The sequence below is a fragment of the Streptomyces chattanoogensis genome (assembly GCF_001294335.1).
GTDB lineage: Bacteria > Actinomycetota > Actinomycetes > Streptomycetales > Streptomycetaceae > Streptomyces > Streptomyces chattanoogensis.
The window spans coordinates 1-55,902 of sequence record NZ_LGKG01000152.1 but is presented as its reverse complement, the minus strand read 5'-3'; the positions used below and the strand labels follow the sequence as shown (position 1 = coordinate 55,902).

The window sequence follows — 55,902 nt, the reverse complement described above, 5'->3', positions numbered from 1 at the left end:
AGCTCGGCGAGGTGGGCGGCAAGGACGGTGTGCACGCGCCCGGCGTCCGTACAAACCCGTCCGAGGCCCTGGCCTTCGTACGGGCAACGGGCGTGGATGCCCTCGCGGTTGCCGTCGGCTCGTCGCATGCCATGCACGAGCGCACGGCCGTGCTGGACAAGGACCTGATCGCGGAGCTGCGGACGGCGCTGCCCGTGCCCCTGGTACTGCACGGTTCCTCCGGAGTGCCGGATGACGAGCTCCGCCGCGCCATCGCGGCAGGAATGACAAAGATCAATATCTCCACCCATCTGGTGTCCGTCTTCACCCGCTCCATACGGCAGACCCTCGGTGCGAACCCGGCGCTCATCGACTCCCGCAAGTACGTCAAGCCGGCCCGGGAGGCGGTGGCCCAGGAGGCGGCGCGGCTGCTGGATGTGCTGACCGCTCCGGCGGCGGTGCCGGAGGAGCGCGCCGTCGGGGCCGCGGCCCCGGCCCCGGCCCCGGGGTGATGCCCGGCCGCACGGTGAGCGGTCGAAACGAATTAGGCTCGCGCCATGAAGCGCCATGAACGGATGAACGCACTGCTCGAGCTGCTCGGGGAGAGAGGCCGGGTGGACGTCGAGGAGGCGGCGACCGAGCTGGAGGTCTCGGCCGCCACGATGCGGCGCGACATGGATGTCCTCGCCGAGCAGCAGCTGCTGACCCGTACCCGGGGCGGGGCGGTGCTCAGCTCGGTGGCGTACGACCTGCCGATCCGGTACAAGCACGCCCATCGGTCCGAGGAGAAGGAGGCTGTGGCAAAGGCGGCGGCGAAACTGGTCGAGCGTGGGGACGTCGTCGGGCTGAGCGGTGGCACCACGACGACGGCGATCGCCCGGGTGCTGGCCACCCGGCCGGACTTCGCGGAGGCGGGTCCGCAGCCGCATCTGACGATCGTCACCAACTCGCTCAACATCGCCAATGAGCTGGCGGTGCGGCCGCAGATCAAGATCGTGCTCACCGGCGGGGTCGCGCACTCACGGTCGTTTGAACTGGTCGGCCCCTTCAGTGAGTTGGTACTGCAGCAGATCTCCATCGACATCGCCTTCATCGGGGCCAACGGCATGGATCCGGCGATGGGAGCCACGGTGCACGACGAGGCGGAGGCCCGAGTGAACCGCCTGATGGCGGAGCGGGCCCGGCGGGCCGTCGTCGTCGCGGACTCGTCGAAGATCGGCGAGCGCTGCTTCGCCCGGGTCGGCGACGCGGACGTCTTCGACACGTTCATCACGGACAACGGAGCCGAGGAGGCAACCCGCCGGGAGTTCACGGACCGGGGGCTGAAGGTCGTGACCGCGCGCCCGTCCGGCAGCGCCGGCTCCGGCACGGACACCGCACGCTGAGCCACGTGGGCGCACCGGCTCCATGTCGCGGTCGCGCCGCCCCCTCCGTTCTCGGCCGCCCCGTTCTCGGCCACCCCGTTCTCCGTCACCCTGTTCTCGGCCGTCCCGTTCCGGTTCCCGGAAAACGGACCCGGTCCGGTTCCGAAAGTGTCGCGCTTGTGCCTCCGTGCAGCGCCCAGGCTGAATTTCTTCTGGCCTGTATGGAGAATGGGGAATGAACGTGCGAAGGACGATCCCGCACAGCAAGCCTTCGCAGGGGTTTCCAACGGGGGAGAGACAGATGCGGAAGATCACCGCCATAGCCCTGGCAGCGGCGGCGGGAAGCGCCTCACTGACGCTGTCCACCGCCTCCGACGCGGCGGCGGCCGAGCGCCCGCCGCAGTGCGTCAAGGTACGGAAGCACCTGGTCAAGGGCCACTACCGCTATGTGAAGCTGACGAACCTGTGCAGCAAGCGCAAGGCGTGCTTCACGATCGTCATCCCGCACGCGAAGGACCCGAGCGGCAGCCTCCGCAAGGGCGAGACCAAGTACGTCCGCTACGGGACGACCTCGGTGCCGCGGGCGCTCTTCGTCCGGAACGACAACTGCTGAGCAGGAAGAACATGGCCCGCCGGCCTTCGCGGCGGCATGCGGGCGTAGTGGCGTAAGGACGTAACGGCAGGACGGCACCGGGCAAGCGGTGCCGCGGATCATCCCCGTACGGCAATGCCGTCCAGCACCATCGAGACGTACTGCCGCGCGATCTCCTCGGGTCGGTGCCGGCCTTCCGGGCGGTACCAGCTCGCGGCGACCCAGACGGTGTCGCGGAGGAACCGGTAGGTGAGCCGGATGTCGAGGTCGGCACGGAAGGCGCCGTCGGTCACCCCGCGTTCCAGGGTGCCCAGCCAGGCCTTCTCGAACTTGCGCTGAGAGTCGGTGAGATAGCCGAAGCGGGGCTGGGCGGCGAGCTGCCTGGCTTCCTTCTGGTAGATGGCGACCGCGGCGCGGTGCCGGTCGATCTCGCGGAAGGACTCGGTGACCAGGGCCTCGATGGTTTCCCTCGGGCCGAGACCGGCGGCGAGCACGGCGTCGTAGCCATCCCAGAGCTCGGTCAGGAAGGTGGAGAGAATTTCGTCCACCATCGATTCCTTGGAATCGAAGTGGTAGTAGAGGCTGCCCGCGAGCATTCCGGCCTCGTCCGCGATACGGCGGACGGTGGTGGCGTTGTAACCCTGCGCGGCGAACACCTCTGCCGCGATGGCCAGCAGCTCGCGGCGGCGCTCCGGGGACGCGCTCGCGGTCGTCGCGTTCTTCTTGTTCTTCTTGGCGGTTGGCACGCGGACATTGTCGCCGTCGGGCCGGGCCGGGGACCCCACGGGAGCCGGACTCGGCCCGGGCGCATATTTCACCAGTAAAACACCTGCTAATGTTTTGCTCATGGGGAAGCACGCCAAGCCCGCCGGGAACACCGGAAAGAGATGGACCACCGCACCCGATGGCGGAGTGCGGGCCCGTCCGCTGCCCGTCAGGAGCACCGTCCGGCTGCGCCGCCCCGTCGACATCTGGCACAAGCCGGCGCTCAGCGCGGTGGTGGCCATGGCGGTCCCCGATATCACGCTCTACGCCCTCGGCCGGCTGGATCTGATCCTCTACACCTCGGCCGGGTCCCTGTGTGCCCTGTACGCGCACGGCCTGCCGTACGCCGCCCGCGCCCGCACGCTGCTGTGGGTGGTCCTGGGCATGGTCGCAAGCCTCGGCATCGCGCTGACCGCCGCGTCGCTGATCCCCTCGGCCGCCGTGCTCGTCGTCCTCGCCTCGCTGCTCGCCGCCGCGCACAAGATGGCGTGCGAGGCGACCCGCATCGGGCCGCCGGGGAATCTCATCCTGACCTTCGTCGCCGCCTCGGCGTTCTTTGTGCCGCAGCGCCTCGGGCAGGTTCCGGTGCACCTGGCCCTGGCGCTCGGCACCGGCGGTCTCGCCTGGCTGGTGTGCATGGCGCCGGGGCTGGTGCGCCCGCGGGGGCCGGAGCGGATCGCCGTCGCGCGCGCCCTGGAGGCGGCGGCCGCGCTGCTGCGCACGCGAGCGGGCGCCGGCGACACCGAAGCAGTGGCACACGCGCGGCATGCGACCGCGGCCGCCGTGAACGCCGCCTGGCACACCCTCTTCCTCGTCCCGGTGCGTACCCCGGCCCGGACCGCGGCGGGCGCCGGCCCGGAGCGGTTCCTCGTACGGGCGGAATCGGCGCTCGGCGGCGTGGACGGGGAAGCGCACCCGGAGGCCGAGGCCGAGCGGCTCCGCGGGTGGGCCCGTGAGCTGCGGCGGGGCGGACCGCTGCCCGAAACCGCGGCGGCCGGGGGCGAGTCGCTCCCCGGCCCTGATGAGGCGGCCCCACGGCATCCCGTACCCGGCCGTCCCGGCGGGTTGCGGGCGGTGCGGGCCCGGCTGGCGCCCGGATCGCCGTTGCTGCCGATAGGTGCGCGGGTCGCGGCGGGGTGTGTGCTGGCCGGCTGGGCCTCGATGGCGGTCGGTGTCGGGCACCCCTACTGGGCCGTGGTCACCGCGGCCTCCATCTACCAGGCCAACACCACCCTCTCCTGGCAGCGCGCCCTGCAGCGCACGGTCGGCAATCTGCTCGGTCTGCTGCTGTTCTCCGCGCTGCTGCCGCTGATCCGCACCGGGCCGCTCGCCATGATCGCGCTCGCGCTGGCCTTCCAGTTCGGCGCCGAGGCGTGCATCACGAGGAACTACTGGCTGGGTTCGGTCTGTGTCACGCCCATGGCACTTCTGCTCACCGGATTCGGCGCCCACCTGCCGGCGGCAACGCTGGTCGGCGACCGCTGGACCGACACCGTGGTGGGCGCGGCCGTGGGCCTGGCCTGCTGTGTGCTGGTCACCAACCGGCGCGCCGCCGACCGTATCGACATCGCTCTGGAGCGGGTGGCGGCCGCGGAGTCCGCGGCGCACCGGTTGCTGGCCGCGGCGCCCGCGCCCGGGCCGGAGGATGCGCGGGAGACCGGCTGGGCCCGCGACCGGCTCGTCGGCTGCCTGGTGGAGCTGCGGGAGGCGGTCGATGTCGCGGCCGGTGAGTGGTGGCAGCGGGCGCTTCCGGAGGAGCGGATCGCCCACGCCGAGCAGCGGGGCCATCGCGCCCTGGCCGGTCTCGTACAGCGGCACTCGGCGCCCGCGCTGGCGGCCTGACGGTCCGCCCGGCGGCCGACACCGCCCGGCGGCCACCGCCACCGCATGTCGGGCAGCCCGCGGCAGGCACAATTGGCCCCGTGAATGCCCGCTGTCGGGTCCGCGGTCGGAGCCGGGGCCCTGGCCGGGCCGTGGCAGGGGTCATCAGGGCCGTACGGGAAGCGGTACGGCAGGTCGAGAGGAGAGCGCGGGTGGCCGAGGACATCGTCGCGGGGGTGCTGCGCCAGTGGCAGCAGGTGCACCCCGGGCTGGACACCGGCCCGATGGCGGTGATCGGACGGCTCAACCGGTGTGCCGCGCTGTTGCAGCAGGCGGCCGACGCCCCGCTGCGGCGGGCCGGGCTCACCCGCCCCGAGTTCGACATCCTCGGCACGCTGCGCCGGATGGACCGCGAGCTGACCCCCGGCCGGATCGCCCGCGAGACCTTCGCCTCCGGGGCCGCCGTCACCAAACGCGTGCGCCAGCTGGAGGCACGCGGCCTGATCGCCCGCCGCCCCGACGACCGGGACCGCCGTGTCGCCCATCTCTCCCTGACCGACGAGGGCCGCGAGACCATCGACCGGCTGCTGCCCGAACAGCTGCGGTACGAGGCGGCTTTGCTGGCCGGCATCGGCGATGAGCGGCAGGAGGAACTCTCGTCGGCGCTGGGTGAGTTGCTGGTGGTGCTGGAGGGGCGGCTCGGCAGCCTGATGGAGTGAGGCCGCGGGCCGGATGCCTGGGCATGGCCCCGGGCCGACGCCCATGCGGCGGAGTCGGTCGCTTACTTCGGGAACGGCTCGTCGCTCCACCGGAACCACGCCGCATCGCCCTCGATATGCAGCAGGAATTCGGCCACCGGGCCGGCTCCCGGAGCCACCAGCCGTACGCCGTCGGAGGCCCGGCCATAGGCGTCTTCCCAGGCCGACAGGTCGTCGTCGAGGGTGTCGATGAGTTCCAGTTCGCGCGCGAAATGCGGCTGCAGCTCCGGGTAGGCGGGGCCGGGGGCGAACCGCCCGTTCAGCCAGGGGAAGTTGGCCTCCGTCACCGTGATCTCCCCGACCACTTCCGTCCCCCGCTCCACGCGCCACACCTCGCCGATGAACGGCATTGCCGCCTCCCCTTGGTCGTGCCCTTGGTCATGCGTGACACGCGCGGCGCGCCCCGCAGACGGCGCGGGGGTGCGCAGGACGCGTGACGGTCGGACGACAGGATCGCAGACCGGGCAGTCGCGGGCGGGCGGTTTCGGGCGGGCGGTTTCGGGCGGGCGGGTTTCGGGGCGGAGGCACGGAGGGCGGTTCCGGTCACGGCTCCAGACGCGCGATGCGGCCCTTTTCGCCGGCGGCCCAGCAGGCCAGGTCCGGGGCGCAGTCGACGGTGTCGTACGAGCCGCGGTCGAAGGTGTGCCAGGTGCGGCCGCCGTCGGCGGTGAGGTCGCTGCCGGACGGGCCGACCGCCAGGGCGGTGTGCCGGGAGTACGGCAGCCAGGCGGCGCCCGAACGGTAGGCCGCCGGGGGCGTGGCGGACGGGGCCCAGGTGGTGCCGCCGTCGGCACTGACCGCGGCGGCCCGCGGTGAGGTCTGGTCCGGGCGGTAGTCGCCGCCGACCGCGAGGCCGTGGGTGCGGTCGCGGAAGGCGAGGGCGAAGACGCCGCGGGCCGGATCGCCCGCCGGGACGGGAGTTTCGGCGGCCGTCCAGGTGCGGCCGCGGTCGGTGGTGTGCAGGACCCGGGCGCGGTCCGCGCCGCCGGTGGCGATCCAGGCGTCGCGGCGGCCGGCGGAGACCAGGCACTGACCGCTGGCGGCGAATGCGGCCTCGCCCTTGCGGGCCGGGGGCATTCCGCTCGACGGCAGCACCTGCCAGCTGCGGCCGCCGTCGGCGGTGGACAGGATGCGGTACTTGCCGTCGACGGGGTCGCCGAGCGCGAGGCCGTGGTGACGGTCGAAGAAGGTGAGGCAGTCGTAGAAGGCGCGCGGGTCGGTGTTGCGGAAGCTCTCGGTCCAGGTGGCGCCGGCGTCGTCGGTGCGCAGGACCCGGGAGGCCTCGCCCTCGCCGATCGCGAGGACGACGGCGCGGCGGGCGTCGAGCACCTCGATGTCGCGGAACTCCAGGGCCCCGGCGCCGCGCGGCGAGACATCGCTCCAGTGCCTGCCGCCGTCGCGGGTGCGCAGCACGGTGCCTCCGGTGCCCGCGACCCATGCGGTCGTACGGCTGACGGCCGCCAGTCCGCGGAACCGGGCGGTGGTGGTGCTGCTGGTGGCGTTCTTGAGGTTCCAGTGCCAGTGGGCGGCCGGTTCGCCGTCCCCCCGTGGGGGCGCAGCGGCGGCCGGGGCGGCGGTCGGCGCGGCGAGTGACGCTGCACCGGCCATCGCCGTCGCCACCCTCACGGCCCATCCCCAGGTGCCCCGTCCCCCGCTCTTCCCCCGCCATAAGCGCCCGGCACGCCGCATTCGCCCCACCCGTCCCGCTCGTATGCCCACGGATCCCAGGCCCTCCCGGCCTCATCGCGCTGGAAGCTAGCCCAGCACGAGAGCGCCGTCCAGGACCGGACCGCAACTCCGCCCGGAGAACGGCGGTTTACCACTGCGCGGATGCGCGCCCACAGGTTCGGACCTTCGCGGCAATGCTTGCATTTCACATGCGTAAAGCGGGCATATCCTCGCATTCAAAGCCTGGTGACGCAGGTCACGCAGGAATCCGATGCACGGCGGCGATGACCTGCGCGTCCTAGTGGTTGTACAGACAAGAAACCAGACCGAACGTAAGGGAGCCGGCGATGCCCACCGTCATCGAACAAGCCGTTCAGGCCCGTCTCATCGCGACCGCACCGCAGTCGCGCGTGATTCCGGCAACCCTTCGCTACGGGCACACCGACCCGTTCGCGGTGCACGTGGTGTTTCCGCCCGCCGCCTCGCTGGACGGTGTCGAGGTGGCATGGACCTTCGGGCGCGATCTGCTGGCGGAGGGCCTGCGGCGGGCATCCGGAGCCGGTGATGTGCACGTCTGGCCGTGTGGCATCGACGGCGTCGTGGTGGAGTTCCACACGGCCGACGGGATGGCGCTGGTGCAGTTCGAGGCGCGGGATCTTCGGCTCTTTCTCGCCCGGACGTATGCGGTGGTCGAGAAGGGCGACGAGGCACGGCATCTGGACGTCGACGCCGATCTCGCCGCCCTGTTGCGCGAGGCGTAGGAGCAGTACGGGCCCGAACTGCCGTCAGCGCAGGAGGACTTGGCACCCGTGCTGGTTCAGTGTCCCGATGGCCTCGGCGCAGAAGTCGTACGGTTCGCCGTCCGGGCTCAGGATCCGGCCCAGGTGGCGGCGGGCGACCTCGTGGTGGTGCCAGATGAGCGTGAAGGGGACGGCGGCCCCGAAGCCGCCGCACAGGCAGTCGGCCAGTGCGGCCGTGCAGCGGCCGAAGTACCCGCCGGGCCCGTTGACCGCCTCGCCGATGGCCAGGTAGAAGCCCGGCTCGTCGGTGATGTACCGGCCGTCGAGGTGGTACTCGCGGCCCGCCGGGGCGTCCCGGGCCGGGCGGCGGTGATACGCGGCCACCCGCTCCAGCCAGAGCTCGCGCCGCTCGGTGTCGTAGGCCGCCCAGAGGTTGGGGGCGGCGGGCGGGCCGTCGTACCAGCGCTGCCACAGGGGGCGGGCGGCGAGTGGGGGCGGCTCCCACAGGCCCTCGGCCAGGACGATGTCGAGCAGCCCGGCCCCGAGGGCGGACGGGCGCGACGATACGGCCTCCACCGGCACTCCCCAGCAGCTGACGGTCTCCCTGCCCTGCCGGTCCAGGATGTTCAGGTAGGCGCTGCCGAGGCGTCGCCGGCGGGGGCTTTCCGCCGCGAGGGCCGCGGTGAGGGCGGGGCCGGGCGCGCAGCCGAGCAGGGTGAAGGGGGCGGGGCCGGGTGCGTCCGCCGGGACGATTTCGGAGAAGTCCCGGGAACTTCCCAGCCAGGTGAGGCCGTTGTGTATGCGTACGCCGGACGCCAGATAGGGGTCGTCCGGGGTGAGGTAGTCGTCCTCGACCGCTTCGAGGACGACGTCGACGAGGGCGGGGTCGTAGCGGTCCGGGCGGTGGCCGATCACGCGGGCGTTGCGCAGGGGCCAGGCGTCGAGGCGCTCCGAGCCGGGTGGGCAGCCGTCGCCGGGGCGGGGCCGCACCCACAGGTCACCGAGGCGGGCGGCGGTCGCTCCGGCGGCGAGGGCGCGCAGGGCGGTGCGCAGCGGTCCCCGGGGCGCGCAGCCGAGCAGTTGGTACGTGGCGGGGCGCGGATCGGCGAAGAGGCCGGCGACCTCGGCGCTCACGCCCAGCACCTGGTCGTCCTCGTCCGCAACGAGCGCGAAGGCGGGCGGGCGGGGCTGCTTGATGCCGGCCGGCCAGGTGTGGGCCGGGAGGTCAGTGGTCAGGGTCCGTCTCCTTGCGGTCGAAGAGGTTGGCCAGCTGCAGATCCATCAGGCGCATGGCCTGCTCGGGGCCGTGGACGTCCAGGAGGACGTAGGTGGAGAGGCCGTCGGCCAGGCTGATCAGCAGCATTGCCTCGTCCTCGGTGGCCCGGCCGGGCGGGAGTTCGCCGCGCTCCTCGGCGCGGCGCAGCTGGTCGGCGAAGAAGGCGCGGAGCTTGGGGATGCCGTCCTTGGCCTCGGCGCGCAGGGTCTCGTCGTGGACGGCGCGGTGGAAGTAGGCCGCGCCGACGAGCGTGCCGGTGCGGCTCTCCGGGTCCAGCGGCAGCATCCCGGACAGACAGGCCCGCAGCACCTGGCGCGGTGTGGGCTCTCCCTCGAGCGCCTCGATGCGTGCGCGGATCCGCTGGTTGGCCAGGCGGTTGATGTGCTGGAGGGCGAAGGCGAGCATCTCGTCCTTGGTGCGGAAGTAGTGCTGCAGCCGACCGAGCGAGATGCCGGCCTCGGCGGCGACATCGCGCAGGCTCGCACCGTCCAGCCCCCGGGTACCGGCGATCCGCCAGAGCGCTTCGGAGATCTCCTGGCGTCTGGCTTCGTGGTCCACCTTCTTGGGCACGGACGGCCTCCCTTCCTCTCATACGCCGTCAGGGGCGCCCGGCCACGGCCGTTGACTTCGCTGTTCGTTTTGACAAGTCGCTTTTACAAGTCGCTTGTACCGTTATAACGTATCGCCACTCAATACAGTTGACTTGGAAACCGGGGGTCCCGCATGCCCGACCACACCACCCCGCTGCTCCGCCCGCCCCGCCATCGCGTCGATCCCCGAGCCCGCCGCTGGTGGACCGTGCAGGCGCTGCTCACGGTCAGCGGGCCGATGCTGCTCACCGCGCTCGTCCTGGCGGTGCTCAGCGTGCTGTTCTTCCCTGGCGCGCTGCCCTGGCTCGGGCCGCTGCTGCTGGTCGCGCTCGTCCTGCCGGCCCTCGGCTATCTCGTGGTCATGCCGCGGTGGCGGTATGCGGTGCACGCCTGGGAGCTGGGCGAGCGTGCGGTCTATGCGGCGGGCGGCTGGTTCTGGCAGAAGCGGCGGATCGCGCCGCTGTCGCGGGTGCAGACCGTGGACACCGTGCGCGGGCCCGTACAGCGGCGGTACGGGCTGGCGACGGTGACCGTCACCACCGCCTCCACCGCGGGCGACATCAAGATCGCGGGACTGTCGGACGCGAGGGCCGAGGAACTGTCGCGGCGGATCGGCGAAGTCGCCCAGACCGTACCGGGGGATGCCGCATGAACGGTCCCGACCCCTTCCCCTGGCGCCGCCTCGACCCCCGCACGCTGCTGGTGCACTGCGGCTGGATGGCCGCCCCGCTCGGCTCTCTGGCACTGACCGCGCTGGCCACCGGGGGCCGGATCACCACCGAGGCATGGATCACCCTGATCGCCCTCGGCGCCTCCTTCGCCGCGGTGACCCTGGCCGGTCTGGTCCGCTGGGCCCGTACCGACTTCCGGGTCACCGCAGACAGCTTCGAGGTGCGCAGCGGACTGCTGACCCGGCGGCTGCGCAGTGTGCCGCTGCACCGCATCCGCACCGTGGATCTGACGGCGACTCCGCTGCACCGGGTGCTGGGCGTCACCGTGCTGCGGGCCGGCACGGCGGGCTCGGGCGAGCGTGGCGGCGAGCTGTCGCTGGAGGCGCTCAGGGTCGCCGAGGCCGACCGACTGCGCGCCGAGCTGCTCGCCCGCGCCGGTGCCGGCGCCGGTACCGAGGACCCGGTGCTCGCCCGCATCAGCTGGCGCTGGCTGCGCTACGCGCCGCTGACCTTCTGGGTCGTCGGCGGGGTGTTCGTGGCGGCCGGATCCGCCTACCGGGCACTGGACGGTATCGGCATCGAGCCCTGGAAGATCGGCTTCGTCCAGCGGGCCTTCCTCGAATTCGGCGACAGCATGCTGTGGCTGACGATCCCGGCCGCACTGCTCGCGGTCCTGGCCCTCGGCTCGGTCGGCGCGATCATCCTCTACGTCGAGAACTGGTGGCAGTACTGCCTGGAATGGACCGACACACAGACGCTGCGGGTGCGCCGGGGACTGTTCACCACCCGCTCCGTCACCATCGAACGGGCCCGGCTGCGGGGCGTGCTGCTGCGGGAGCCGCTGCTGCTGCGCGCCGGTGGCGGCGCGCTGGTCCGCGCGGTGGCGGGCGGTCTCGGCAACCGCGAGGAGAACCGCCGCCGCAGCGCGCTGATGCCGCCGGCACCCCGACGGGATGCCCTACGGGTGGCGAGCGGCGTCCTGCGGACGCCTCAATCCCCTTTCGCCGCATCGGAGTTGACGCCCCATCCGCGGGTGGCCCTGCGCCGGCGGCGGGTGCGGGGGCTGCTCTTCGCGGTGCTCCCCGGCACCGTCGTCCTCGTCGTGCTCGGTGCCGTACTCCGGGGTGTTCTCGGGGACTCGGGCACGCGCGTCCTGCTGCACTGCGCGTGGATCTACGCCGTGGTCACCACGCTTGTCGTGCTGTGGCTGGCGCGGGACGCATACCGCAGTCTCGGCCACGGGATACACGGCCGCCATCTGGTCATCCGCTCCGGCACCTTCAGCCGCGACACCCTCGCCCTCCAGCGCGACGCGATCGCGGCCTGGACGTTCACGACCTCGCCGTTCACCCGGCGGGCCGGGCTTGTCACCCTGACCGCGGCGGTCTCGGCGGGCGAGGACGGCTACCGCCTCCCCGACCTCGCCGCCGGCACCGCCCCGGCCCTCGCCGCGGCGGCCGCCCCGGGGATCCTGGAGGAGTTCCTGGTGCAGCCCGGAGCGGTGCCGCCCGGGGAGGCGCCCCCCGGACGGCACCGGGCGGATCCGCTCAGATCTCGATGACCAGTTTGCCGCGCACATGCCCCGCCTCGCTCAGCTCCTGCGCCCTGGCGGCGTCGGCGAGCGGGAAGGTCCCGACGACCGGCACGGTCAGCCGGCCCTCGACGGCCAGGCGGGCCTGCGCGGCCAGCCAGGCACGGACCGTCTCCGGGGGCGTACCGCCCGCGGAGAACGGCACCCCGTGCTCGGCGGCGTGGGTATCGGCGATGGTGACGATGCGGTCGGCCGTCCCGCCGCGCAGCGCGATCGACGCCGGCAGCGCATCGTGGCCGGCCGCGTCGAAGACCGCGTCGATGCCCTGCGGCGCGGCCGCCCGCACCCGGTCGGCGAGACCGTCGCCGTACGCCACCGGTACCGCACCCAGCGCGCGCAGGAAGTCGTGATTGGCCGGGGACGCCGTACCGATCACGGTGGCGCCCAGGGCCACCGCGAGCTGTACAGCCACCTGCCCGACCGCGCCCGCCGCGCCGTGCAGGAGGAGCGTCTCGCCGTCCTTCAGGCCGAGCGCGTCGAGAACGCGCTGGGCGGTCTCACCGGCGACGGGCAGCGCCGCGGCGGCCGCGAAGGAGAGCTCGGCGGGCTTACGGACGATGTCCCCCGCGATGGCGTACTCCGCGTACGCCCCCGTGCTGGTCCAGCCGAAGACCTCGTCGCCGACGGCCAGATCACGGACGCCGTCGCCGAGCGCGTCCACCACCCCGGCGAACTCCAGGCCCGGGACGGCGGGGAACGTCGTCGGGTAGTACTGCTCCACCCATCCGTAACGCCGCTTGTAGTCAAGGGGGTTGACGCCGACCGTCACCACCTTGACCCGTACCTCGCCCGGCGCGGGCTCCGGCTTGCCGATGTGCCCGTAGGTCAGCACCTCCGCGCCGCCGAAGGTGTTGTAGGTGATCGCTCGCATGATGTTCTCCCCGTTCGATGCGTTGGAAACAGTTGGAAGCAGTTGGAAGCAATGGGATGGCGATGGGATGACGGTTTCAGCCTGGTCCGTACGCAGGGCCTCGGCGGCCGGTCATCGGGCCAGTCCCGCCTGTCCGAACGGCCAGCCAGCGCGCCGGGCCCCCTGGCTAGGCTGCACCGCATGGAGTTGACCGGACCCGGAGCAGTGCCCGCCCTCGCCGCCGCCTACGAAGTGATCCGCCGGCCGCTGGGCCGGATCCTGCCCCGGTTGTCCGAGGTCCTGGCCGGGCCGGTCCCGCACCTCGCGGCGGCCGAACTGTCCACGCACTGCGCGCACTCACCGTTCAAGACGCACGGCGACCCGGAGATCACCGGCCGTCTCGGCACCGCCGACCTGGCGCCGCTGCTCGCCTCGGGCACCCCGGGCCGGCCGTGGCAGGGCGTCCTCTCCGTCGCCGGAGCCGAGCGGCCGGTGCTCGCCGTGACCAGCGACGCGACGCCGCGGGGTGCGGTTCTGCTGCTCGTACGCGAGACCGGCGCCACCCCCGCCGACGCGTCGGCCGTCACCCTCGCACAGGCCCTGTGGGACGTGGTGACCAGCCATTTCGACCGGATGGCGACGGAGGCGCTGCCGGGTGCGCTGGCCCGTTCGCGGACCGCCGCCGGGACGCGGGCGCGGGTGATCGCCGAACTGGGCGAGACCTACTCGGCCGTGCTCACCGGGCTGCTGGGGGTGCTGCGCAGCCGGACGCTGGACGATGCGGCGGCCCGCGCCACCGCCACGGATCTGGCCGTCTCGGCGCTGGTGGAGCTGCGGGCGGATGCGGAGCGGGACCAGGCGATCGCCGAGGAGCCGGCCGGGCAGGCGTTCGCCCGGCTCGCCGACTCGCTGCGGCCGCTGGTGCGCTACAGCCCCGTACGGCTGGAGCTTGGCGCACCGGACACCGCGCGGACGCTGGCCGCCGATGTGGCACACACGGCGCGGGCCACGGTCCGGGCAGTGCTGCTGAAGGTACTGGAGCAGGAGGCGGTGAGCCGCGTCCACGTCGGCTGGCAGCTCACCGACGGGGAACTGCGGGCGACAGTGCGCGACGACGGGCCCGGCACCCTCACCGAGCGCGCCCTCTCCCCCGGTCTGCTCAGGGAACGGCTCGACGTCCTGAACGGTCGGCTCGACGTCGATGCGGTGCCCGGCTGGGGATCCACGGTGACCGCGGCCATCCCGCTGAGCGCCGCCCAGGACCCGGCGCCCGATCCGCTCACCGCCCTGGGCGAGCGGGAGTTGCAGGTGCTGGCGCGGCTGGCGCTCGGGCACCGTAACCGGGCGATCGCGGAGGAACTGCACATCAGCCAGTCGACGGTGAAGTTCCATGTCGCGAACATCCTGACAAAACTGGGGGTCGGGTCGCGGGGCGAGGCGGCGGCGCTGTTCCACACGGCGGCGTAGGGCATGGCGGCGCGGTGGCCCGGTGACACGACACGGGGAAACGTGACGTACCTCACACAGATCGCACCGCCGTCCCATGCACGGCCCTCGTCCGCCCGGCGTCCTACTGGTTGAGCCGTCTCGACGACCGCCCGCCGTGAGGGAGCAGCGCGATGCCCAGCGTCATCGACCAAGCCGTTCAGATCCGTCTCCTCGCGACCGCCTCCGGCCCGCACGCGGTGCCGGCCGTGCTGCACTACCGGCCCGCCGACCCGCTCGCCGTACGGATGTCGTTCCCGCCGGAGATCTCGCTGGACGGGGCGGCGGTGGACTGGGCGTTCGCGCGGGAGCTGCTGGCCGAGGGGCTGCGCGGGCCGGCCGGGCGGGGCGATGTGCGGGTGCGGCCGTCGGGGCCGGACCGCACGGTGATGGAGTTCCACGCGGACGAGGGCATCGCCATGGTGCAGCTGCGGACCGCGGACGTCCGGCTGTTCCTGGCGCGCTCCTACGAGGCCGTGCCCGCGGGCCGGGAACAGACGCAGCTCGCCGTCGAGCGCGGCCTGGCGGAGCTGTTCGGCGCGGCCTGAACGCGTGCGGCCGGGGGCTCCCGAAAGCCGCCCCCGGCCCGCACCATGACCGGTACCGCTACCGCTGCGGGAACCCGAACCCGTACCCGTCCTGCTTCATCCACGGCAGCAGCCGGTCCAGCGACTCGACCGTCAGGGCGCGGTTGCCGCCGCCGTCGTGGAAGAGCACGGTCGGCCCGTTGGACAGCTCCCCGCGCACCCGCAGTTCGATCGCCCCGACACTGCCGCTCTCGAAGTCCTTGCTGTCGACGTTCCAGCCCAGCGGGCGCATCCCGTGGTCCGCGGCGAGCTGCCGGCTGTACGGGGTGAAGGCGCCGCCGGGGGCGCGGTAGTACTCCACCTTGGCGCCGCCCGCCGCCTTCTCGATCATCTTCTGGGCCTCGAGTATCTCCTGGGACTGGTAGCTCTCGGGGCGGTGGTCCATACCGGTGTTGTGGCTCACGCTGTGGTCGCAGAGCTTGTGGCCGCCGGCCACCACCTGCTTGACGATGTCGGGGTGGGCCGCGGCCTGCGGGCCGATCATGCAGAAGGTGGCCTTGACGTCGTGCTTCTTCAGGACCTCCAGCACCTTCGGGGTCCAGACCGGGTCCGGGCCGTCGTCAATGGTGATGTTGAGACTGCGCCCGGGGCGGTCGGAGGCATGCACGATCGACGACTTCACCTTGACGGGACGGGCCGCCTGCCGGCCCTTGCCCGCGTCGACGGTGTCGGCGCTGGCCTGATCGGTGCCACCGAGCTGGGTGAACGCCACAATCCCCACGGCGGTCAGTGACACGGCCGCCGCCGCGACCACTCCGATGATCCCGCCCTCGATGCCGAAGCGCCGTGCCATGTGAATCCCGTCCCTCACCCGAAGCTCGTGTGCACAGCGATGTGTGCGTCACGATGCGTGCGTACCGATGGCGGTGGTGACGTCGCGCGCACCGCCCTGCATCAGGTCAGATGCACGGAACGGGTGGCAGGCTGCTCCTGTTACGAATCCATCAAGAAACTTATTGATACTGGTCCCATGCCACGTGTACTTCTGATCGAGGACGACGCCGCCGTACGGGACGGAGTGACCCTCGCACTACGGCGGCGCGGCCATGAGGTGGCGGCCGCGGCCAGCGGCGAAGAAGGGCTCGAGGTGCTGCCGGTCTTCCGCCCGGACATCGTCCTGCTGGATCTGATGCTGCCCGGCAAGGACGGGTTCGAGGTCTGCCGGCTGATCCGCGCCGAGCGGCAGCTGCCGATCATCATGCTCACCGCCCGCGGCGACGATCTGGACGTGGTGCTGGGGCTGGAGGCCGGTGCGGACGACTACATCGTCAAACCGGCCCGGGGCGAGGTACTCGAGGCGCGGATCCGGGCGGTGCTGCGCCGTACGGCGCTGCCCGCGGGCGGCGAACCGGCCACGGAGCCGGGCCCGGCGCCCGTCGAGACGTACGGGGAGCTGGCCATCGACCGGGCCGGTCTCGTCGTCGGCAAGGGCGGCCAGGATCTGGCGCTGGCCCCCTCGGAGATGAAGCTGCTGCTGTTCCTGTCGGCCACCCCGGGGCAGGTCTTCAGCCGCCAGCAGCTGCTGGAGCACGTCTGGGAGCACAGCTACCACGGCGATGCCCGGCTGGTGGACGCGTGTGTGATGCGGCTGCGGACGAAGATAGAGGACACCCCGCGCAGCCCCCGTTACGTCCAGACCGTGCGGGGCTTCGGTTACCGCTTCGGGCCGCTGTGAGCCGCCTGGGCTGGCTGGGCCGGCTGGTCCCCACCCGACTCGTGCCCACCCGGCTGCGCGGGCTGCGCGCCCGGCTCGTCGTCGCGTTTGTGCTGGTGGCCGCGGTGAGCGCGCTGACCACCGCGAGCCTGACCTACCGCGAGGCCCGTAACGCCATCCTGCAGCGCTCCCAGGACATCGCCGTCAACGACCTGCGGGCGCAGATCAATTCGCTGGCGCCGGAGCTCGCGGTCCCGCCGTCCCAGTCGGACCTGGACTTCTTCCGGGTGCAGCTGGAGCGCTCGGGCACCTCCCGGGACTGGGACATCTCCGTGCACTACAGCGGCGTCCCGGACAGCGAGGACAGCGCACTGCACGGCGGTGTGATGGTCCCGGCGGACCTGCGGGAGTCGGTGGAGAAGCGCCATGTGCCGGTGTTCCAGCGCATCATCCGCGCCGGCGACCCCTGGCTGCTGATCGGGATGCCGGTGCGGCAGGCGGACGGCAAGGCCTCCGCGCTGACCGTCTACGCCCAGCTGCCGCTGAGCGCCGAGGAGGCCAATGTCGAGGCGCTGGTGAGCGCGGCCCGCGGCGGTGCGCTGCCGGTGCTGGGGCTGGCCGTGATCCCGGCGCTGCTGGCCGCGCGCGGGGTGCTGCGGCCCGTACGGCGGCTGCGGCAGGCGGCCGGGCGGCTGGCCAAGGGCGAGCTGGACACCCGGCTGGAGGTCAAGGGCACCGACGAACTCGCCGATCTGTCCCGGAATTTCAACGACATGGCCGCCGAACTGGAGGAGAGCGTGGCGGAGCTGCGCCGGCTGGAGGCCAATGCCCGGCGGTTCGCCGCCGATGTCTCGCACGAGCTGCGCACGCCGCTGGCGGCGATGTCCGCGGTCACCGACGTCCTGGACGAGGACGCCGAATCCCTCGACCCCGACACCGCCGCCGCGGTCCGGCTGATCAGCCAGGAGACCGGCAAGCTGGCGCGGATGGTGGAGGACCTGATGGAGGTCTCGCGGTTCGACGCGGGGGCCGCGGCGCTGCATCTCGACGAGGTGGACGTCGCCGAGACCATCCGCAAGACGCTGCAGGCCAGGGCCTGGCAGCAGCGGGTGACGGCGGAGCTGCCTCAGGACGTACGGGCCCGGCTGGACCCCCGGCGGCTGGACGTGGTCGTCGCCAACCTGGTCGGCAACGCCCTGCACCACGGCGGCGAGCCGGTCCGTGTGCTGCTGCACGCTCCGGAGCCGGGCGCGGACCGGCTGCTGATCGAGATCGCCGACAGCGGCCCCGGTATCGACCCCGAGGTCCTGCCGCATGTCTTCGACCGCTTCTACAAGGCCGACTCGGCCCGCGCCCGGTCGGAGGGCAGCGGCCTGGGCCTGGCCATCGCGCTGGAGAACGTACGGCTGCACGGCGGCACCCTGCGCGCCGCCAACTGCCCCGAGGGCGGCGCCGTCTTCACCGTGGATCTGCCGCTGCGCCGGGCGCCGGAGCACACCACGGCGGACGACGGGCGGGACGCCGCCTGCCCCGGGACCGAGAAGGAGAACGACGCATGAAGGTCCCGAACGCCGTGACGACCGGCCTCGCGGGCGGCCTGGCGACCGGATTGCTGGCCGGCGTTCTGGCCTGTGCGCTGTCCGGCTGCGGGATCGCACCCACGGATGTCATCGACGCGGGTGAGCCCGCCGCCGGGGTGAAGTCGCCCGGCCAGCCCGCCGCCGATGTCCAGCTGTTCTTCTACGGACCGAGCGGGCTGCGCTCGGCGACCCGCCCGGCCAAGGCACCGGTGGACCCGCAGAACGCCATCGAGCTGCTGATGGACGGCCCCAACCACGCCGAACGGCAGCGCGGCCTCTCCAGCGTGCTGCCGAAGTTCCCGGGCCGGCTGCTCGCCACCACCGGCCGGGGCACCGTGCACCTCGCGCTGCCCATGAATGCGAAGCTGCTGGACTCCGCCTCGCTGAACCAGCTGGTGTGCACGGCGGCCAACGCCCGGGTCCCGGGCAACAAGCCGCCGGGCGAGGTCACCGTCACGGTGACGGGCCAGGGCGTCCGCGTCGGCCCCATGGTCTGCGGCGGCAACAACGCCTTCCCGGTGGTCCAGCCGAGCCCGGATGCGGCGGCGCACTGACCCCGCGCTGTCGGCGGGGCGCGTTACGGTGGCTGTATGACCGAGCGAAAACCGCCTGGCGTCGACTTCGAGAGCTGGGTGGACAAACAGATCCGGGAAGCGACCGAGCGCGGTGACTTCGCCCACCTGGCCGGCAAGGGCAAACCGCTGCGCGATCTCGACCAGCCGTATGACGAGCTGTGGTGGATCAAGGACAAGATGCGCCGCGAGAACGTCTCGTGTCTGCCGCCGTCGCTGGTGCTGCGCAAGGAGGCCGAGGACGCGCTGGAGGCGGCGTCCCACGCCCCGACGGAGGCGGCCCTGCGCCGCGTTCTGACCGACATCAACGAACGGATCCGCGCCGCGCTGTGCCGGCCGCCCGAGGGGCCGCCGCTCCACCTCACCCCCTTCGACATCGACGAGGAAGCCCGTAAGTGGCGTGTGCGGCATGGGAGTTGAGAATCCCGGCACGGGAGTCGAGCCTCCTCAGGGCCCCAGCCGCAGCCGCAGGAAGCGCGGCCGGTAGAGCGCCACATTGCCGTTGAGGTGCGGGTCCGCCGGGGCCGGGCCCAGCCAGTTGATGTCATAGCTGAGCAGCAGCTGCCCGGACGCGGTGAACTCCGGGTGCGCCTGGGGGTTGTAGGCGGCCACGTACTGCGGCGCGGGGTCGGCGGGGCGGGGCGGGGTGAGACGGCCGTCCGGGCCGTGCCAGGGCCCGTAGGGTGCGCACGACCAGTAGCTGGTGACCGTGCGCATCCCGGCGGTGCCCGCGCCCCCGGTGTCCATGGTGAGCAGTACCCAGGTCCCGCCGTCGCGGACGACGGTGAAGGCGCTGCCGACGCCGCGCCGCCCGCCCGCGTGCAGCACCGGCCGGGCGTCCTCGGCCCGGCGCCGCCAGTGGGCGCCGTCCCAGTAGCGCCACCGCTCCCGGTCCCCGAGCCGCCCGGCCGGGACCCGGGCGAGGTAGGCGCTGGAGGCCGGTGACGACGGCGGGTCGTCGCCGCCGAAGACATAGGTCCAGGCGCCGTCGGTGACCGACGCCGTCCCGTAGAGGACCCGTCGCCCCGGGTCCGCGACGTCCGACCGGCCGACCGCCTCGGTGATCCCTTCCAGGCGCAGGTCCGGCAGGGACAGCGTGGCGACCTCGGTGCCGCGCGGCACACCGAAGATCCACGGGCCGGTGCCGGGGGCACGGTTCCACAGCAGGACGCGGACGACCTTCTCGGGCGACCCGGGCGTCCGGGGCTCCACATGCGCCTGGACCGGCCAGCGCCAGCCGCCGTCCGGCGGGTCCGGGAAGAACGGTCCGGGCGCGGCCGGGGTGCCGCCGGTCAGGGTGCGCTCCGGCCGTCCCGAACGGGACGTCACGACCAAGGAGTTGTGCCGGAGGTAGGGGGTGCCGCCGTGGTCGGACGTCCGCCAACGGTGCGGCCGGCCCTGGGGGTTGGGCGGCGGCTGCACCCGGTCCAGGAAGGTGTCGGAGAACAGCCAGAGCGTCCGGCCGTCGGGGAGGCGTACGGAATGGGTGCCGTCGCCGCCGGTCCAGTCGTCGGTCCGGGTGTTGTCGTCCCCGTAACGGGCGAATGCGGCGGTGTGTCCGGTATCGGCGGTCCAGGAGGCGATCCGGCGGGCGGTACAGGGCGCGGCCCGGTCCGGGGCGGGGGGCCGGGACAGCGCCCACAGGAGCACGGTCGCGGACGCGACCAGGACGACGGTCGTGATGCGGGCGGTCGGCAGCCTGGACATCGCGCTCCTCAGGGGGTCCCTGCTCCTTGAGAGCTTGGGGGAGGGTGCCGCGCCCACCGTACAGAACCGGACGATCACCACCCGGCACCTTCGGCACACCGATCACTCCCGGCGCGATGTCGGTCCGAATACGGACAAACGCCAGGCCAAAGAGGGCAAGGTCACAGCGGGAGCCCCTGCTCCGGCTAACGGTCGTTCGCCTAGCCTGCTGCCATGACCGCCGAGTCCCCCGAACTCCCCCTGGCCGCCGCATTCCCGGACGCGGACCGAGCACAGTGGCAGCGCCTTGTCGAAGGCGTACTGCGCAAGTCGGGCGTCACAGACGCCGCCGGTGCCGCCGCCGAGGACGCGCTCGCCACGGATCTCCAGGACGGGATCCGCATCCGCCCGCTGTACACCGCCGAGGACGCCCCGGCCGCCCCCGGCCACCCCGGCTTCCCGCCGTTCGTACGGGCCGGCCGCCCCGAGGGCACGGCCGTGGCCGGGTGGGACGTACGCCAGCGCCACGCGGACACCGATCCCCGGCGCACCAACGAAGCCGTCCTCGCCGATCTGGAGAACGGTGTCACCTCGCTGTGGCTGACCGTCGGGGACGGCGGCGTGCCGGTGGCGGGGCTGGCGGAGGCGCTCCAGGGCGTCTATCTGGATCTGGCCACCGTGGCGCTGGACCCCGGCGCCGGCTTCACCGCTGCCGCCGAGGAACTGCTGCGGCTGTACGCGTCCTCCGGGGTGCCGCTGTCCGAGGCGTCCGGCAACCTGGGCGCCGATCCGCTCGGCCTGCTGGCCCGTACGGGGGACGACGGCGCGCTGGGCGCCCAGTTGGCGGCGGCCGTCCGTCTGGCGCAGCGCTGCACGGCCGATGCGCCGGGACTGAGGGCACTGGCCGTGGATGCCCTGCCGTACCACGAGGCGGGCGGCTCCTCCGCCGAGGAGCTCGGCGCCTCCCTGGCCGGCGGTGTCGCCTACCTGCGGGAGCTGACCGGGGCCGGTCTCGGTGTCGACGACGCCTGCCGGCAGCTGGAGTTCCGCTACGCCGCCACCGCCGACCAGTTCCTGACCATCGCCAAGCTCCGCGCGGCCCGCCGCCTGTGGGCGCGGGTCGCCGAGGTCTGCGGCGCCTCGCCCGAGGCCTCCGCCCAGCGCCAGCACGCGGTCACCTCCACGGTGATGATGACCCGTCGGGATCCCTGGGTGAACATGCTGCGCACCACGGTCGCCGGAATGTCCGCGGGCGTGGGCGGCGCGGACGCGGTGACGGTGCTGCCGTTCGACGCGGCGCTGGGGCTGCCCGACGCCTTCGCCCGGCGGATCGCCCGGAACACCCAGTCCGTCCTGCTGGAGGAGTCGCACCTGTCCAGGGTGATCGACCCGGCGGGCGGCTCCTGGTACGTCGAGCAACTCACCGATGAGCTGGCCCGCGCGGCCTGGGCGTTCTTCCAGGAGATCGAGGGCGCGGGCGGTCAGGCCGCGGCGCTGCGCTCCGGGATGCTCGGCGAGCGGCTGGCGGCGACCTGGGCGCGGCGCTCGCAGGATCTGGCGCACCGGCGCGAACCGATCACCGGCGTCAGCGAGTTCCCGCATCTGGCCGAGCCGCCCGTGCACCGCGAGCCGGCGCCCGCACCGTCGGGCGGCGGGCTGCCACGGGTGCGCAGGGACGACGCGTACGAGGCGCTGCGCGCCCGCTCCGACGCGCGCCTGGAGGCCACCGGAGCCCGGCCGAAGATCTTCCTTGCCGCACTGGGCCCGGTGGCGGCGCACACCGGCCGGCTGACCTTCGCCGCCAATCTGTTCCAGGCGGGCGGCATCGAAACCGTCCCGGAAACCGTGGACGCGGAGTCGGTGGGCGAGGCGTTCGCCCGCAGCGGCGCGCGCATTGCCTGTCTGTGTGCGAGCGATGCGGTCTACGGCGAGCAGGCGGCGGCCGTGGCGGCCGCGCTGAAGTCGGCCGGGGCGCTGCGGGTGCATCTGGCGGGCAAGCCCGGGGAGCGCCGGGAAGAATTCGTAGGGGCCGGTGTGGACGCGTTCGTCTTCGCGGGCTGCGACGCGGTCGAGGTGCTGTCCTCGGCCCTGGATGTCACGGAGGTGGCGTGATGGGAGAGCAGACGCAAGGGGCGGGCGCCATCCCTGACTTCACTGCGGTCGAGCTGGGCACGGCGGACGGTCCGTCCGACGGCGGCCGGTGGGCCGAGGCCGTGGCGCAGGCCACCGGCAAGGGCGTCGAGGACCTGACCTGGGAGACCCCGGAGGGCATCGACGTCAAGCCGCTCTACACCGAGGCGGATCTGGCGGGTCTGGACTTCCTGGGCACGTACCCGGGCATCACCCCGTATCTGCGGGGCCCGTACCCCACCATGTACGTCAACCAGCCCTGGACGATCCGGCAGTACGCCGGTTTTTCCACCGCCGAGGAGTCCAACGCCTTCTACCGCCGCAACCTCGCGGCCGGTCAGAAGGGGCTGTCCGTCGCGTTCGACCTGCCCACGCACCGCGGTTACGACAGTGACCATCCGCGTGTCACCGGCGACGTCGGCATGGCGGGTGTCGCCATCGACTCGATCTACGACATGCGGCAGCTCTTCGAGGGCATCCCGCTGGACAAGATGACGGTGTCGATGACGATGAACGGCGCGGTGCTGCCCGTTCTCGCGCTCTACATCGTGGCCGCCGAGGAACAGGGCGTACCGCCCGAGAAGCTGGCCGGGACCATCCAGAACGACATCCTCAAGGAGTTCATGGTCCGCAACACCTACATCTACCCGCCGCAGCCCTCGATGCGGATCATCTCCGACATCTTCGCGTACACCTCGCAGAAGATGCCGCGCTACAACTCCATCTCCATCTCCGGCTACCACATCCAGGAGGCCGGAGCGACGGCCGACCTGGAGCTGGCGTACACCCTCGCCGACGGGGTGGAGTATCTGCGTGCGGGCCTGGCGGCCGGGATGGACGTGGACTCCTTCGCACCGCGTCTCTCCTTCTTCTGGGCGATCGGCATGAACTTCTTCATGGAGATCGCCAAGCTGCGCGCGGCCCGCCTGCTGTGGGCGCGTCTGGTGCAGCGCTTCGACCCGAAGAACCCCAAGTCCCTTTCGCTGCGCACCCATTCGCAGACCTCGGGCTGGTCGCTGACCGCGCAGGACGTGTTCAACAACGTCACGCGTACGTGTGTGGAGGCGATGGCCGCCACCCAGGGCCACACCCAGTCCCTGCACACCAACGCGCTGGACGAGGCGCTGGCCCTGCCCACCGACTTCTCCGCCCGCATCGCCCGCAACACCCAGCTCTTCCTCCAGCAGGAGTCGGGCACCTGCCGGGTCATCGACCCGTGGGGCGGCAGTGCGTACGTCGAGAAGCTCACCCACGATCTGGCGCGGCGGGCCTGGCAGCACATCGAGGAGGTCGAGGCGGCCGGCGGCATGGCCAAGGCCATCGACGCGGGCATCCCGAAGCTGCGGGTGGAGGAGGCTGCGGCCCGTACCCAGGCGCGGATCGACTCCGGTCGGCAGGCACTGATCGGGGTCAACAAGTACCGGGTGGAGACCGATGAGGAGATCGAGGTCCTCAAGGTCGACAACTCCTCGGTGCGTGCCCAGCAGATCGAGAAGCTCAAGCGGCTGCGCGCGGAGCGCGACGAGGCCGCCTGCCAGGACGCGCTGCGGGCGCTGACCGAGGCGGCGAAGTCCGGTCCCGGCAAGGGACTTGAGGGCAATCTGCTCGCGCTGGCCGTGAATGCGGCGCGTGCGATGGCGACCGTCGGCGAGATCTCGGATGCCCTGGAGTCGGTCTACGGGCGCCACTCCGGCCAGATCCGTACGATCTCCGGTGTGTACCGAGACGAAGCGGGCCCCTCCTCCGGGGTGGAGCGCACCCGGGACCTGGTGGCCGAATTCGAGCGCGCCGAGGGGCGCCGGCCGCGCATCCTGGTGGCCAAGATGGGCCAGGACGGCCATGACCGCGGCCAGAAGGTGATCGCCACGGCCTTTGCCGACCTGGGCTTCGACGTCGATGTCGGCCCGCTGTTCCAGACGCCGGCCGAGGTCGCCCGCCAGGCGGTCGAGGCGGACGTCCACATCGTCGGCGTCTCGTCCCTGGCCGCCGGTCACCTGACGCTGGTGCCCGCCCTGAAGGAGGCGCTGGCCGCCGAGGACCGGGAGGACATCACGATCGTGGTGGGCGGGGTGATCCCGCCGCAGGACGTGCAGCCGCTGCGCGACATGGGCGCGGCCGCGGTCTTCCTGCCCGGTACGGTCATCCCCGATGCCGCCCACGACCTGGTCAAGGACCTGGCCCAGGTCCTCGGCCACGAGCTCTGATCGGGGGGTCATGCCTGCGACGATCGATGTCGAACGGTACGCCGAGGGGGTGCGGGCGGGCTCGCGGGCCTGGATCGCCCGCGCCGTCACCCTGGTGGAGTCCACCCGCCCCGACCACCGCGCGGCGGCCCAGCAGCTGCTCGTCCGGCTGCTGCCGTATTCCGGTGCGGCCCGCCGGGTGGGCATCAGCGGGGTGCCGGGCGTCGGCAAGTCGACCTTCATCGACGCGCTGGGCTCGCTGCTGACGGGCCTGGGGCACCGGGTCGCGGTGCTCGCCGTCGACCCGTCCTCCAGCCGTACCGGCGGCTCCATCCTGGGTGACAAGACCCGGATGGAGCGGCTGGCGACGGACCCGGCGGCGTTCGTCCGTCCCTCCCCCACGTCCGGGACGCTGGGCGGGGTGGCGCGCGCGACCCGCGAGTCGATCGTGGTGATGGAGGCCGCGGGCTACGACGTCGTGCTGGTGGAAACGGTCGGCGTCGGCCAGTCGGAGACGACCGTCGCCAACATGGTCGACACGTTTCTGCTGCTGACGCTGGCCCGTACCGGCGACCAGCTCCAGGGCATCAAGAAGGGCGTCCTGGAGCTGGCCGATCTGGTCTCCGTCAACAAGGCCGACGGCCCGCACGAACGCGACGCCCGCTCGGCGGCCCGCGAACTGGCCGGTGCGCTACGGCTGTTGCAGCCACCGGACGCCGTCTGGACGCCGCCGGTGCTGACGTGCAGCGCCCGCGAGGGCACCGGCCTGAAGACGGTGTGGGAGCGGATCGAGCAGCACCGCACCCTCCTGGACTCCACCGGCGCCCTCGCCGAGCGGCGCCGGGCCCAGCAGGTCGACTGGACCTGGTCGATGGTGCGGGAACGGCTGATCGACCGCCTCCAGGAACACCCGGAGGTACGCCGCCTCGGGCCCGGTATCGAGCACGAGGTGCGCGAGGGCACGATCACCGCAACACTGGCGGCCGAGCGGCTGCTGGACGCGTTCGGCCTCCCGGACGGACCGCAACTCCCCTGATGCCAGGACGAGTTCGGGCTACTCATCCGCACACCTGAGTAGCCGGACTCATGACTCCCCCGGGCCCGCCCCCGATGATGTCGGTGACGCACACGCCGATCGGGTCCGGGGGATCTCTCATCATGGGGGCCAACATCTATCCGCAGGACGTCGCACACGGACTCTACGAGGGCAACCCGATGGCCGGGCTCATCGAGGGATTCTGCCTGGCGCTGGACGCGGGCGGGGATCTGGAGGCGCGGCCGGTCGTCCATGTCCAGCTGCGCAAGGGGGCGTTGCTGTCGGCCGTCGAGTCGGACCGGCTGGCCAAGGCCTGCCAGTACGGCGTACTGCGTCATCTCGCCGCCACCAGCCGGGACTTCGTCCAGTCGGTGGCGGAGGACCCCTCGGCGAGCGAGATCGCGATCCGCCTGCACGCCTACGGCAGCGGACCGTTCGCCGGGAACTCCGTCATCAAGGACGGCTATCTGATCCGCGGCGGCGGCCAGGCGGAGGCCTGACCCGCAGGACAGGCGCTAACCGCGCCTCGACAGCGTCGCCCAGACGGTCTTGCCCAGGCGGTCCGGTGGCGTCCAGCCCCAGGAGTCGCTCAGCAGGTCGACGATGTGCAGCCCGCGCCCGGACTCGGCGAGCTCGTCGTGCGGCCGTACGACCGGGGCGCTGGTGCCGGCGTCCGAGACCGCGCAGAGCACGGAGGCCTCCTGCCGGGTGAGCGCCAGCCAGGCGGGGTGGACACCGTGGACGCCGCCGTCCGCGGTGCCGTACCGCAGGGCGTTGGTGACGAGTTCGGAGACGACCGTGGTGGCGTCCTCGGCGAGGCCGGGGCACGTCCGCCAGCCTTCGAGGGTGGTGCGGGTGAAGCTGCGGGCGTCCGCCACGGTGCGTGCGGAAGGGGCGAGGGCACAGGCGGCGAAGGCGTTGGGGCCGGGCAACCACCACGTTCCGTCAGACGGCTCCGCCCGAAGGGCATGGTGCACGGTTCCGGCCGGATGTGTGGTCATCACGCTCTCCGTGAAAGGCATTTCGGGTCTGGGCGGCTGTCCTCTGGAGAGCTAATATCCTCGTCGGCCGCCCCCCGCTGCAAGTGCATCTGCAAGTACATCGGCAAGGACGGCCGCGCAGGAGCTCGTTCACGCCAACATGATCGCGAGCTCGGAACAGTAGGAGGCGCCGCCTCCAGCAAGGGAGCAGCTCTGATGGAGTCAGTGACCAACGGCATGCCGGCGACCGGCATCGAAGGCGCCGACTGGCGCAAGAGCCGTCGCAGCAATCCCAGCGGCAACTGCGTTGAACTGGCGGTCCTTTCGGACGGTGGAGTCGCGGTGCGCAACTCGCGGTTCGCGTCGGGACCGGCGCTGATATACACCCACGACGAGATGGCGGCCTTCGTCCAGGGCGCCAAGGACGGCGACTTCGACGATCTTCTGCGCCGCGACTGAGACAACTGGCGGCATATGTCGGCCGGATAGTCGCCATGACTGTACGACCGCATGGGCCGATGGGACACTGGGCGCTCACCCGACCACCCAGGGGAGTCAGCATGAGAGCCGCGCAGCCGAGCAGCCCGCCGTCTCTGCGCCGCTATCTGGAGCATCCGCGCGGCGGCCCGACCGTACTGCGGATCGTGCTGGGCACCCAGCTCCGGCGGCTGCGCGAGGCGGCGGGTATCTCCCGGGAGGCCGCCGGGGACGCCATCCGCGGTTCCCATGCGAAGATCAGCCGCCTGGAGCTCGGCCGGGTGAGCTGCAAGGAGCGGGACGTCGCCGATCTGCTGACGCTCTACGGCGTCACGGACGACACGGACCGCTCCGTTTTCCTCTCACTGGCCCGCCGGACCAGTACCCCGGGCTGGTGGCACCAGTACGGCGATGTGCTGCCCAACTGGTTCGAGACGCTCATCGGCCTGGAGGAGGCCGCTTCCGTCATCCGCACCTATGAGGTCCAGTTCGTACCGGGCCTGCTGCAGACCGAGGCCTACGCCCGTGCGGTGACCGAGCTCGGCCACCCGCGGGCCTCCGCACAGGAGATCGAGCGGCGGGTCGCGCTGCGCGTACAGCGCCAGCAGCTGCTGACGGGGCCGGATGCCCCGCGGCTGTGGGCGGTGATCGACGAGGCCTCGCTCCGCCGTCCGCTCGGCGGCCTGGAAGTGATGGCCGATCAGCTCCGGCATCTGCGGGCGATGGCGGAGCTGCCCAATGTCACCCTCCAGGTCGCGCCGTTCAGCCTCGGCGGCCTGGCGGCGGCCGGCGGTCCGATCACGATTCTGCGCTTCCTGGAGCCGGATCTCCCCGACATCGTCTATCTCGAGCAGCTGACCAGCGCGCTCTATCTGGACAAGCGCGACGACGTCGATCACTACCTCGCCGTGATGGACCGGCTCAGCGCGCAGTCCGAATCGCCTCGGGAGTCGCTGGCGATCCTGGAGCGCCTGATGAAGCACGACGGCTGACCGAGGGGCGGGACCGTCCGGCCCCGCCGCTCCGCTCCCGTCCCCTGGCTACACCTTCCGGGCCACTCCCCCGAACTCGATCCATTCCTTGGTGAGTTGCCTGGGTCCGAGGTCCGCATCGGGCCTCCAGGTGGAGACCTCCACCAGACCGGGCTCCTCGACCTCCAGCCCGTCCAGGAACGCCGCCAGCTCATGCGCCTGGCGCACCCGGCCCCACTGCCCGTGGGTGCTCTCGTCCATGAACTTCGTGACGAAGTCGCGCGTTGCGGCGTCCTCGCTGACCAGCTGGCACACCACCAGATAGCTGCCGGGCGCCAGCCGGTCGGCGACCCGCCGGACCAGGCCGCCGGGGTCGTCGGAGTCCGGAATGCAGTGGAGTACGGAAACGAACAGCGCGGCGACCGGCCGGCTGAAGTCGATCAGCCGCTCGACCTCCGGGCTGCCGAAGATGCCCTCGGTGTCCCGCATGTCCGCCTGGATGACGGCGGTGTGGTCGTTCTCCTCCAGCAGGGCGCGGCCGTGCGCCAGCACGATGGGGTCGTTGTCGACGTACACCACCCGGGACTCCGGGTCGACCTGCTGCGCGACCTGGTGGACGTTGTCCTGGGTCGGCAGGCCCGAGCCGTGGTCGATGAACTGCCGGATACCGCGCTCGCGGGCCAGCCAGCGGACCGCCCGCTGCAGAAACCGCCGGTTGTTGATCGCCAGCACCTGGGTACTCGGTACCACCTTGCTCAGCTCGTCGCACGCCTCGCGGTCGACGGCGTAGTTGTCCTTGCCGCCGAGGTAGTAGTCGTACATCCGCGCCACGCTCGGGACGCTGACATCGACGGCACTGGACTGCGGTCGCGTCTCCTGGCTCAATTCCACACTTCCCGTCGCTTCGACAGCCACCGGCCTCACCGGCCCTGACCGGCCCATACGGCAGCGGCGCACCGTCCGTACGGGGACGACTACGCCGTGCGGCGTCCAACATACCCACCGGGCCGCTGTCGTTGCAGACAACTGACGTACGAATCAAGGGCGTTCACCGGCCAGGCGGTGAACTACGGTCCGGCGGCGGGCGGATGGGTGGTGACCCAGCGCCCGTTCACCTCCCAGATGCCGCCGCCGCTGGTCACGCCGCGCAGCCCGTGGAGGGTCTCCGGGCCGGCCAGGGCGGGCAGCCGGGAATCCTGGAGGGCGGCGAAGGCGACGGTGTGGGCCGGGTCCCAGTCGGTGCTGTGCCGCAGGCGGCGGGCGAGCTGGGCGAAGCCGAGCGGGGCCGCGGCGATGACCCAGGCGTCCGGCTCCCTGCTGGTCAGCCGTTTCGCGGGGCGCAGCCAGGAGGCGGCCGACTCGGGCCAGTCGACGGCGGCGAGGACCGTGCCGCCGCGGGCCTGCCATGCCGCGGCGAAGGCCCCGGCGGCGGCGCGGGAGGCGGCATCGCGGCTGTGGCCGACGGTGACGGTCTCGATCCGGGCCTTGGGGCGCTTCAACAGGCCGATGAGGGCGGCGAGTTCGGCGTTCGTGTGGGGTGCCGGCCGCGGGAGGTCTCCGTACGCGGCGAGGGACTCGGCCAGGTCCTCGGCGCCGATGAGCGGCGAAGCGGGCCCGTCTGCGGGGCCGTGGCCCCGTGGGTCGGTGTGCATCGGGCGGCCTCAGGCGGCGTCGTGGAAGACCAGGCCGAGGGCGTGCCGACGGCCGGAGCGGACGGTGCTGACGCCGTGCCGCATGGCGCCGGCCGACCAGCCGCGTCTGGTGGCCACCGGGCGGTCGCGGGTGGTGAAGATCAGGCCGTGGCCCTGCGCGAGCACGTGGGTGGTGCCGCGCGACTGGGCCCGCGGGCGCTGCTCGACGAGCAGGAACTCCCCGCCGGTGTAGTCGGTGCCGTAGGCGTCCAGGCCGATGACGACCTGGAGCGGGAAGAGCATGTCGCCGAAGACATCGCGGTGCAGGGCGTTCCAGTCGCCCGCCTCGTAGCGGAGGAGGATCTGCGCGGAGCGGTCCTGGCCCGCGTCATGACACCTGGCCAGCCACTCCTCCAGGGTGTCCGGCCAGGGCGCGGGGCGGCCGAGTCGGGCGGCCCAGTCTCGGGCGATGGTGAGCAGATGGGGGTAGAACGCGGCGCGCAGGGCGGCGACCGGCTCCGGGAGGTCGTGGTGAAAATAACGGTACTGGCCGGAGCCGAAGCGGTAGCGGGCCATGTCGATGGTGGTGCGGAACAGCTCCTCCTTCTCGTACAGCGCGGCGATCTCGGCGCACTGGGCGGGGGTCAGGAGCTGCGGCGTGAGCGCGCCGCCGTAGGTGTCCAGCTCGGTGGCCAGGGCATCCCAGTCGGCCGCGGCGATACGGCGGGTGGACGGGGCGGTGGCGTCGGTCATGCCGGGTGCGGTGGTCATAGGGGTCTCCGGGACGGGGTGCGGTCAGGCCGCGGGGAGGACGCCTTCGAGCTGCAGGAGCTGTTCCTTGCGTTCCAGTCCTCCGGCGTAGCCGGTCAGCGCGCCGTTGGCGCCGAGCACGCGGTGGCAGGGGCGGACGACGAGCAGCGGGTTGCGGCCGATGGCCGTGCCGACGGCGCGCACCGCGGCCCGCGAGGCGCCGATCTGCGCGGCGATCTCGCCATAGCTGAAGGTCTTGCCGTAGGGGATGTCGTCCAGGGCGGTCCACACCCGTCGCTGGAAGTCGGTGCCGGCGGTGACGTACTCGATGTCGAAGCCGGTGCGCTCGCCGGCGAAGTAGGCCGTGAGCTGGGCGGCGATCTCGGCGAACGCGTCCGCGTCCGCGGTCCAGCCGGCCTGGACGGTGGCGCCGCCCTTCTGGCCGGGGAGGGACAGCGAGGCGAGGGCGGTGCCGCCGGTGGCGGTGCCCGACTTCTCGCCGACCAGGAGCAGTTCCCCCAGGGGGCTGTCGATGGTGGTGTAGACCGTCATCGGTCCGTTCCTCTCGTTCCTGTCTGTGGCGCGTATCTGTCGCACGTATCTGTCGCACGTGCCTGTCGATACGTCCTTGTCGATACGTCCCATCCTGCTGCCTCGCACGGGGCATTGCTGGCGGAATTCGGACGTCGCATTTCCGCTTCAGACGGCCGTCTGCGGCCGGGCCTTGGCGTTCCAGAAGTGGTGCATGGCGTAGGAGCGCCAGGGACGCCAGGCGTCCGAATCGGCCATCGACGCACCGGAGTTCCGCATCCCGGCGAGCACCGCGACATCGCCCTCCAGCAGCACATCGGGGTCGCCGAGGGCCCGCATCCGGATGTAGCCGGCCGTCCAGGGCCCGATGCCGCGCAGGTTCAGCAGCTCCTTCTCGGCCTGGTCGCGGTCGGCTCCGGCGTCGAGCGGTACGGTGCCGTCGGCGAGCGCGGCGGCGAGGGTACGCAGGGTGGTGCGGCGGGAGTCGGGCATGCCGAGCTCCGCCAGGGAGGCCCCGGCCAGGTCCTCCGTGGCGGGGAAGAGACGGGTGAGACCGCCGCTGGGCTCGGCGAGCGGTTCGCCGTAGGCGGCAACGACGGCATTGCCGAGCTTCCGGCCCGCGGGGACCGACACCTGCTGGCCGAGCACGGCGCGTACGGCGAGTTCATGGGCGTCGCAGGTGCCGGGCGAGCGCAGTCCGCGGCGCTGGGCCACGAGCGCGGCGAGCAGCGGGTCCTGGCTGAGGTGGTCGGCGACGGCGTACGGGTCGGCGTCCAGGTCGAGCAGGCGGCGGATCCGCTGGGTGGCGGTGGTCAGATCGCGCAGTTCGCTCAGGTGCAGCCGGCATTCCAGCCAGCCGCCGCCGGTGCCCTCCGCGCCGCCGCCCGGCCGCTCGTCGACCTCGGCGATACCGGAGCCGCCCGGCAGACGCAGGGTGCGGCGGTAGGTGCGGGTGCCGGGCTCGCCGAGGATCTCCTCGATGCCGGTGAGCGCGCGGCGTTCGAGGTAGTCGAAGACCTCGGCGGCGGCGTACGGTCCGCGAAAGGCCAGGCGCAGCGGTATGCCGCCCGCGCCGGCCGGCTGCGCCACCGGACCGAAGCGGGTGGTCCGGCCGGGCCGGGCGGTGCGCAGCTGGGTGGGCGTGAGTGCGTAGATCTCGCGGATGGTGTCGTTGAACTGCCGCACGCTGGCGAATCCGGAGGCGAAGGCGATCTCGGCGATCGGCAGCGGTGTCGTCTGGAGCAGTATCCGCGCGGTGTGCGAGCGCTGGGCGCGGGCCAGGGCCACCGGGCCGGCGCCGAGCTCGGCGTTCAGCTGGCGCTGCACCTGGCGGGCGCTGTAGCCGAGCCGCCGGGCGAGTCCGGCGACGCCTTCGCGGTCGACGACGCCGTCACCGATCAGGCGCATGGCGCGGCCGACCATATCGGCCCGGACGTTCCACTCAGCGGAGCCGGGCACCGCGTCCGGACGGCAGCGGCGGCAGGCCCGGAAGCCTGAGCCCTGGGCCGCGGCGGCGGTCGGGAAGAACCGGACGTTCTTCTGCTTGGGGGTCGTGGCCGGGCAGCTCGGCCGGCAGTAGATCCCGGTCGTGGTGACGGCGAAGAAGAAATCGCCGTCGAATCGCGCATCGCGGCTGCACACCGCCTCGTACTTGCTGCCCTCGCTCATCACCCTTCCACTGTGCGGCAGGCGGCGGAGCGGCGCTGGCGGAAATCGGACGGGGCGTTCGGGTCGTGTTCGGGGCTGGGTAGGAGGGCTGGATGACCACTGAGCAGAGTGAGCCGACGTACGGGGCAGGGATCCACGGGGCGTCGCCGACCGTGGCGGAGATGGTGCGGGCCAACCGGGCGAACTGGGACGCGCGCACCCCCGTCCATGTGGCCAGCCGGTTCTACGGACTGGACGGTTCGCGGACCGCGGAGGACTGGTTCGCGCCGTTCGAGTGGGCGGATCTCGGCGATCTGGCGGGGCGGGATGTGCTGCATCTGCAGTGCCATCTGGGGACGGAGACGGCCGCCTTCGCCGAGCGGGGCGCCGCGCACACCGTGGGCCTGGACTTCTCGGCCGCGTCCGTCGCCGAGGCCCGGCGGCTCGCGCGGGAGGCGGGCCGGAAGGTGGAGTTCGTCGAGTCGGACGTCCATCACGCCGTGGAGGTCCTCGGTGGCCGGCGCTTCGACGTCGTCTACACCGGCAAGGGGGCGCTGTGCTACCTGCCGGACCTGCGTGCCTGGGCCGAGACGGTCGGTGCGTTGCTGCGGCCGGGCGGCACGTTCTACCTCGTGGAGTTCCACCCGCTGCTCAACGCCCTGGGCCCGACGCCGGGCCCCGACGGCGAGCAGCTCCTGCTCCGTCACGACTACTTGGCGGGCCGCGGCCCGATCCGGAGCGATACGCCGCACACCTATACCGACGGCCCGCCGGTGCAGGGCGCGACGACCAGTTACGAGTGGCGGCACGGCCTCGGCGAGGTCGTCTCGGCCGTCGTGGCCGCCGGTCTGACGGTCGAGCTGGTGCGGGAGACCGAGGTGCTGCCCTGGAAGCGGTTCGAGGCGATGGTGCCGGACGGGAACGGGTGGTGGCGGCTGCCGGAGTCCGAGCCGATCGTGCCGTTGCTGTTCGCCCTGCGGGCGGTCAAGGGCGCGGGAGGCGAGGAGCCGGTCACGGGGTGACCGGGGCCCGCCGGTAGACCGACCGCAGCAGCTGGTCCTTCGCCGGGCCGCCGACCCGCCACTCCAGGCGCCATTCCCCGGCCGTGACGACGGTGAAGGTGCCCCGGTACCGGTCCGCGGCACAGGGGTGTACGGCGCACCAGCGGCCGGTGTGCAGATCGAGGTCGTGGAAGGGGCGGCCGTCGGCGAAGAACACCTCGGCGGTGCCGTCCGGCCGTGGCCGCAGGCGCAGCGTCCGGCTCGCCGGGTGCACCGCCCCGCCCCAGGTCAGCTCGCCCTCCTCGGTGTGCAGCAGCCCGGCGCCGGCCGCATCGGGCCGGAAGTCGGCCGTGCCGCGGAAGCTGCCCTCGGTGCCGGACCGCAGGTCGTACACCGTGCGCTCGATGCGCCAGCCGCCGGCCAGATAGGCCGCGGCGTCGGGGACCGGGTACGGAGCGGGGCCGGCGGCGCGGACCTCGGGGGCGGGCTCTGTGGGCATGACCCGATTGTCCCGCGCCGCCGGACGGCCCCACGCGCGCGGCCCGCGTACCGTGCGAACCTGCCACAGCCGACTTACTCTCGGTGCAGAAACCGCCACCGTACGCGACCGGATACCGGAGGCCCGACCATGCCGGAGCTGTTCATCGGGGGTCAGTGGACCGCAGCGGCCGACGGTCAGGTGCGGGAGATCCGCTGTCCGGCGGACGGCAGGCTGGTCGCGACCGTGGACGAGGGCGGCCCCAAGGATGCGGCCGCGGCGGTGGGTGCCGCCCGGGTGGCCTTCGACGACGGGGCCTGGCCGCGGACGCCGGCCGCCGAGCGGGGCCGGCTGGTGCTGCGGGTCGCCGAGCTGCTGGAGCGGGACAAGGACGCGCTGGCCAGGGCGGAGTCGCTGGACACCGGGAAGCGGCTGGTCGAGAGCGCGTACGACATGGACGACATCGCCAATTGCTTCCGCTACTTCGGCAACCTGGGCGCGGCGGGCGGTACCGACCGGGTCGTGGACACGGGCGTGGCGGAGGCGGACAGCACGGTGCGGCATGAGCCGGTGGGTGTCTGCGCGCTGATCACGCCGTGGAACTATCCGCTGCTCCAGACGGCCTGGAAGGTCGCTCCGGCGCTGGTCACCGGCAATACGTTTGTGCTCAAGCCGAGCGAGCTGACCCCGCACACCGCGGTGCATCTGATGCGGCTGCTGCAGGAGGCGGGGCTGCCGGACGGTGTGGCGAATCTGGTGCTCGGCACCGGCGCTCTGGTGGGCGCGCCGCTGACCGAGGATCTGCGGGTGGACATGGTGTCGTTCACCGGCGGGCTGGCGACCGGGCGGCGCATCATGGCCGCGGCCGCGCCCACGGTGAAGAAGATCGCCCTGGAGCTGGGCGGCAAGAACCCGAACATCGTCTTTGCGGACGCCGATTTCGACGCGGCCGTGGACTACGCGCTGATGGCGGTCTTCCTGCACTCCGGGCAGGTCTGTTCGGCGGGTGCGCGGCTGCTCGTCCAGGACGATCTGCACGATGCGTTCGTCGACGAGCTGGTCTCGCGGGCGCAGCGGATCCGGCTCGGCGGGCCGTTCGACGAGGCCGCCCGGACCGGGCCGCTGATCTCGGCCGCGCATCGCGCGAAGGTGGAGGCGTATGTGGCGGCCGGGCTGGACGAGGGCGCCGTGCTGCTCTGCGGGGGTTCGGCGCCGGACGATCCGGCGCTGGCGGACGGCTTCTACTACCTGCCGACGGTGCTGGACGAGTGCACCCCGGACATGTCCGTCGTCCGTGAGGAGTCGTTCGGCCCGGTGCTGACGGTGGAGCGGTTCCGGGACGAGGACGAGGCGGTCTCGCTGGCCAATGACACGGTGTACGGGCTGGCCGGGGCGGTGTGGACGCAGGACAGCGAGCGGGCGCACCGGGTCGCGGCCCGGCTGCGGGCGGGGACGGTGTGGATCAATGACTTCCATCCGTATGTGCCGCAGGCGGAGTGGGGCGGGATGAAGCAGTCCGGTGTCGGGCGCGAGCTGGGACCGGCGGGGCTGGCGGAGTATCAGGAGGCCAAGCACATCTGGCGTAATACGGCGCCACGGCCGCAGAGGTGGTTCGAGTGACCGGCGGTGCGCACGAGCACGACGACGAGTCGCTCGCGGAACTCGGCTACAAACCCGAACTCAAACGCACCCTGGGCAATTTCCACACCTTCGCCGCCGGTATCAGCTATATCTCCATCCTCACCGGCACCTTCCAGCTGTTCTACTTCGGAGTGAGCCAGGGCGGTCCGGCGTACTGGTGGTCGTGGCCGATGGTCTTCTTCGGGCAGCTGATGGTGGCACTGTGCTTCTGCGAGCTCGCCGCGCGGTATCCGGTGGCGGGCTCGATCTACAACTGGGCCAAGCAGCTGGGCGGCCCGCATGTCGGCTGGCTGGGCGGCTGGATGATGCTGACGGCCTCGATGGTGTCGCTGTCCGCCGTGGCCCTGGCCTATCAGGTGACGCTGCCGCAGATCTCGTCGTGGTTCCAGTTCATCGGCGACGGCACGGGGCAGACCGATGCGGCGGCCAACGCCGTCCTGCTCGGCACCGTACTCGTCGCCTTCACCACGCTGGTCAACGCCTTCGGCGTCAAGCTGATGGCGCGGATCAACTCCGCCGGCGTGGCCATCGAGCTGATCGCCGCGATCGTGCTGATCATCCTCCTCGCCGCCCATGTCACCCGCGGCCCCGGTGCGCTGACCGAGACGTTCGGTCTGGGCGCCGGCCAGGACCTGGGCTACCTCGGCGCGTTTCTGACCGCGTCGCTGGCCTCGGCGTATGTGATGTACGGCTTCGACACGGCCTCGTCGCTCGGTGAGGAGTCCAAGGACCCCGGCCGCAACGCACCCCGCGCGATCCTGCGCGCCCTGGTGGCGTCGTTCGCCATCGGCGGGCTGATCCTGCTGTTCGCCCTGCTGGCCGTGCCCGATCTGCACGCCAAGGAGCTGTCGGTGGACGGTCTGCAGTACGTCGTCCTGTCCACGCTGGGCTCGACGGTCGGGCAGATCGTGCTGTGGTGTGTGGTCGTCGCGATCACGGTGTGCGAGCTGGCGGTGCACACCGCCAGCATCCGGCTGGCGTATGCCATGGCCCGGGACAACAACCTCCCGGCCGCCGCGCGGCTGGCCAAGGTCAGCCCGCGCTTCCAGACGCCGGTGCTGCCGGCCGTCATCATCGGCCTGGTGGCGGTCGCCATCCTCCTCATCAACGTCAATCAGCCGCAGATCTTCTCCGTGATCACCAGCATCGCGATCATCATGATCTATCTGGCGTATCTGCTGGTCACCCTGCCGATGCTGGTCCAGCGGCTGCGCGGCGGATGGCGGCCGGTCGAGGGGCGGTTCTCGCTGGGAAGGTTCGGGCTCCCGGTGAACGTCCTCGCCGTCCTCTGGGGCGCCGGGATGTCCCTCAACCTCGCCTGGCCGCGCGCCGCGGTCTACAACGCCACCGGCCCGCAGCACTGGTACCTCCGCTGGGGCGCCTTCCTGTTCATCGGCGTCGTGGCGCTCGGCGGCTTCGCGTACTACTGGTTCGTGCAGCGCAAGCGCACCGGAGTGCTGGCCACCCACGCCGCCGGGTCGACCGATTCCACCACCCCCCACCCCTGATCCGGAGGCGGCGCCATGCCCGAAGAACCCCAGGCGGACGAATTCGACTACGTCGTGGTCGGCGGCGGCACCGCCGGCGCGGTGGTGGCGGCCCGGCTCAGCGAGGATCCGGGCGTCAGCGTGTGCGTACTGGAGGCCGGGCCCTCCGACGTCGGTGACCCCGACATCCTCCGCCTCGACCAGTGGATGGGCCTGCTCGCATCGGGCTACGACTGGGACTACCCCGTCGAACCGCAGGAGAACGGCAACAGCTTCATGCGCCACGCCCGCGCCAAGGTGCTGGGCGGCTGCTCCTCCCACAACTCCTGTATCGCCTTCTGGGCGCCCGCCGAGGACCTCGACGAATGGGCGGCGACGGGCTGTACGGGCTGGAGCGCGGCCGACTGCTTCCCGCTCTACCAGCGCCTGGAGACCAATGACGCTCCCGGCGGCCACCACGGCCGCAACGGCCCGGTCACCTTGCGGACCGTGCCGCCCAACGACCCCTGCGGCGTCGCCCTCCTGGAGGCCTGCGCGGCGGCCGGGATCCCCACCACGCCGTTCAACACCGGCACGACCGTCGTCCGCGGCGCGAACTGGTTCCAGATCAACTGCCGTCCCGACGGCACCCGTTCCTCCGCCTCGGTCTCATATCTCCATCCCGTCATGGGCACCCGCCGCAACCTCGAGGTGCGCACCGGCGTCCAGGCCAGACGCCTCCGCTTCGACTCGTCCCTGCGGTGCACGGGCGTCGACTACCTCTCCCCCGATCTGATCCACACCCTCACAGTCAACGCACGGCGCGAGGTGATCGTTTCCTGCGGCGCCATCGACTCCCCGAAGCTGCTGATGCTCTCCGGCATCGGACCCGCCGCCCATCTCCGCGCCACCGGGATCGAGCCCCTCGTCGACTCCCCCGGTGTCGGCGCCAACCTCCAGGACCACCCGGAGGGCGTGATCATGTGGGAGGCGAAGCAGCCGATGGTCACCACCTCCACCCAGTGGTGGGAGATCGGCATCTTCACCACCACCGAACCCGGCCTGGACCGCCCCGACCTGATGTTCCACTACGGCTCGGTGCCCTTCGACATGAACACCTACCGCCGCGGCTACCCCACCTCCGAGAACGCCTTCTGCCTCACCCCGAACGTCACCCGTGCCCGCTCCGTGGGGACCGTACGGCTGCGCACCCGCGACTTCCGCGACAAGCCCAAGGTCGATCCCCGCTACTTCACCCATGAGCACGACGTACGGGTGATGACCCACGGCCTGCGCCTGGCCCGCGAGATCATCTCCCAGTCGCCCATGGCCGACTGGGCCGGCACCGAACTCGCCCCCGGCCCCGCCGCCCGCTCCGACGCCGACCTCCTCGACTACATCCGCACCACGCACAACACCGTCTACCACCCCGCCTGTACGGTCCGGATGGGCGCCGCCGACGACCCGGAGGCCCCGCTGGACCCGCAGTTGCGCGTCAAGGGGGTCAGCGGGCTGCGGGTGTGCGACGGCTCGGCGATGCCGTTCCTGACGGCGGTCAATCCCTGCATCACGACGATGATGATCGGGGAGAAGTGCGCAGAAATGATCCGGACATGATCCGGGCCTGAGTCCGTACCCCCTACTCGTAGTACCTGGGAGCTACTTCCCGGGTCCACACCACGGTGTGACGCCAACCACCAGTCGCGCTCCCTACCGTCCGTACCGCACGCACGACATCCGGTACGGACGGAAGGACCACCCGCCATGGCGTCCCGCCAGCGCAGCAGCCGCCTGCGCCGCACCCTGCTCGCCGCGCTCGTCACCGCATCGGTGGCGGTGCCGGTATCGGGCGCGGCCCGCCCCACGGCCGTCCCGGCGCCCGTACCCGCCGAGCTGGGCCCGCTGACCGCAACCCCCGCCGCCCTCGACGCCCGCTACGCCGCGAACCGCGCCGGCATCCGGGCGGCCGAACGGATGGCCGCCGGCCACGGCGACCGGCGGCGGGCCGCCGCGCTGCGCACCATGGCCGGCCCGGCGCGCCACTTCCTCTCCTTCGACGGGCGGGACGGCGGCCGCACCGCCGAGGTCTTCGGCGACCTGGCGCACGCCGGGCGGATCGCCGTACTGGTGCCGGGCTCGGACACCGGCCTCGAGACGTACGGGCGCTTCCGGGACGGCGCGGTGGCGCTCCAGCACGAGATGGGCGGCCGGTCCGCCGTGATCGCCTGGCTCGGCTACGAGACGCCGGGCACGGTGAGCCCCACGGTGCTGACACCGGGCCGGGCCGAGGACGGCGCCCGCCAACTCACTTCGTTCATGCGGGAGTTGAGCGCCGCATTGCCCCGGTCGCCGAGCACCGCCCCCCGCATCTCCCTCGTCTGCCACTCCTACGGCTCGGTCGTCTGCGGCCGCGCGGCCCCCTCGGGCCTGCGGGTCGCCGACATCATCCTCTACGGCAGCCCCGGCACCGGCTCCGACACCGCCGGCCAACTGCACACCAGGGCCACCGTCTGGGCGGGCCGCGGCACCCACGACTGGATCGCCGACCTGCCGCACGGACGCCTCCCCCTCCTGTCCGCCACCATCGGGTTCGGCGCCGATCCGATGTCGAAGGAGTTCGGGGCCCGGATCTTCGACGCGGGCGATACCGACCACAGCCACTACCTCAGGCCCGGTTCCGTATCCCTCCGGAACATCGCCCGGATCGCCACCGCTTCGGCAGAATCCGCCGCCGCCACGCACCCCGGCGGCCGTCGTGCGTGACCTCATCCGCCGGATCGACTCCGCCACCCCTCCCGGCCGCGACCGGGCCGTCGATGCCCTGCGTGCCGTCGCCATCCTCGGCGTGGTGCTGGGCCACTGGCTGGTGACCGCCCTGATCTCCGACAGCGGGACGGTGCAGGTCGCCAGTCCGCTCGCCTCGCTGCCCGGCCTCACCCCGGTGTCCTGGGTGTTCCAGACCCTCGCCGTGTTCTTCCTGGTGGGCGGGCAGGTGGGCGCGAAGAGTTATGCAGCGGCCCGCGCCGGGGGCACCACGTACCGGCGATGGCTCGGCACCCGGCTGGGCCGGTTGTTCCGGCCGGTCGCCGCCGTACTGGTGGTGTGGACCGTGGCGGCGGTCGCGATGCTCGCCTCCGGGGTGGGCCTCGAGACCCTCCACACCCTCCTCAAACTGGTCCTCTCTCCCCTGTGGTTCCTCCTGGTGTTCGCCGGGCTGACCGCGGCAACCCCTCTGGTGGCGCGGCTTCACCCCCTGTGGCCGCTCGCCGTCGTCCTGCACGTCGATCTCCTCCGGTTCGGCCTCGGGGGCCCGGCGCCGCTCGGCTGGATCAATGTGGCGGCGGGCTGGCTGGTCCCGTACTGCCTGGGCGCGGCATGGGCTCGGGGCGCACTGCGGGGCCGTACGACGGGCTGGGTGCTGCTGCTCGGCGGTGCCGTGGCCACCGCGCTGCTGGTCCTGTTCGCCGGTTACCCCGCCTCCATGGTCGGCGTCCCCGGTGCCGCGGTCTCCAACCTCAACCCGCCCACTCTCGCCGCCGTCACCTTCGGCCTCGCCCAGTGCGGCGCGGCGCTGCTCCTGCGCGGCCCGCTGCGCCGGGTCCTGCAACGCCCGGCCGCCTGGGCCGCGGTGGCGCTGCTGAACCTCTCCGCCATGACCGTCTTCCTCTGGCACCAGACCTCGATGATGGCGGTGACGGCCCTCGGCCTGCTCACCGGCGGCCACCTGACCGGCCTGCACACCGTCCCCGACGGACCGGGCTGGATACTCGCCCGGCTCGCCTGGCTCCCGGCGTTCGCCGCGGTGCTCCTCCTGTGCTGGGCGGCGTTCCGTACGTACGAACAACGGCGGCCGTGCACGAGCAGCCGGGTCGTTCGTCAGGGGCGTCCCGCTCGTTCGGAGGTGGCGGGGCGTGCTTAGGCTGACGGCTATGCATCGGGGGGAGAGAACGGCGCGGCCGGTGGCGGCCCTACGGGCGGTGCCGGGCAATCTGCGCGAGGACCTGTGGACGACGGCGCTGGACGATCCGTTGGCCGGCACCGCCCTGCGGCCGCGCTGGCTGGACTGGCGACCGGCGATCGTGGTGCCCCTGCTGCTGTTCGCGGTGTCCCTGCTGGCCTTTTATGCGAACCAGTACGCCGACCACGGCATGAGCGCGCCGTTCGCCATTCTGCTCGCCGCGATCCGTTCGGCGGCGCTCGTCGTCGTACTGTTCCGCCCCGTCCTGGCCTGGTGGGCGTCGACGGGCGGCGTGGTCGTGGCCGCGGTCGTGGCCGAGGCGTCCGCGGTACCGGTGCCCTTCGACCCCACCGAGCCGCCCTTCCCCTGGGCCGGGCCCGAACTCGCCATGCAGGCCGTGCTGCTGTTCCTGCTGGCGCTGCGGGTCCGTCCCCGGGTCGCGGCCGAGGTGCTGGTGCTGACCGTGCTGACGAGCCTGGTCTGCGGCATCGTCACCACGGGCCACGTCGACGAACCCCTCCTCTCCCTCGTCATCGTCCTCGCGGTCTCCGTCCTCGTCGGCACCTTGCTGCGCGGCCGCCAAGTGGCCCGTACGGAACTGGTCGCCCAGGAGGAACTCACCGCCGAGGAACGGGCCCGGCGCACCCTCCTCGAGGAACGCCAGCGCATCGCCCGCGAGCTCCATGACGTGGTCGCCCACCACATGTCCGTCATCTCCATCCAGGCGCAGGTCGCCCCGCACCTGGCCGACAACCCCTCCGACGAGCTGAAGGACAATCTCACCGGCATCCGCCAGAACGCGGTCGACGCCCTCACCGAACTCCGCCGGGTGCTCGGCGTGCTGCGCTCCGAGGACCCCGCGCCGGAGAGCGCCCGGCATGCCCCGCAACCCACCCTGGCCCACCTCGGCGACCTGGTCGCCAATGTCCGCGCCACCGGACTCTCCGTCACCACCCGCACCACCGGGGACCCCCGCCCGCTCCCCCCGGGCCTCGAGCTCTCCGCCTTCCGTATCGTCCAGGAGGCCCTCAGCAACGCCATGCGCCACGCCCCCGGAGCCCGGGTACGGGTGGACATCGGCCACCACCCCGCCGGTCTCACCGTGCGCATCACCAACACCGCCCCCGACGGCCCCGCCCCGCCCTCCCCGGGCACCGGCCACGGCCTCCTCGGTATGCGCGAACGCACCACCATGCTCGGCGGCGACCTGGCCACCGGCCCCACCCCCGACGGCGGCTACGAAGTGACCGCCGTCCTCCCGACCACCCCGCCTCCGGCAGAAATCCCCACATGACACCCACCCCACCCGCCCTCTCCGGGCCCCCCATCCGCGTCCTGATCGCCGACGACCAGATGATGGTCCGCCAGGGCTTCACGGTGCTGCTCAACGCCGAACCCGACATCGAGGTCGTCGGCCAGGCCGTGGACGGCAACGACGCCGTCGCCAAGGTCGCCGAACTGACCCCCGACGTCGTCCTGATGGACATCCGCATGCCCGGACTCGGCGGCATCGAGGCCACCCGCCGCCTCACCGCACCCGCCGACGCCACCGTCAAGGTCCTCGTCCTGACCACGTTCGACCTGGACGAGTACGTCTACGAGGCGCTCCGCGCGGGCGCCTCCGGCTTTCTCCTGAAGGACGCCTCCGCCGCCGAACTCGCCCACGCGGTACGGGTGGTGGCCGCGGGCGACGCCCTCCTGGCCCCCACCGTCACCAAACGCCTCATCACCGAGTTCTCCCGCCTGACCGGCGCCCCCCGCGCCCCCGCGAAGTGCCGCGCCGACCACCTCACGGAGCGCGAGACCGAGGTCCTCGCCCTCATCGCCCAGGGTCTGTCCAACGCCGAAATAGCCACCTGCCTGGTCGTGGCCGAACAGACCGTGAAGACCCACGTCAGCCGCATCCTGGTCAAGCTGGGCCTGCGCGACCGCACCCAGGCGGCGGTCTTCGCGTACGAGACGGGAGTGGTGCGGCCGGTGGGGTACTGAACGGTAACATTCCGACATACCGCATGGAATCCAACCATAACGGCATTCACCAGTTAGTGTGGTATTGGTCTGCCTAGCGTATGGCGTCCTATGCCGCACGGGCATGCGTATGTACGCGAACACTCAACAGCTCTTTTGCTGAGGAGAGTTGTTCGTACGGACGGTGCTGTGCTCGCGCGGTGGCGCTTTTCGTCCTGGGCTTCTGACGGGCTGCGACTGTCAGACGGGTTACAGCACCTTCACCTCTCTCCTGAAGGAGGCTGAGCAGATGACTCAGAACGCCACCGATGCACACGTTAGCCCCGACGAGGTCCTGGACCTCGACCTGGATGTGCGCGAGATCCGGACCGCGGAAAAGCCCGAGGAGGAGCGGGTCGTCACCGGACTCATCGACTGCAATCTCTCGATTTGGCAATGCGGGAAGCCCGGCCACTGACGCTCCTGCCCCGGGCAGGCCAGGCCGGCCGGTCGCCCCTCGCGGCGGCCGGCCGGCTGCGCCGGACGAACAGTGGTCCCCCGCCGCTGCGGGAGCCGGGAGGGTGAGCGCGTGGGTGACGGGGCGTTGTTCCGGTGCGCGGAGGCGGGGATGCTGCGGGCTCCCGTGCATCCGGTGCCTCCGGCGGGCGGGCGCGACCAGGGCCGGGCGCCGTGGGGTGCGTCCTCCGGTTCCGGCGCTGCCGCCGAGGACAGGGACGCCGCAGCGCTGACGGGCCTGTTGCGGGAGCTGGTGTCGGATCCGCTCGTGACCGAGGCGGTGGCGGTGGCCAGCCCGTCGTTGGCGCAGAAGGTACAGGAGCTGACCGGGCCCGCGCCGCCGGGGGCCGGGCCACGGGTGAAGGACCTGCGGCGGGCGGTGCGGGCCCTGGCCGGCTACCGGGTGCGGATGGCCACGCGGGCGACCCCGTTCGGGCTGATGGCAGGGGTGGCGCCGGTGCAGTTCGCCGCGCAGCCCGGTGCGGTGAAGGTGCGCTGGGGTGCGGCTCACCGTCGCGGGGCGCGCCCGGACTGGGAGTGGCTGACGGGCCTGGTCGCCGGCTTCGAGCGGCGGCCGGGTGTGCTGCGGCGGCTGCGGGTGGTGGTCAACAACCTGTGCTTTGTGCGCGGGGACCGGCTGGTGCTGCCGTACGTCCCGCAGACCGACGCGGCCGAACAGCCCGGCGCCGCCGCGGTGCAGGAGGTCAGCGTGCGGCATACCGCGGCGGTGGCCGCAGTGGTGCGCTGGGCCCGTACTCCGGTGCCCTGCGGGGAGCTGGCCGAACGGTTGGGTGCACGGATGCCCGGGGTGCAGCCGGGGGCCATCGAGGCGATGCTGGTCCAGCTGGTCGCCCGGGAGATGCTGCTCAGCGAGGCGCGCCCGCCGCTGGAGGCGGCCGATCCGCTGGGGCACGTACTGCGGGTGCTGGCGAAGGTCCCCGAGGCGGAGCTTCCCGAGCTCGCCCGGCTGCGGGAGGTGCGCGACGGGGTGGCCGACTATACGGCCCGGCCGCTGGGGCAGGGTGGGCGCGCGCACGCGGCGGTGTGCGCGCGGATGCGGGAGCTGCGCGGCGGGGAGCGGCTGCTGCAGGTGGATCTGGCGCTGGACGTCGAGGTGCAGCTGCCGCCGGTGGTGGCCGAGGAGATGGAGGCGGCGGCCGGGCTGTTGTGGCGGCTTTCGCCCGCCGAGCCGGGACCGGACCGGCTGCGCGGCTACCATGCCGAGTTCCTCCGGCGGTACGGAGCCGGGCGCCTGGTCCCGGTGACCGAACTGCTCGATGCGGATACGGGCCTGGGCCCCCCGGCCGGATACCGCTGCCCGCCCGGCCCCCGTACCCCGCCCGCGCCGTCCGCGGACGCGGAGCGGGACCGCGCCCTGGCCGCCCTGGCGCAGGAGGCCGCGCTGACCGGGCGGCACGAGGTCGTCCTGGACGAGAACCATCCGCTGCCGGCCCGGTTCGCCCACGGCGGTGGGCGGACGCCGGACTCGGTGGAGATCTGCGCGCAGTTGCTGGCCGAGTCCCCCGAGCGGCTGGCGGCGGGTCACTTCCGTCTGGTCCTGGCAGGCGGCTCGGGGCAGGCCGGGGCGATGGCCGGACGGTTCGCCCACTTGTTGCCGGCGCCGGCGCGCGAGCAGCTGCGGCAGCTGGCCCGTACGGCCGGACCGGCGCCGCAGGAGGCGCTGCGGGTGCAGGTCAGTGTCCCGCCGGGCCTGGCGCGCGGCGGCAATGTGGCGCAGGTGCCGCGCTGGCTGGAGCGGGCGCTCCCGGTGGCGGCCTTCGCCGGACGCGACGATCCGGCGTCAGTGGACCTGGCCGACCTCGTCGTCGGCGCGGACACCGAGCGGCTGTTCCTGGTCCATGCCGGCACCGGACGCCGGGTGGCGCCGGCGTGCTTCCACGTCCTCGACCCGAAGTGGACCACGCCGAACACGGTCCGGTTCCTGGGCGAGATCGCCCAGTCGGGCGTGCGTGCCCTGCACGGGTGGGACTGGGCGGGTGCGGGAGTGCTGCCCTGGCTGCCCCGGGTGCGCTACGGCCGTACCGTGCTGGCGCCGGCCATCTGGCGCCCGGGGGACGAACTCCGCGACCCGCACGGCGCGTTCGAGGACTGGACGGCCGCACTGGAGGGGTGGCGGGAACGCTGGCGGGTCCCGCGGCAGGTGCGTGTCGCCACCGCGGACCGGTACCTGGAACTGGATCTCGGCCTTCCGGTGCACCGCAGGCTGCTGCGCCACGAACTCGGCCGCCGCCCTCAGGCCGTGCTCCAGGAAGTGCCCCACCACGCCGGCTGCGGGGACGGCTGGCTGGCCGGACCCGACGGGGCCCACCGCGCGGAAGTGGTTTTTCCCCTGGTGGCCAGGCGCCCCGCAGCCGGCGACCCGGCCGCGGCCGACGACCCGGCCGCGGCCGACGACAGCGTACGTCCGGTACGGCTGCGCACCGGCCCCATGGAGCACCTGCCCGGCGGCGAGTGGCTGCACGCGACGGTGTACTGCTCCACGGAGCTCCAGGAGGAGGTGCTCGCCACCCACCTGCCCCGGCTCATCGACGCACTGCCGCCGCAGGTGGACCGCTGGTTCTTCCTCCGCTACAGCGACGCCGACGGCCCGCACCTGCGGCTGCGCTTCCATGCCCCGGCCACCGTGCTCTCCGGTGAACTGCTGCCGCTGGTCCATGACTTCGCCGCATTCCTGCGCCGGAACCGGCTGACGCGCCGGCTTGCCCTCGACACCTACGACCCGGAGCTGGAACGCTACGGCGGCCCCCGGGCCATCGCGGCCGCCGAGCACGCCTTCTGTGCCGACAGCACCGTCGCCCTGGAACAACTGCGCCTGCTGCGCACCACCCGGACCGGCCCCGAGCCCCTTCTGCTGGCGGCGGCCGGCCATGTGGCGCTCGTACGTGCCTTCCTCGAGGATGGGTTGCCGGGTGATGACGGGTTGCCTGGTGACAACGGGTTGCCTGGTGGCCACGGGCCCGATGGCGGCGCTGCCCGTTCCGACACCCCCGCCTGGGCGACCTGGCTGCGGGAGAACATCGCCAGGACACCCGAGGCACACCGGGAATTCCACAACCGACGCCGCCAGGCACTGGCCGTCATCGACCCCGGCGGCGAGCGCGGCTGGCCCGCCTCGGCGCCCCAGGGCGCGGCGCTGCGCGCGGCGTGGGCACGGAGGGAGCGGGCGGTGGCGGCTTACGGCCGCAGGCTGCGCGAGCTGGGCTCCGACTCCTGGTGCACGCCCTCCGACGCGCTGGCCTCGCTGCTGCACATGCATCACAACCGCTTCGTCGGCCCCAATCAGCAGGCCGAGCGGGCCGCCTACGCCATCGCCCGCGCCACCGTACAGGCCCACTTCGACCGCGCCAGGCACGGCCGATGACCGCCACCCCTGCCGCCCAGGCATGCCCTGACGACCACAGGATGCGCGAGCGCCCGGGAGGTGGTGGCCGAACCGGCCGACCGCCTGGCCGAGCCCGCGGCCGTCGCCGCCGCACATGAGCCCGCCGAGCCGGGAGACAGGTCGCCGTCCCCGGCCGAGGGCCACCCCGGAACGGCCCTGCCGGCAGCGGCTGTCCGAGCGCTGGCAGGCCGGACTCGAGCTGCGGATCCTCCAACTCCAGCAGCTCCGCGACAGGTTCGCCGAGTGCATCGGGTGCGGTTGCCTCTCCCTCGAGCGCTGCGCGATGGCCAATCCCGGTGACGACCTCGCCGCCCAGGGGTCCGGCCCGCAGCTGCTGGGCACCTACGCGTGCAAGCCGGGGGCCAAGGCATAGGGCCGGTCCGGCGGAAGGGCGAGCGGCCACGGGGCCGCAGTGCACTTCCGGTGCTTCCGGGGCGGCCCGCTGCCCGGGAGCGGGTGCCGGGGGGCGGCAAGTGGCGCAAGCTGGACGGGAGGGTACTGCGCCATCCCCGGTGCGCCGGTCGGCGCACCGACGCACCCGCACGAAGGAGGAAGGGAGAAACGGTGAGTACGGAGGACGACACCGTTCGAGTCGGGGACCGCACCATCGCGATCTCCCGTCCGGACAAGGAACTCTTCCCCGACGACGGGATCACCAAGGCCGAACTGATCGACTACTACCGCGCCGTCTCCCGCCCCATGCTGACCCATCTGCGCGGACGGCCCCTGGCCATGGAACGCCACCCCGACGGCTACGGCGGGAAGGCGTTCTTCCACAAGGACGTCCCCGACTACTTCCCGGACTGGATCCACCGCCAGGAGGTCACCAAGGAGGACGGGACCGTCACCATGGTGGTCTGCGACGACGCCGCCACCCTCGCCTACCTCGCCGACCAGGCATGCATCACGCCGCACCCCTGGCTCAGCCGCGTCGACAGCCTCAACTGCCCGGACCGACTGGTTTTCGATCTGGATCCCCCGGGCGACGACTTCGAGACCGTCCGCTGGACCGCCCGCAAGCTGGGCGACCTCCTCACCGCGGAACTGGGGCTGCAGCCTGCGGTGATGACAACGGGCTCGCGCGGTCTGCACCTCGTCCTGCTCCTGGACCGGCACACCGACTTCGACGGCACGCGCGCCTTCGCCCGCCAGGTAGCCGACCTGCTCGCCGGCCGGCACCCCGACAGACTCACCACCGAAGCGCGCAAGAACAAGCGCCGCGGCCGGCTGTACCTGGACACCCAGCGCAACGCCTACGCCCAGACCTCCGTGGCCCCCTGCGCCGTCCGGGCCCGGCCCCACGCCCCGGTAGCCACCCCTCTCGAGTGGGACGAACTCGACGACCCGCGGCTCGGCCCACAACACTGGACCCTGCGCACCCTCCCCGACCGCCTGTCCGACCATGGCGACCCCTGGAAAGGGCTAAGCCGCTGCCGGCGCTCCCTGGGGCCGGCGCAGCGCCGGCTCGACGTGCTCCTCCAGGAGGACACCTCCTGATCGCCCAGGAAGACGGATCAGGCCGCACCCTCGTCGGCCCCAGGGGCGGCCTCCGCCCGGTACCGCCCCGGTGTGGTTCCGAACTCCCGGTTGAAGGCGTGCGAGAGGGCGTACGGGGTGCCGTAGCCGACGCGACGGGCGATGGCGGCCAAGGGGTCGGGGGTGTCACGCAGGAGGGTGGCGGCGAGGGTGAGACGCCACCAGGTGAGGTAGGCCATCGGGGGCCGTCCGACCAGGGCGGTGAAGCGGCGGGCCAGGGTGGGGCGGGAGACGCCCGCCTCGGCGGCCAGACGGTCATTGGTCCACGGTGCTGCGGGGTCCGAGTGCAATGCCCGCAGAGCGACGGCGGCCACCGGGTCGCCGAGGACGGCGGGCCAGGTTCCGGTCGCGCCCTCGGCCATCCAGGAACGGATGATGTAGACGAGGAGGAGGTCGAGCAGACTGGGCACCGCGACGCAGGAGCCGGGCCGCTGCTCGTCCAGCTCACGCCCCAACAGATCGATGGCCAGGCGGAGTTCGGGGTGGCTGCCCACGCGGTTGGGCAGGTGGACCACCTTCGGCAGCTCCGCCATGAGCGGGTGCACCCGGCTGCGGTCGAGCCGGTACTTGCCGCACAGGAGCTCCACCTCGCCCGGGGCGGCCGGGGGCCGGTGCGGCTGCCTACCGTCGAGCCAGCGGTCGAACGGCACCGCCTGATCCACGGGCACCGGCTCGGCACGGGAGTCAGCCATCACATGCCCCGTACCGTGCGGCAGCAGCACCGTGTCACCCGCGCCGAGCTCGATCGGGGCCCCGCCGTCGGGCAGCAGCCGACAGCCGCCCCCCAGTACGACGTGGAAGCCCGCACCGTCATACGGGGCGAGCCGAATACACCAACTCCCGGTCATGCGCACACGGTTGGAGGAGGGCTCCCCTACGCGTACGGCCGAGATCGCGTCACTCACCACATCCATCGGGCCAGGGTATCCACGACGTCAGAGGTGAGACGTATGCGTATCCGAGAGAGCTGGATGAGTATTGAGGGGCTCAACCACCCTTCGTAGGCTCAAGACATGACGAGCGATACGAACGATACGAACGAAGCGAGCGACATGATCGATATGGGTGATGTGAGCGAAGCCAACAAAGCCAACGAAGCGACGGGAGCGAACAGGGTGAACGCAGCGGGCGGGGCGTTCTCGGACGTGCAGCGCTTCGTTCTGGGCGATGTCGAGGTCACCAGGGTTGTCGAGTGGCAGGGACCGATCGCGCCCGCACGCGACATCGTTCCGGAGTCCACGGCCCAGGTGTGGTGGGACAACCGGGACTGGCTGGCGCCGGACCACTGGGAGCCGGACAGCGGCCGGCTGGTGGGTGCGGTGCAGACCTGGGTACTGCGCAGCGGCGGGCGTACCGTCCTGGTCGACACCGGGGTGGGCAACGGCCGGGAGCGGCCCGGTGCACCGCTTTTCCACCAGTGGCAGACCGACTTCCTCGGCCGTCTGGAGCGGGCCGGGGTCCGCCCGGAAGACGTCGATGTCGTCGTCAACACCCATCTCCACGCCGACCACGTCGGCTGGAACACCGTCGGCGTCGTGGGCGGATGGGTGCCGGCGTTCCCCCGCGCCCAGTACCTCGTTCCGGCCGCCGACAACTTCCACTTCGGCCCCGACAATGCGTACGGGAAGGGCCTGCGGGAGGACGACCGGCTGATCTACGAGGACAGCATCGCCCCCGTCCACCAGGCCGGACAGGTACTGCTGTGGGAAGGCTCCCACCGTATCGACGAACATCTCACCCTGGAGCCCGCGCCCGGCCACACACCGGGCTCGTCCGTGCTGCGGCTCGCCTCGGGAACCGACCGGGCGGTCTTCGTCGGCGATGTGCTGCACAGCCCGGTGCAGATCCTCGAGCCCTCCTGCAACAGCTGCTTCTGCCTGGATGCGGAACAGGCGGCGGCCAGTCGCCTCCGGATTCTCGAACGTGCCGCGGATGAACGGGAGTTGCTGATCCCTGCACACTTCGGCGGAGCGGGTGCCGTTGAAGTCCGGCGGGAGGGTTCGCGGTTCACCACCGGGCGGTGGGCGGCCTACGGCGAGGAATGACCGCCGTCGTGCTGCCCTCGCGGCGCGAGGGGCAGGCGCCGGAGATCGCCGCGCTGCACCAGGATCGATCCCCAGTCGCCCGTCGAGCTGCCGGTGCTCGCCCGCGACGACTGCGCGGGCACACCGAGCCGGTTACGACGTGACCGCGGCCGGGAGGTCGGGCTGGGCCGGGAGGTGGCCGGCGGCGGTGGGGACGGTGAGGACCATGGTCATGCCGCCGCCGGGGGTGTCCTCGGCGGTGAGGGTGGCTCCGATGGCCTCCGCGAAACCGCGGGCGACCGCCAGGCCGAGGCCGACACCTGCGCCGCGCGGGACGTCGCCGTAGCGCTGGAAGGGTTCGAAGATGCGGTCCTTGGCGTCGTCGGGGACTCCGGGGCCGCGGTCGGCCACGCGCACTTCGACGCGGTCGCCGAGCGTGCTGGCGGACACCAGCACGGTCTCGCCGTCGGGGCTGTACTTCACCGCGTTCTCGACGATGTTGGCCACCGACCGCTCCAGCAGGCCCGGGTCGACGGCGACCATCGGCAGGGCCTCGGGGATGTCGAGCACCACGCTGTCCTCGGGTACGCCGCCGAGCGCCATCGGCACCACTTCGTCGAGGTCGATCTCGCGGATGAGCGGGGTGACGGTGCCGGTCTGGACACGGGACATGTCCAGCAGGTTGCCGACGAGGTGGTCGAGGCGGTCGGCGCCCTCCTCGATGCCTGCGAGCAGTTCGGCCCGGTCCTCGTCGGACCATTCGACGTCGTCGGAGCGCAGAGAGGTGACGGAGGCCTTGATGCTCGCCAGTGGGGTGCGCAGGTCGTGGCTGACGGCGGCCAGCAGCGCCGTCCTGATGCGGTTGCCCTCGGCCAGCTTGCGGGCGTGGTCCGCCTGGGACTTCAGGCGCTGGCGGTCGAGGACGACGGCGGCCTGCGCCGCGAAGGCCGCCAGCACGCGGCGGTCCTCGGCGGGCAGGACCCGGCCCGACAGCGCGAGCGCCATGTGATCGCCGACGGGCATGTCGACGTCCGCGTCCTCGGGCCGGGAGAGCGGACTGGCGTCGCCCACGCTGCCCGAGCAGGTCCAGGGGGCCGTCTCGGTCTCCCGCTCCAGGAGGGCCACGGCATCCATCGCGAAGGTCTCGCGCACCCGCTCCAGGAGGGCGTCCAAGGTGGTCTCGCCGCGCAGCACGCTGCCCGCCAGGAACGACAGGATCTCCGACTCGGCGCGCAGCCGGGCGGCCTGGTGGGTGCGCCGGGCGGCGACGTCGACGACGGAGGCGACCGAGACCGCCACCAGCAGGAAGATGACGAGCGCCAGGATGTTCTTGGGGTCCGCGATGGTGAGGCGGCCCACGGGCGGTGTGAAGAACCAGTTCAGCAGGAGAGAGCCGACCACGGCCGACGCCAGCGCCGGAAGCAGCCCGCCCAGCAGCGCCGCAGCCACCGTCAGAGTCAGGAACAGCAGCACGTCGTTGGCGAATCCCAGGCCCGCCCCGACGTACATCAACGGCAGTGTGAGCAGCGCAGGCCCCGCCACCCCGGTCAGCCAGCCCCAGATGATCCGGGGCCGGCCCAGCCGCGCGCCGCGGGCGACGGGCAGCCCGCGGCCCTTGGCGGCCTCCTCGTGGGTGACGATGTGGACGTCGAGGTCGGGGCCGGAGTCGCGGGCGACGGTCGCGCCGACACCGGGGCCGAAGATGTACTGCCACGCCTTGCGGCGCGAGGTCCCCAGGACGATCTGGGTGGCGTTCACGCCCCGGGAGAATTCCAGGAGGGCGGAGGGTATGTCCTCGCCCATGACGTGGTGGAAGGTGCCGCCCAGGTCCTCGATGAGGGTGCGCTGGACGGCGAGTTCCTTGGGCGAGCCGGAGGTCAGTCCGTCGCTGCGGGCTATGTAGACGGCGAGCACCTCGCCGCCGGCGCCCTTCTCGGCGAGGCGGGCGGCGCGCCGGATGAGCGTCCGGCCCTCGCTGCCGCCCGTCAGACCGACGACGATGCGCTCGCGCGAGCCCCAGATCTTCGAGACCTGGTGTTCGCTGCGGTACTCCTGGAGGTACTCGTCGACCCGGTCGGCCACCCACAGCAGCGCCAGCTCGCGCAGCGCGGTGAGGTTGCCCGGCCGGAAGTAGTTCGACAGCGCCGCGTCGACCTTGTGGGACTTGTAGATGTTGCCGTGGGCCATACGGCGGCGCAGCGCGTGGGGCGACATGTCGACCAGTTCGATCTGGTCGGCGCGGCGCACCACCTCGTCGGGGACGGTCTCCTTCTGCCGGATCCCGGTGATCGACTCGACGATGTCGCCGAGGGATTCCAGGTGCTGGATGTTGCAGGTGGAGATGACGTGGATGCCCGCGGCGAGCAGTTCCTCGATGTCCTGCCAGCGTTTGGCGTTGCGGGAGCCAGGGATGTTCGTGTGCGGGAGCTCGTCGACGAGGGCGACGGCGGGGGCGCGCTCCAGGACGGCGTCGACGTCCATCTCGGTGAAGCTGGTGCCGCGGTACTCCAGCTCCTTGCGCGGGACCTGCTCCAGGCCGTGCAGCATCACCTCGGTGCGCGGCCGGTCGTGGTGCTCGACGAAGGCGACCACACAGTCCGTACCGCGCTCCACGCGCCGGTGCGCCTCGGACAGCATCGCGTACGTCTTGCCGACGCCCGGTGCCGCGCCGAGGTAGATGCGAAGCTTGCCGCGTGCCACGTGGTCCCGCTCTCTGTGTCGTCTTGGTCGGGGGCTCGGGCCCGTGGGGTCAGGGGTCGAAGCGGTGGCCCGTGAGAAGGGTCCGGTGGAACGGACTCGGTGGGACGGACCAGGAGAGGGAATCGCGCCGGTGGCCGGTTCCCCCCTTCGTTGACGCCATCCTTACGGTCATGGGCGCGACATTGACGCATCCCTAACGGTGACGGGCACATGAGGACGGAAGGCTCAGTCCGCCAACTGCCGGGTGTCGATGGGGAGTTTCCAGACGTTGCGGCGGTGTACGGCGTCGAAGGCGCGGTGCAGAGGGGAGGGCGGCACGGTCAGCACCGGGCAGCAGGCGCGTGCGACGCAGTAGCGGGTGACGGAGGGCCACATCGCCCGGCGGAGTCTGCCGCGGGCGCCCGCACCGATCACCAGGAGGTCGTCGGTCCGGTCCGCGACCGCCAGCAGCACCTTCCCCGGTTCGCCGCGTACGACCAGGGGGTCCAGCGGCACCCCGGGCCCGGCGCTGCCGAAGGCGGCGTCGAGGGCGTCCAGCAGCCGCTCACCCGCCATCCGGCGCCAAGCGGCCAGCGATGCGGGGCACGGCCCGCCGCGGTGGGGGATGTCGCCACCGGGCGGTTCCCAGGCCAGTACGGCCCACAGTTCGGCACCGGTGCGGCGGGCCTCGGCCGCGGCCCGGTGCAGAGCCGTGAGGCTGCCCAGCGAACCGCTCACACCGGCCACGACGCGCGGCCCTTCGCCGGGTCCGTGCATGGGGCCGTGCTCCTTGTCCTGCGTCACGTTCATGTCGTGCTCCATCGAAATCCCGCCGGGGGATCGACGGCGACGTGTTGACGCTTCCCTGACGCGGGGCGGGGAGAACCTGACGGCTCCATGACAGTTCCATACGGCTCCATGACGACATCCAACTCACCGACTGGGAGCGCGCGTTCGTGCCCTTCCAGCGACTGGGCGACACCGACAACACCACCGGCCTCGGTCTCGGCCTCGCCCTCTCCCGCGGCCTCACGGAGGCGATGGGCGGCACCCTCACCCCCGAGGACACCCCCGGAGGCGGCCTGACGATGGTCGTCTCCCTACCGGCCGCTTCCGTTCCGGTCGCCGGTCGGCCGTCGTAGTGCCGTTCGCACGTGGCTGCGGTGGTGCGTCGCCCGGACGCCGCTCCGCTCACCGCAGACCGGACGCATGGAGGATGGCGCGCGCCTCCTGTCCGTCCGAGCGCTCCGCCAACTCCCGCAGCACGTCCTCGCCGTGGCGCAGCGTGCCGCGTTCCATGGAGCGGTGGCCGCCGGTGTCGAGCAGATGCCGGATGAGCGGGTTGGCATCCAGGACATGAAGGTCCAGTTCCAGCCACTGACCGTGCTCATCCCGGAGGACGAGGTGCGCGGCGATGCTGCCGCAGCGCCGTACCGAGACCAGCGCGTCGGTACGCACCCGGCGCTCGCCCATGAGGCCCCGTACCGCCAGCCACCCGTCGCCCGCGGCCACGCGGTCGACGGCTGCGTCCGGCCGCCGGGCGTCCGGCGCCACGGCGGGAGCGGTTCGCCGTCCCATACCGGCGACACCAGGCGGGAGGCGCGAGGGCGCCGGGCCCGCCGGCACCCCGTTGATGTCGCGTCGTGCATTTTTAGCGCGTTCTTGACGTCGGGGGTGCAGCGGGTGCCGTGCGGTGGTCAGCCGACGTGGACGCGGGGACGGCGCTCGCGGTCGGGTTCGGCCTCGCGCAGGACCTCGCGGGTGACGGGGGCGACCTCGCCCTGGCCGAAGAGGAAGAAGCGGAGGAACTGGGCGAGGGGGTTGCCTTCGGTCCATTCGAAGTAGATGTGCGGCCGCTGTCCGGTCGTGTCGCGTACGTGCAGGAGCAGGGCGGCGAGGGCGTTGGAGATGGTGGAGCTCTCCAGGCACAGGATGCGGTAGCGGCCGTGCAGGACCTCGCCGCGGACCCGCAGCTCGCTCTCGAATTCGGAGGGGTCGCCGAGGGTGACCTCGACGAAGATGAAGTCCTCGGACGCCGGGAGATCGTTGTCGGTACGGATCTGCTGGAGCTTGTCGCGGTATTCGGCCACGTCCCGCTGGTCGGGCTCGTTCGCGATGAAGCGGACCTTGCGGTGGGCGATATCGCGGATGAAACGTTCCGCCATGTCGTCGAGCACGACGCTGGTCACCCGCAGTTCGAAGGCGCGGGCGAGGCGGGAGAGGAACGAGACGAGGATGATGCCGGCGATGAAGCAGGCACCGATCTTCACACCGTCGGGACGTTCGATGACGTTCACGACGGTGACGTAGAGGAAGACCAGGGAGATGACGGCGAAGCCGAGGGTCCAGCCGCGCTGGCGGGCGCGGCGGGCGGCGATGGTCACGGCGATGGCGGCGGAGCTGATCAGGACGAGCACGCCGGTGGCGTAGGCACCGCCCTGGGCGTCGACATCGGCGTCGAAGATCCAGGTCACCAGGAACGCGACGAGGGTGAAGACCAGCACCATGGGGCGGACGGCCCGTGCCCAGTGGGGAGCCATGCCGTAGCGCGGCAGGTACTGCGGCATCAGGTTCAGCAGACCGGCCATCGCGGAGGCGCCGGCGAACCAGAGGATGGCGATGGTGGAGATGTCGTAGACGGTGCCGAAGGCGTTGCCGAGGTACTCATGGGACAGGTAGGCCAGCGCG

General features: G+C 72.3%; 53 protein-coding genes and 1 pseudogene (1 of these 54 only partly in view). 34 read left to right on the top strand and 20 right to left on the bottom strand.

The window, feature by feature from the left end; genetic code table 11:
* The 3 genes from ADL29_RS26135 to ADL29_RS26125 form a co-directional block, all read left to right on the top strand.
* A protein-coding gene (locus ADL29_RS26135; protein ID WP_053926042.1) for a class II fructose-bisphosphate aldolase crosses the window boundary here: on the top strand, window positions 1-491 show its 3' portion. It extends 403 nt beyond the left edge of the window; the window shows 491 of its 894 coding nt (coding positions 404-894); its start codon lies off the left edge, out of view; its stop codon occupies window positions 489-491.
* Between the two features lie 45 nt (window positions 492-536).
* Window positions 537-1,364, top strand: a complete 828-nt coding sequence (locus tag ADL29_RS26130; protein WP_053926041.1) for a DeoR/GlpR family DNA-binding transcription regulator — start codon at window positions 537-539, stop codon at window positions 1,362-1,364.
* A 280-nt stretch (window positions 1,365-1,644) separates the two neighbouring features.
* A complete protein-coding gene (locus tag ADL29_RS26125) occupies window positions 1,645-1,956 on the top strand; it encodes a hypothetical protein (RefSeq protein ID WP_046924905.1) in 312 nt (103 codons plus the stop codon).
* A 98-nt stretch (window positions 1,957-2,054) separates the two neighbouring features.
* Here ADL29_RS26125 and ADL29_RS26120 read toward each other — a convergent pair whose 3' ends face one another.
* Window positions 2,055-2,681 carry a TetR/AcrR family transcriptional regulator gene (locus ADL29_RS26120; protein WP_046930527.1) on the bottom strand — a complete coding sequence of 209 codons (627 nt, stop codon included), beginning with the start codon at window positions 2,679-2,681 and terminating at the stop codon, window positions 2,055-2,057.
* Between the two features lie 100 nt (window positions 2,682-2,781).
* Here ADL29_RS26120 and ADL29_RS26115 point away from each other — a divergent pair, with 100 nt between their 5' ends.
* Both ADL29_RS26115 and ADL29_RS26110 read left to right on the top strand, forming a co-directional pair.
* Window positions 2,782-4,542, top strand: a complete 1,761-nt coding sequence (locus tag ADL29_RS26115; protein WP_078971293.1) for an FUSC family protein — start codon at window positions 2,782-2,784, stop codon at window positions 4,540-4,542.
* A gap of 191 nt (window positions 4,543-4,733) precedes the next feature.
* Window positions 4,734-5,240, top strand: a complete 507-nt coding sequence (locus ADL29_RS26110) for a MarR family winged helix-turn-helix transcriptional regulator (protein WP_046924907.1) — start codon at window positions 4,734-4,736, stop codon at window positions 5,238-5,240.
* Between the two features lie 62 nt (window positions 5,241-5,302).
* Here ADL29_RS26110 and ADL29_RS26105 read toward each other — a convergent pair whose 3' ends face one another.
* Both ADL29_RS26105 and ADL29_RS26100 read right to left on the bottom strand, forming a co-directional pair.
* Entirely contained in the window at window positions 5,303-5,629 is a 327-nt protein-coding gene (locus ADL29_RS26105) for a hypothetical protein (protein ID WP_053926040.1), read from the bottom strand.
* A gap of 193 nt (window positions 5,630-5,822) precedes the next feature.
* Entirely contained in the window at window positions 5,823-6,887 is a 1,065-nt protein-coding gene (locus ADL29_RS26100) for a WD40/YVTN/BNR-like repeat-containing protein (protein WP_053926039.1), read from the bottom strand.
* A gap of 407 nt (window positions 6,888-7,294) precedes the next feature.
* Between ADL29_RS26100 and ssgD (ADL29_RS26095) the strand changes: the two genes are divergently transcribed.
* Window positions 7,295-7,708, top strand: a complete 414-nt coding sequence (gene ssgD / locus ADL29_RS26095; protein ID WP_053926038.1) for a spore wall synthesis regulator SsgD — start codon at window positions 7,295-7,297, stop codon at window positions 7,706-7,708.
* Between the two features lie 24 nt (window positions 7,709-7,732).
* Here ssgD (ADL29_RS26095) and ADL29_RS26090 read toward each other — a convergent pair whose 3' ends face one another.
* Together ADL29_RS26090 and ADL29_RS26085 are read right to left on the bottom strand one after the other, a co-directional pair.
* On the bottom strand, window positions 7,733-8,821 hold the full coding sequence (locus tag ADL29_RS26090) for a barstar family protein (protein ID WP_157878582.1): 1,089 nt from the start codon (window positions 8,819-8,821) through the stop codon (window positions 7,733-7,735).
* Window positions 8,822-8,912: 91 nt separating this feature from the next.
* Window positions 8,913-9,533: a TetR/AcrR family transcriptional regulator gene (locus ADL29_RS26085; protein WP_053926036.1), complete on the bottom strand. Its 621-nt coding sequence runs from the start codon at window positions 9,531-9,533 to the stop codon at window positions 8,913-8,915.
* 153 nt (window positions 9,534-9,686) lie between these two features.
* On the opposite strand from ADL29_RS26085, the gene ADL29_RS26080 reads away from it, so the two are divergent.
* On the top strand, window positions 9,687-10,205 hold the full coding sequence (locus ADL29_RS26080; RefSeq protein ID WP_053926035.1) for a PH domain-containing protein: 519 nt from the start codon (window positions 9,687-9,689) through the stop codon (window positions 10,203-10,205).
* The gene (locus ADL29_RS26075) at window positions 10,202-11,785 is read left to right on the top strand and encodes a PH domain-containing protein (protein ID WP_053926034.1); all 1,584 of its coding nucleotides are present in this window, start codon (window positions 10,202-10,204) and stop codon (window positions 11,783-11,785) included. The genes ADL29_RS26080 and ADL29_RS26075 overlap by 4 nt, the downstream gene beginning before the upstream one ends.
* On the opposite strand, the gene ADL29_RS26070 is transcribed toward ADL29_RS26075, so the two are convergent.
* Window positions 11,772-12,686 carry an NADP-dependent oxidoreductase gene (locus ADL29_RS26070; RefSeq protein ID WP_053926033.1) on the bottom strand — a complete coding sequence of 305 codons (915 nt, stop codon included), beginning with the start codon at window positions 12,684-12,686 and terminating at the stop codon, window positions 11,772-11,774. The genes ADL29_RS26075 and ADL29_RS26070 overlap by 14 nt on opposite strands.
* Window positions 12,687-12,866: 180 nt before the next feature.
* Between ADL29_RS26070 and ADL29_RS26065 the strand changes: the two genes are divergently transcribed.
* Both ADL29_RS26065 and ssgD (ADL29_RS26060) read left to right on the top strand, forming a co-directional pair.
* Window positions 12,867-14,132 (top strand): LuxR C-terminal-related transcriptional regulator, encoded by a 1,266-nt coding sequence (locus tag ADL29_RS26065; protein ID WP_107095084.1) that lies wholly within the window; start codon window positions 12,867-12,869, stop codon window positions 14,130-14,132.
* A gap of 152 nt (window positions 14,133-14,284) precedes the next feature.
* Window positions 14,285-14,698 carry a spore wall synthesis regulator SsgD gene (gene ssgD, locus ADL29_RS26060; RefSeq protein ID WP_053926031.1) on the top strand — a complete coding sequence of 138 codons (414 nt, stop codon included), beginning with the start codon at window positions 14,285-14,287 and terminating at the stop codon, window positions 14,696-14,698.
* A 58-nt stretch (window positions 14,699-14,756) separates the two neighbouring features.
* On the opposite strand, the gene ADL29_RS26055 is transcribed toward ssgD (ADL29_RS26060), so the two are convergent.
* On the bottom strand, window positions 14,757-15,530 hold the full coding sequence (locus ADL29_RS26055; protein ID WP_053926030.1) for a polysaccharide deacetylase family protein: 774 nt from the start codon (window positions 15,528-15,530) through the stop codon (window positions 14,757-14,759).
* A 177-nt stretch (window positions 15,531-15,707) separates the two neighbouring features.
* Here ADL29_RS26055 and ADL29_RS26050 point away from each other — a divergent pair, with 177 nt between their 5' ends.
* From ADL29_RS26050 to ADL29_RS26035, 4 genes are read left to right on the top strand one after another with little or no spacing between them, the layout of a single operon-like run.
* Window positions 15,708-16,412: a response regulator transcription factor gene (locus ADL29_RS26050; protein WP_046924919.1), complete on the top strand. Its 705-nt coding sequence runs from the start codon at window positions 15,708-15,710 to the stop codon at window positions 16,410-16,412.
* Between the two features lie 5 nt (window positions 16,413-16,417).
* Window positions 16,418-17,950 carry an ATP-binding protein gene (locus ADL29_RS26045; RefSeq protein WP_107095089.1) on the top strand — a complete coding sequence of 511 codons (1,533 nt, stop codon included), beginning with the start codon at window positions 16,418-16,420 and terminating at the stop codon, window positions 17,948-17,950.
* The gene (locus tag ADL29_RS26040; protein ID WP_053926029.1) at window positions 17,947-18,525 is read left to right on the top strand and encodes a GerMN domain-containing protein; all 579 of its coding nucleotides are present in this window, start codon (window positions 17,947-17,949) and stop codon (window positions 18,523-18,525) included. Before ADL29_RS26045 ends, ADL29_RS26040 begins: the two co-directional genes overlap by 4 nt.
* A 36-nt stretch (window positions 18,526-18,561) precedes the next feature.
* Window positions 18,562-18,963 carry a DnaJ family domain-containing protein gene (locus ADL29_RS26035; protein WP_053926028.1) on the top strand — a complete coding sequence of 134 codons (402 nt, stop codon included), beginning with the start codon at window positions 18,562-18,564 and terminating at the stop codon, window positions 18,961-18,963.
* A gap of 27 nt (window positions 18,964-18,990) precedes the next feature.
* Here ADL29_RS26035 and ADL29_RS26030 read toward each other — a convergent pair whose 3' ends face one another.
* The gene (locus ADL29_RS26030) at window positions 18,991-20,250 is read right to left on the bottom strand and encodes a DUF4185 domain-containing protein (protein WP_053926027.1); all 1,260 of its coding nucleotides are present in this window, start codon (window positions 20,248-20,250) and stop codon (window positions 18,991-18,993) included.
* A gap of 213 nt (window positions 20,251-20,463) precedes the next feature.
* Between ADL29_RS26030 and mutA the strand changes: the two genes are divergently transcribed.
* The 4 genes from mutA (at window position 20,464) to ADL29_RS26010 (ending at window position 26,078) form a co-directional block, all read left to right on the top strand.
* Window positions 20,464-22,341, top strand: coding sequence for a methylmalonyl-CoA mutase small subunit (mutA, locus tag ADL29_RS26025; protein WP_053926026.1), 1,878 nt, complete (start codon window positions 20,464-20,466; stop codon window positions 22,339-22,341).
* Window positions 22,341-24,563 (top strand): methylmalonyl-CoA mutase, encoded by a 2,223-nt coding sequence (gene scpA, locus ADL29_RS26020; RefSeq protein WP_053926025.1) that lies wholly within the window; start codon window positions 22,341-22,343, stop codon window positions 24,561-24,563. Before mutA ends, scpA begins: the two co-directional genes overlap by 1 nt.
* 10 nt (window positions 24,564-24,573) lie before the next feature.
* Window positions 24,574-25,578 (top strand): methylmalonyl Co-A mutase-associated GTPase MeaB, encoded by a 1,005-nt coding sequence (gene meaB, locus ADL29_RS26015; RefSeq protein WP_053926024.1) that lies wholly within the window; start codon window positions 24,574-24,576, stop codon window positions 25,576-25,578.
* 122 nt (window positions 25,579-25,700) lie between these two features.
* Complete coding sequence (locus tag ADL29_RS26010; RefSeq protein ID WP_053926130.1) at window positions 25,701-26,078, top strand: hypothetical protein; 378 nt, start codon at window positions 25,701-25,703, stop codon at window positions 26,076-26,078.
* A 15-nt stretch (window positions 26,079-26,093) separates the two neighbouring features.
* On the opposite strand, the gene ADL29_RS26005 is transcribed toward ADL29_RS26010, so the two are convergent.
* Complete coding sequence (locus ADL29_RS26005; RefSeq protein WP_245689638.1) at window positions 26,094-26,510, bottom strand: ATP-binding protein; 417 nt, start codon at window positions 26,508-26,510, stop codon at window positions 26,094-26,096.
* Between the two features lie 264 nt (window positions 26,511-26,774).
* On the opposite strand from ADL29_RS26005, the gene ADL29_RS26000 reads away from it, so the two are divergent.
* A complete protein-coding gene (locus ADL29_RS26000) occupies window positions 26,775-27,017 on the top strand; it encodes a DUF397 domain-containing protein (protein WP_053926022.1) in 243 nt (80 codons plus the stop codon).
* 101 nt (window positions 27,018-27,118) lie between these two features.
* A complete protein-coding gene (locus ADL29_RS25995; protein ID WP_053926021.1) occupies window positions 27,119-28,027 on the top strand; it encodes a helix-turn-helix domain-containing protein in 909 nt (302 codons plus the stop codon).
* 48 nt (window positions 28,028-28,075) lie between these two features.
* Here the strand turns inward: ADL29_RS25995 and ADL29_RS25990 are convergent, their stop codons facing one another.
* The 5 genes from ADL29_RS25990 to ADL29_RS25970 form a co-directional block, all read right to left on the bottom strand.
* Window positions 28,076-28,891 (bottom strand): SAM-dependent methyltransferase, encoded by an 816-nt coding sequence (locus ADL29_RS25990; RefSeq protein ID WP_053926020.1) that lies wholly within the window; start codon window positions 28,889-28,891, stop codon window positions 28,076-28,078.
* Window positions 28,892-29,073: 182 nt separating this feature from the next.
* On the bottom strand, window positions 29,074-29,658 hold the full coding sequence (locus ADL29_RS25985; protein WP_053926019.1) for an ABC transporter substrate-binding protein: 585 nt from the start codon (window positions 29,656-29,658) through the stop codon (window positions 29,074-29,076).
* A gap of 9 nt (window positions 29,659-29,667) precedes the next feature.
* Window positions 29,668-30,408 (bottom strand): 2OG-Fe(II) oxygenase, encoded by a 741-nt coding sequence (locus ADL29_RS25980; RefSeq protein ID WP_078971291.1) that lies wholly within the window; start codon window positions 30,406-30,408, stop codon window positions 29,668-29,670.
* 24 nt (window positions 30,409-30,432) lie between these two features.
* Window positions 30,433-30,939 (bottom strand): methylated-DNA--[protein]-cysteine S-methyltransferase, encoded by a 507-nt coding sequence (locus ADL29_RS25975; protein ID WP_053926018.1) that lies wholly within the window; start codon window positions 30,937-30,939, stop codon window positions 30,433-30,435.
* 147 nt (window positions 30,940-31,086) lie between these two features.
* A complete protein-coding gene (locus tag ADL29_RS25970) occupies window positions 31,087-32,586 on the bottom strand; it encodes an AlkA N-terminal domain-containing protein (RefSeq protein WP_053926017.1) in 1,500 nt (499 codons plus the stop codon).
* A gap of 92 nt (window positions 32,587-32,678) precedes the next feature.
* Here ADL29_RS25970 and ADL29_RS25965 point away from each other — a divergent pair, with 92 nt between their 5' ends.
* Window positions 32,679-33,587: a class I SAM-dependent methyltransferase gene (locus ADL29_RS25965; RefSeq protein ID WP_053926016.1), complete on the top strand. Its 909-nt coding sequence runs from the start codon at window positions 32,679-32,681 to the stop codon at window positions 33,585-33,587.
* On the opposite strand, the gene ADL29_RS25960 is transcribed toward ADL29_RS25965, so the two are convergent.
* Entirely contained in the window at window positions 33,577-34,065 is a 489-nt protein-coding gene (locus ADL29_RS25960) for a DUF6314 family protein (protein ID WP_053926015.1), read from the bottom strand. The two genes, ADL29_RS25965 and ADL29_RS25960, sit on opposite strands and share 11 nt — an antisense overlap.
* 129 nt (window positions 34,066-34,194) lie before the next feature.
* On the opposite strand from ADL29_RS25960, the gene ADL29_RS25955 reads away from it, so the two are divergent.
* The 11 genes from ADL29_RS25955 to ligD all read left to right on the top strand — a co-directional run bounded on the left by ADL29_RS25955 (window position 34,195) and on the right by ligD (window position 48,472).
* Window positions 34,195-35,664, top strand: a complete 1,470-nt coding sequence (locus ADL29_RS25955) for an aldehyde dehydrogenase family protein (protein ID WP_053926014.1) — start codon at window positions 34,195-34,197, stop codon at window positions 35,662-35,664.
* Complete coding sequence (locus ADL29_RS25950; RefSeq protein WP_245689637.1) at window positions 35,661-37,193, top strand: APC family permease; 1,533 nt, start codon at window positions 35,661-35,663, stop codon at window positions 37,191-37,193. The genes ADL29_RS25955 and ADL29_RS25950 overlap by 4 nt, the downstream gene beginning before the upstream one ends.
* 15 nt (window positions 37,194-37,208) lie before the next feature.
* Window positions 37,209-38,768 carry a GMC family oxidoreductase gene (locus ADL29_RS25945; protein ID WP_053926012.1) on the top strand — a complete coding sequence of 520 codons (1,560 nt, stop codon included), beginning with the start codon at window positions 37,209-37,211 and terminating at the stop codon, window positions 38,766-38,768.
* A gap of 147 nt (window positions 38,769-38,915) precedes the next feature.
* On the top strand, window positions 38,916-39,914 hold the full coding sequence (locus ADL29_RS25940; RefSeq protein ID WP_053926011.1) for an alpha/beta hydrolase: 999 nt from the start codon (window positions 38,916-38,918) through the stop codon (window positions 39,912-39,914).
* Window positions 39,907-41,070 (top strand): acyltransferase family protein, encoded by a 1,164-nt coding sequence (locus ADL29_RS25935; RefSeq protein WP_053926010.1) that lies wholly within the window; start codon window positions 39,907-39,909, stop codon window positions 41,068-41,070. Before ADL29_RS25940 ends, ADL29_RS25935 begins: the two co-directional genes overlap by 8 nt.
* A gap of 10 nt (window positions 41,071-41,080) precedes the next feature.
* Window positions 41,081-42,403: a sensor histidine kinase gene (locus ADL29_RS25930; RefSeq protein WP_053926009.1), complete on the top strand. Its 1,323-nt coding sequence runs from the start codon at window positions 41,081-41,083 to the stop codon at window positions 42,401-42,403.
* Window positions 42,400-43,098, top strand: coding sequence for a response regulator (locus ADL29_RS25925; RefSeq protein ID WP_053926008.1), 699 nt, complete (start codon window positions 42,400-42,402; stop codon window positions 43,096-43,098). The genes ADL29_RS25930 and ADL29_RS25925 overlap by 4 nt, the downstream gene beginning before the upstream one ends.
* Window positions 43,099-43,366: 268 nt before the next feature.
* Window positions 43,367-43,534, top strand: coding sequence for a hypothetical protein (locus ADL29_RS43695; RefSeq protein WP_157878581.1), 168 nt, complete (start codon window positions 43,367-43,369; stop codon window positions 43,532-43,534).
* Window positions 43,535-43,684: 150 nt separating this feature from the next.
* Window positions 43,685-46,954, top strand: a complete 3,270-nt coding sequence (locus ADL29_RS25915) for a lantibiotic dehydratase (RefSeq protein WP_053926006.1) — start codon at window positions 43,685-43,687, stop codon at window positions 46,952-46,954.
* A gap of 115 nt (window positions 46,955-47,069) precedes the next feature.
* The gene (locus ADL29_RS44640) at window positions 47,070-47,348 is read left to right on the top strand and encodes a MerR family transcriptional regulator (protein ID WP_053926005.1); all 279 of its coding nucleotides are present in this window, start codon (window positions 47,070-47,072) and stop codon (window positions 47,346-47,348) included.
* Between the two features lie 191 nt (window positions 47,349-47,539).
* Complete coding sequence (gene ligD, locus ADL29_RS25905) at window positions 47,540-48,472, top strand: non-homologous end-joining DNA ligase (protein WP_053926004.1); 933 nt, start codon at window positions 47,540-47,542, stop codon at window positions 48,470-48,472.
* A 17-nt stretch (window positions 48,473-48,489) separates the two neighbouring features.
* On the opposite strand, the gene ADL29_RS25900 is transcribed toward ligD, so the two are convergent.
* Window positions 48,490-49,425, bottom strand: a complete 936-nt coding sequence (locus ADL29_RS25900) for an AraC family transcriptional regulator (protein ID WP_053926003.1) — start codon at window positions 49,423-49,425, stop codon at window positions 48,490-48,492.
* A gap of 99 nt (window positions 49,426-49,524) precedes the next feature.
* Here ADL29_RS25900 and ADL29_RS25895 point away from each other — a divergent pair, with 99 nt between their 5' ends.
* The gene (locus ADL29_RS25895; protein ID WP_245689636.1) at window positions 49,525-50,556 is read left to right on the top strand and encodes an MBL fold metallo-hydrolase; all 1,032 of its coding nucleotides are present in this window, start codon (window positions 49,525-49,527) and stop codon (window positions 50,554-50,556) included.
* Between the two features lie 132 nt (window positions 50,557-50,688).
* On the opposite strand, the gene ADL29_RS25890 is transcribed toward ADL29_RS25895, so the two are convergent.
* Both ADL29_RS25890 and ADL29_RS25885 read right to left on the bottom strand, forming a co-directional pair.
* Complete coding sequence (locus ADL29_RS25890) at window positions 50,689-53,235, bottom strand: sensor histidine kinase (protein WP_053926002.1); 2,547 nt, start codon at window positions 53,233-53,235, stop codon at window positions 50,689-50,691.
* A gap of 225 nt (window positions 53,236-53,460) precedes the next feature.
* Entirely contained in the window at window positions 53,461-54,024 is a 564-nt protein-coding gene (locus tag ADL29_RS25885) for a universal stress protein (protein ID WP_245689635.1), read from the bottom strand.
* 125 nt (window positions 54,025-54,149) lie between these two features.
* On the opposite strand from ADL29_RS25885, the pseudogene ADL29_RS25880 reads away from it, so the two are divergent.
* Window positions 54,150-54,356 (top strand): annotated as a pseudogene (locus ADL29_RS25880) (sensor histidine kinase); the annotation flags it as partial.
* 49 nt (window positions 54,357-54,405) lie between these two features.
* Here the strand turns inward: ADL29_RS25880 and ADL29_RS25875 are convergent.
* Both ADL29_RS25875 and ADL29_RS25870 read right to left on the bottom strand, forming a co-directional pair.
* Window positions 54,406-54,792, bottom strand: a complete 387-nt coding sequence (locus ADL29_RS25875; protein ID WP_063788539.1) for a hypothetical protein — start codon at window positions 54,790-54,792, stop codon at window positions 54,406-54,408.
* Window positions 54,793-54,911: 119 nt separating this feature from the next.
* On the bottom strand, window positions 54,912-55,902 hold a 991-nt coding region (locus ADL29_RS25870), incomplete at its 5' end, for an APC family permease (protein WP_483855168.1).

Coding starts and splice junctions, on each gene's coding strand:
- ADL29_RS43695 (WP_157878581.1), top strand. CDS start 43,367: ATGACTCAGAACGCCACCGATGCACACGTTAGCCCCGACGAGGTCCTG.
- ADL29_RS25970 (WP_053926017.1), bottom strand. CDS start 32,586: ATGAGCGAGGGCAGCAAGTACGAGGCGGTGTGCAGCCGCGATGCGCGA.
- ADL29_RS25960 (WP_053926015.1), bottom strand. CDS start 34,065: ATGCCCACAGAGCCCGCCCCCGAGGTCCGCGCCGCCGGCCCCGCTCCG.
- ADL29_RS26115 (WP_078971293.1), top strand. CDS start 2,782: ATGGGGAAGCACGCCAAGCCCGCCGGGAACACCGGAAAGAGATGGACC.
- ADL29_RS26075 (WP_053926034.1), top strand. CDS start 10,202: ATGAACGGTCCCGACCCCTTCCCCTGGCGCCGCCTCGACCCCCGCACG.
- ADL29_RS26125 (WP_046924905.1), top strand. CDS start 1,645: ATGCGGAAGATCACCGCCATAGCCCTGGCAGCGGCGGCGGGAAGCGCC.
- ADL29_RS25885 (WP_245689635.1), bottom strand. CDS start 54,024: ATGAACGTGACGCAGGACAAGGAGCACGGCCCCATGCACGGACCCGGC.
- ADL29_RS44640 (WP_053926005.1), top strand. CDS start 47,070: ATGAGCCCGCCGAGCCGGGAGACAGGTCGCCGTCCCCGGCCGAGGGCC.
- ADL29_RS26130 (WP_053926041.1), top strand. CDS start 537: ATGAAGCGCCATGAACGGATGAACGCACTGCTCGAGCTGCTCGGGGAG.
- ADL29_RS26010 (WP_053926130.1), top strand. CDS start 25,701: ATGGGGGCCAACATCTATCCGCAGGACGTCGCACACGGACTCTACGAG.
- ADL29_RS25940 (WP_053926011.1), top strand. CDS start 38,916: ATGGCGTCCCGCCAGCGCAGCAGCCGCCTGCGCCGCACCCTGCTCGCC.
- ADL29_RS26070 (WP_053926033.1), bottom strand. CDS start 12,686: ATGCGAGCGATCACCTACAACACCTTCGGCGGCGCGGAGGTGCTGACC.
- ADL29_RS26050 (WP_046924919.1), top strand. CDS start 15,708: ATGCCACGTGTACTTCTGATCGAGGACGACGCCGCCGTACGGGACGGA.
- ADL29_RS25995 (WP_053926021.1), top strand. CDS start 27,119: ATGAGAGCCGCGCAGCCGAGCAGCCCGCCGTCTCTGCGCCGCTATCTG.
- ADL29_RS25980 (WP_078971291.1), bottom strand. CDS start 30,408: ATGACCACCGCACCCGGCATGACCGACGCCACCGCCCCGTCCACCCGC.
- ADL29_RS26080 (WP_053926035.1), top strand. CDS start 9,687: ATGCCCGACCACACCACCCCGCTGCTCCGCCCGCCCCGCCATCGCGTC.
- meaB (WP_053926024.1), top strand. CDS start 24,574: ATGCCTGCGACGATCGATGTCGAACGGTACGCCGAGGGGGTGCGGGCG.
- ADL29_RS25900 (WP_053926003.1), bottom strand. CDS start 49,425: ATGGATGTGGTGAGTGACGCGATCTCGGCCGTACGCGTAGGGGAGCCC.
- ADL29_RS26000 (WP_053926022.1), top strand. CDS start 26,775: ATGGAGTCAGTGACCAACGGCATGCCGGCGACCGGCATCGAAGGCGCC.
- ADL29_RS25925 (WP_053926008.1), top strand. CDS start 42,400: ATGACACCCACCCCACCCGCCCTCTCCGGGCCCCCCATCCGCGTCCTG.
- ADL29_RS25965 (WP_053926016.1), top strand. CDS start 32,679: ATGACCACTGAGCAGAGTGAGCCGACGTACGGGGCAGGGATCCACGGG.
- ADL29_RS26100 (WP_053926039.1), bottom strand. CDS start 6,887: ATGGCCGGTGCAGCGTCACTCGCCGCGCCGACCGCCGCCCCGGCCGCC.
- ADL29_RS25915 (WP_053926006.1), top strand. CDS start 43,685: ATGCTGCGGGCTCCCGTGCATCCGGTGCCTCCGGCGGGCGGGCGCGAC.
- ADL29_RS25930 (WP_053926009.1), top strand. CDS start 41,081: ATGCATCGGGGGGAGAGAACGGCGCGGCCGGTGGCGGCCCTACGGGCG.
- mutA (WP_053926026.1), top strand. CDS start 20,464: ATGACCGCCGAGTCCCCCGAACTCCCCCTGGCCGCCGCATTCCCGGAC.
- ADL29_RS26035 (WP_053926028.1), top strand. CDS start 18,562: ATGACCGAGCGAAAACCGCCTGGCGTCGACTTCGAGAGCTGGGTGGAC.
- scpA (WP_053926025.1), top strand. CDS start 22,341: ATGGGAGAGCAGACGCAAGGGGCGGGCGCCATCCCTGACTTCACTGCG.
- ADL29_RS25955 (WP_053926014.1), top strand. CDS start 34,195: ATGCCGGAGCTGTTCATCGGGGGTCAGTGGACCGCAGCGGCCGACGGT.
- ssgD (WP_053926038.1), top strand. CDS start 7,295: ATGCCCACCGTCATCGAACAAGCCGTTCAGGCCCGTCTCATCGCGACC.
- ADL29_RS26105 (WP_053926040.1), bottom strand. CDS start 5,629: ATGCCGTTCATCGGCGAGGTGTGGCGCGTGGAGCGGGGGACGGAAGTG.
- ADL29_RS26040 (WP_053926029.1), top strand. CDS start 17,947: ATGAAGGTCCCGAACGCCGTGACGACCGGCCTCGCGGGCGGCCTGGCG.
- ADL29_RS26065 (WP_107095084.1), top strand. CDS start 12,867: ATGGAGTTGACCGGACCCGGAGCAGTGCCCGCCCTCGCCGCCGCCTAC.
- ADL29_RS26055 (WP_053926030.1), bottom strand. CDS start 15,530: ATGGCACGGCGCTTCGGCATCGAGGGCGGGATCATCGGAGTGGTCGCG.
- ADL29_RS25985 (WP_053926019.1), bottom strand. CDS start 29,658: ATGCACACCGACCCACGGGGCCACGGCCCCGCAGACGGGCCCGCTTCG.
- ADL29_RS25975 (WP_053926018.1), bottom strand. CDS start 30,939: ATGACGGTCTACACCACCATCGACAGCCCCCTGGGGGAACTGCTCCTG.
- ssgD (WP_053926031.1), top strand. CDS start 14,285: ATGCCCAGCGTCATCGACCAAGCCGTTCAGATCCGTCTCCTCGCGACC.
- ADL29_RS25945 (WP_053926012.1), top strand. CDS start 37,209: ATGCCCGAAGAACCCCAGGCGGACGAATTCGACTACGTCGTGGTCGGC.
- ADL29_RS25875 (WP_063788539.1), bottom strand. CDS start 54,792: ATGGGACGGCGAACCGCTCCCGCCGTGGCGCCGGACGCCCGGCGGCCG.
- ADL29_RS26030 (WP_053926027.1), bottom strand. CDS start 20,250: ATGTCCAGGCTGCCGACCGCCCGCATCACGACCGTCGTCCTGGTCGCG.
- ADL29_RS25895 (WP_245689636.1), top strand. CDS start 49,525: ATGACGAGCGATACGAACGATACGAACGAAGCGAGCGACATGATCGAT.